The following is a 57,671-nucleotide window of genomic DNA, read 5'->3' on the forward strand; positions in this document are numbered from 1 at the left end:
GGCAGCTTCAATTGGTGTCATTGGTGTTTTATAGAAATCGAGTAAGGCTTGTTTTCTAAAGGCGTATACGCCTTTGTGCTTGTAATATGTAACCTTTAATTCTTGATCTCTATGAAACGGAATAACGCTTCTCGAAAAATAAATAGCAAAATTATGGATATCGGTAATTACTTTTACATTATTCAGATTTTCAATATCTTCTAAGGTTGTCATTGCTACTTTTAGCGATGCTAAATCTATTTCTTTTTTGGTATCTTCTTCAAAGGCTTTTATCAATTTTGATAACGAAACCGTATCAATAAAAGGTTCATCTCCTTGCACGTTTACGACAATATCAACGTCTAAATTCTCGACAGCTTCGGCAATTCTATCCGAACCACATTCGTGTTCTTTGATGCTCATTATTGCCTTCCCTCCTGTTTCTTCTATGGTTTTGAAGATTAGTTCCGAATCCGTTACAACATAAACTTCATCAAATAAATGGGCATTCACGGCAGCTTGATATGTTCTTACAATTACAGGTTTTCCGCCTAAATTTTTCATTAATTTTCCAGGAAAACGAGACGCACTATAACGTGCAGGAATCATTGCAATTATTTTCATATAGTATACTTAATTTATATCATTTATTGTATCCAAAGATACATATTTAAACACGTTTTTTAATTTTACCGAATTAGGGTTTGTAAAACTTTAACAATATTATGTCCTTAGTTTTTCTTGATTATTCTTGATTTCTAAAAAAAATGACTAAATTTGGCTACATTATGAACATACTTTTATATATATATCGCATTATTTCAAACACTATCGTCACGATTGAGTGCACTATGCGTATGCGTAAAAAATATATCTATATAAAAAGTACCACTAACAATAGCTTTAAAGAACGGTTTTAAAACCGATATTTAATACAAACTACAAAAGGTGCTTTTTTATAAAAAGCACCTTTTTTTTATTTACTTTTTAAAATTAAACAACTTATGAACACTGTAAAAATCTCAAAAAAAATGAATATGCGCTTAAAAAAAACAATGTATTTCGTCCAAAATCCGTTTTATAAAAAATCTAAATTTCCACCGATAAATCCATAATATCATGAATACGTATATCATTTCTAAAAATAATTCTTCACAATTTACGGTTAGTAAAAAACAGGTTCATAAAAATAAAATCCTAAAAACGGGTATTTTATATGATAAAATCGAAACTAGCGTAAGTTCCTCTCTTATACTTCACAAAAATTTATCCAATTTAAGTTTTAAAAGCATTGAATTTGATATTATCAAAAATGCCTATTTAAATGATAATCTTATCATTAAAAATAATATTAAAAAATTGAGTGACACCGAAATTATTTTACAGATAACGGTTTCAAAAAAAGAAAAAAAACAAGAAATTATCTGTAAAGCAATCTTTGGATATCATTTACAAAAAGCGTCTTAATTTTGATGTTTAAAGTTTAAAAAACAAAAAGCTCAAAATGGGAAACTCACTTATTTTGAGCTTCTTTTACACTTATTTTTAAAGTATTTTTTATTTGATAAAAACTTCTAAAAGTTTGGCATTTTCGGTGATAACGGTTACATTTTTAATACAGGCTGGCACTAAAATAGTTTCTCCTAAGCGTAATTTTTCATGTTGATTTCGATATACAAAAACCACTGTTCCTTCAACGCACATATAAATTACGAAACTATCTTTATCATGATTATTGATGATAAAATCTTGTGTTAAATGCAAATAATTTGTGGTAAAATATTTACAATCGACAATCGTTGATGGATTATTTTTACGTTTTAAATATTCGGCTTTATAGTTTGATTTTGCAGAATAATCAATCGCATCTAATGCCAAATTCAGGTGTAAATCTCTTAATTTTCCGTTGGAATCTTTTCTTCCCCAATCAGAAATTCGATAGGTAACATCGGAAGTTTCTTGTATTTCGGCTAATAAAACACCTTTTCCAATAGCGTGTACACGTCCTGATGGCACTAAAAAAGTATCGCCTTTTTTTACATAATCTACATTAAGCAATGCTAATTCATCGTTAGATTTAACAGTTTTTAAAAACGATTTTTTATCAGTTTCTTCTGAAAAACCAATAATTATTTTTGCTTTTTTATCGGCATCAACAATATACCACATTTCGGTTTTCCCTAGAGAATTGTGTCTTCTTTGTGCCAGAATATCGTTGGGATGTACTTGTAAACTCAAGGTTTTTTTGGCATCAATAAATTTAATTAACAATGGAAATTTATCTTGAAAAATTAAATACACTTTTTCGCCAACAATTTGTTCTTTAAATTCTTGAATAAGTCCTTTTAAAGCGCGTCCTTTTAAATCGCCATTATTAACGATTGAAATATCTTCTTGTACGTCTGAAATTTCCCAACTCTCACCAACATCTTTTTTGGTTGCTTTTTTATGGAGTACTGTTTTTAGTTTTTGTCCGCCCCAAATTTTAGATTTTAAAATAGGTTCAAACCGTAATAATTGATGTATCATAAATTAAGCACCACTATAAGTTACATAATTTCTGCGTGTTTCGTAGAGCGTAATTGATAACGCTAATTTTTCTGGAATACAAACTCGTAATTTATTAAAAATAACGACAGATATATTTTCAGCTGTTGGGTTTAAATTTTGAAAATCTGGAACATCAATATTTAAATTTTTATGATCGAAAGAATTTTCTATTTCTGATTTAATTACGTTTTTTAATTTTCCTAAATCGTACACAAAACCAGTTTCAGGATCTATTTCTCCTGTTAAAGAAACAATTAAATCATAATTATGCCCGTGATAATTTGGATTGCTACATTTTCCGAAGATTTCAAAATTTTTCTCTGCAGACCATTTTTCATTAAATAATCGATGCGCCGCATTAAAATGGGCTTTTCTATGTACAGTTACTTTAGGCATTTTTATATTTTTTTTAGATATTTATAAGAGAATTATTTAAAACCTCGTAAGATTCATCAAATATAATTTTAAACCAAGCGGTGTATATTTCAGGATTTTCTTGCATATCTTTTTTAACGGCTTCTAAAGTCATCCATTTATGGCTTTCAACCTCTTCTTTATTGATTGTTGGTTGGTCATTAAAAGTCCCGACCATTACGTGATCTAATTCATGTTCTGTTAATCCGTTATCAAAAGGTGCTTTGTAGATAAAAGAAAATATATCTTTTAATTCACAAACAAAGCCCATTTCTTCTTGAAGCCTACGTTTTCCAGCACCTATATTTGTTTCTCCAACACGTTGATGCGAGCAACAGGTATTGGTCCATAATAACGGTGAATGATATTTCGTTTTGGCACGTTGTTGCAACATTAATTCTTTTTTATCATTAAAAACAAAAACGGAAAATGCTCTATGTAACAGGGCTTTTTCATGTGCTTCTATTTTTTCCATAAATCCGATAGGATTATCTTGTATATCGACTAAAATTACCTGTTCTTTCATGTATAAAATTTATGCAAAGCAAACATACAAAATTGGAATCAATTCGACAATGAAACTGTAAAAGCTTGCAAACAGTAAAGCAGTAAAGCTTTGAAAAATTACGCATTAAACCGTATCTTTGCACCCTTAAATTTGATACATGAGCTTTTTAAAAGAAATACAAAAACGACGTACATTCGGAATTATATCGCATCCAGATGCTGGTAAAACTACTTTAACCGAAAAGTTATTATTATTTGGAGGAGCAATTCAGGAAGCTGGTGCGGTAAAAAACAACAAAATAAAAAAGGGAGCTACTTCCGATTTTATGGAAATTGAACGTCAAAGAGGTATTTCGGTAGCGACCTCTGTATTGGCTTTTATTTATAAAGACAAAAAAATAAATATTTTAGATACCCCTGGGCATAAAGATTTTGCAGAAGATACTTTTCGAACATTAACCGCCGTGGATAGTGTAATTGTGGTTATTGATGTTGCAAAAGGTGTCGAGCCTCAAACTGAAAAATTAGTAGAAGTTTGTCGAATGCGTAAAATTCCGATGTTAGTTTTTATCAATAAATTGGATAGAGAAGGAAAAGATGCCTTCGATTTATTAGATGAAGTGGAGCAAAAATTAGGATTGCGAGTAACTCCGATGAGTTTCCCAATTGGAATGGGCTACGATTTTAAAGGAATTTATAATATCTGGGAAAAGAAATTAAATATTTTTTCTGGTGATAATAAAACAAAAATTTCAGAAGGTGTTCAATTTGATGATTTATCAAACCCAAAATTAGATGAAATTATTGGGGAAGCAGCTGCCGAAACATTGCGTGAAGAAGCAGAATTAGTTTCAGAAGTATATCCTGAATTTAATCAACAAGAATATTTAGCGGGTGATTTACAACCCGTTTTCTTTGGTTCGGCTTTAAATAATTTTGGTGTAAAAGAATTATTAGATGCTTTTATCCAGATTGCGCCTGAACCACAACCTAAAAAAGCAGAAGAACGTTTAGTTGATTCTAAAGAAGAAAAATTAACAGGTTTTGTATTTAAGATTCACGCAAATATGGATCCTAAACACAGAGATAGACTTGCTTTTATCAAAATTGTATCAGGAACTTTTAAAAGAAATTCGCCTTATTTACATGTTCGTAATGGTAAGAAAATGAAATTTTCAAGCCCAAATGCCTTTTTCGCTGAAAAGAAACAAATTGTTGATGAATCTTTTCCTGGTGATATTGTTGGTGTTCATGATACAGGAAACTTCAAAATTGGTGATACCTTAACCGAAGGCGAACAGTTAAATTTCAAAGGAATTCCAAGTTTTTCTCCAGAACATTTCCGTTATGTAAATAATGCCGATCCGATGAAATCGAAACAATTATACAAAGGTGTAGACCAATTAATGGACGAAGGTGTAGCGCAATTATTTACCATGGAAATGAATGGTCGTAAAATTGTAGGAACTGTTGGAGCATTACAATATGAAGTAATTCAATATCGATTAGAACACGAATATGGTGCGAAATGTACCTATGAAAATATTTCAGTACACAAAGCATGTTGGGTGGAACCTGAAGATGAAAAAAGTGAAGAATTTAAAGAATTTAAACGTGTTAAACAACGTTATTTAGCCAAAGATAAACAAGGGAAATTAGTGTTTTTAGCCGATTCATCATTTACGATGCAAATGACACAAAGTAAATATCCAACCGTAAAACTACATTTTACAAGTGAATTTGAATAGTTAATAATTGATATTTAATATTTTTTAGAAAAATGGAAACAAAAAAACAATGTATCATTATAAGAAATAAAGCAATCTTTTTAGATGGATTACTTCACTACATTCGTAATGATGTATTTCTGATTTTTCTTTTTTCTTTTTTCTCTTTTATAACTTTCAGTCAAGAAAATTCATCTAATTTAAAAGGAACAGCATTACACAATAAAGTTCGTTTGAATTTTATTCCTGTAAAAATGCCTACGGATAAATTTCCAAATTTAAAACCAACTATGGGATTGGCTGGTTTACACTATCAAATACCGATTAATAATTGGTTGTATGGTGGCGCTGGATTTCATTTTGCCGTAACTGGCGACCAAGGAGGTTTATTTACGTTAGGTGCGGAATTAGGCGTAAATAAACAACTTTATAAAAATTTATATGTCGATGCAAACCTTCATTTTGGTGGCGGTGGCGGATACCGAAATTTAGTAAATGATGGTGGCTTTATCAATCCAAATATTGGTTTACAATATAAAAAAGATAACTATTCTTTTGGTGTTCAATACAGTCATTTGAATTTTTTATCAGGAGAAATAAAAAGTAATTCGATATCTCTATTTGTTGAAATTCCAAGCGTTTTACGTTTTACTGATTATAATAAAGCACATCAAAATTTTACAGCAAAAAATATTTCTTCGGATAATTTCTGGAGTAAACCTGTTGTAAAAAATGTACAACAAGTTCGTTTTGATTTTTTCAAACCTTTTGGAAATTCAAAAAAAGACAACGGAGAAACTTTAAACGAAACATTATATGTATTAGGTTTTGAATATCAAAAATATGTAAGTGAAAATACTTTTTTATTCGCGCATACCGATGCCATATATAAAGGATTACGTGCCGGTTTTATGGACTTATTTTTTGGTGCAGGATATCATCCGTATCAATCAAAATACATTAATCTTTTTACAAAATTAGGCGTTGGTGCAGCTGGCGGACGTGTTGCTCCTGAAGGTGGTTTGATGGTCTATCCATCCGCAGGAATTGATTTGAAATTAGCTAATAATCTCGCATTGAGCGGACACGCTGGTTATTATCGTGCCATTGCTGGCGATTTAGAAGCATATACTGTTGGTTTTGGATTGAAATATTACGGATTAAACGGAGGAACAAAATCTCAAAATAAGCATCAGAAAAAATATACCAATTTTTATACGCAAGGTTTACGCATTGAAATTCAGAATCAAACGTATTTCGATGTTGCCAAAACCGATGATATTTATAATGCCAAAGAAATTGATTTACAGCTTATCGGTTTAAAAGTAAATTATGACCTTAATAAATGGCTATACATTGCAGGAGAAGCTAGTTTTGCCTACGATGGTCGTTCGGGCGGATATGCTCACGGGCTGGTTGGTGCAGGAATATATTCACCCCGATTTTTAAACAATAAAGCACGTGGCTTTGCCGAAATAATGGCAGGCGCTGGCGGTGGTGCTGGTGTCGATACCGATGAAGGAATTATTCTGCGTCCAATACTTGGATTTAGCTATGATATTCATAAAAATATTTCAATTATTGCTTCAACAGGAAAATATAATTCGCCTTTCGGAAAGGTAAATGCCACAAATATTAACATAGGTTTAAGCTTAAACCTTTCAACTTTATCAGTAAAAAACTAATTTTGCTTTTTCTTTAGATTTTATTTAAATATTTTTTTAGATAATTTTTTGAGAAAAAGTTTTTTGAATATTAATTAAGATAATCTAACAAAATGAATAACGGAATTTACGCAAAATTTAAAACATCAAAAGGAGATATTCTAGTAAACTTAGAATACCAAAAAACCCCAGGAACTGTAGGTAACTTCGTTGCTTTAGCCGAAGGAAATTTAGAAAATACTGCAAAACCACAAGGAACACCATATTATGATGGCTTAAAGTTTCACCGTGTAATTGCTGATTTTATGATTCAAGGTGGTTGTCCTCAAGGAACAGGAACTGGAAATCCTGGATATAAATTTGAAGATGAATTTCATCCAGATTTAAAACATGATGCACCAGGGAAATTATCGATGGCAAACGCAGGACCTGGAACAAATGGCTCTCAATTTTTTATTACGCATACAGCAACGCCACATTTAGATGGTAATCATACTGTTTTTGGAAACGTTGTTGAAGGACAAGATATCGTAGATGCTATCGCTCAAAATGATACCATGGATGTTGAAATTATTCGTGTAGGAGAAGATGCTGAAAAATTTAATGCCGTAGAAGCTTTTAGAACTTTTGAAGGTTCTCGTGAAAAACGTGAAGCAGAAGAAAAAGCAAAACAAGCTGAATTATTAGATTCTGTAGCTAAAGGTTATGACGAAACTCCATCAGGATTACGTTATACTATCTTACAAAATGGAAACGGAAAACAAGCTACCAAAGGTGCAAATGTTTCAGTACATTATAAAGGACAATTATTAGATGGAACTGTTTTTGATTCATCTTACAAACGCAAGCAACCAATTGATTTTGCTGTTGGTGTTGGGCAAGTAATTGCTGGTTGGGACGAAGGAATTTTATTATTAAAAGTTGGTGACAAAGCTCGATTTGTAATTCCATCGAACTTAGCATACGGAAAAGCTGGTGCTGGAGGTGTAATTCCTGCAAATGCAACCTTAATTTTTGATGTAGAATTAATGGATGTAAAATAATTTTTACCACATAATATTCCTGATTTTTTCTCAAAATTTTAATACTAATTTTTAAGAAAAATAAAAAAATAAAAACGTACTATTTTAATAGTACGTTTTTTTATTTACATTAAATTAACTATAAATTAACCCAAAAACTACATTTACTTAAAACTAAAACAAGTTTACTTCCTCATCTTTACAGTGTTAAAAAAAACTAGCCAAAACTCCTAAAAATGAAAAATGCTCCCCTATTTATCTTATTCTTTATTTTGAATTTTCTAAATACTTACAGTCAAAAAAAAGTATGTGAAGCTCCAAAAGAAGAAATTGTTGATTTAAATGAAATCTCTATAAAAAAATGTGATGTCGACAAAAAAAATACTCGTATAATATCAAAAACAAATATTACTAGAAAAAGAGTTAATAACAGAGCTAGAAAAAAAGCAGACCACTTAAATACTAACGGAAACATCGTTAAAAAAAATAGCTCCAATTCTAAAGAAGTTCTATTTACTTTAGTTGAAGAAATTCCAATGTTTGAATCATGTAAAAAAATAGACAAAGAAACTGATATAAAATGCTTTAAACAAAAGATTAACGATCATATATCTAAAAATTTATATGCCGAAGATTATATTCCTGAAAATAGTAGTATTAAAGTATATATTCAATTTAGTATCGATGTTTACGGAAAAATAACTGACTCTCAAATAAGAAGTCGTCAAAATAACCAACGATTACACAAAGAATTAGATAGAATCATTAAAAAATTACCTCGCTTTAACCCAGGAAAAGAAAAAGGATTACCAGTGATTGTAAGCTATGCATTTCCACTAAATTTAACATCTAATTAGCATAAAAAAATAGCTTTTTAAATAAAATAAAAAATATAAAATAGTTTTAAGAAACATAATTTTAACAGTCTACTTCTCTTATTAACCGCTAAAATCATCATAATTAACACTTTAATTAAACAAAAAACAGAAATATTTTTGTATTTCTGTTTTTTTATGTATACATTTACAATATTACCAAATTGTAAATAACTAAAAAGAGCGTGACTATGATGAAATCTATCTTACTAATAACAGCAATGTTTATGGCTGTTATAACTTTTGCTCAGCAAGAAAAATGTACGTCTCCTGATGAATCGATTGCAGATCCTAACAGTATTACTAAATGTGCTGTAAAAGACACAAAAGATGGAGTAAAAAAACAACTTTCTATAAAAGTATCTACTAGAAGACGTATCGTACGCAAAAAAAATGAAGCAGTTGCTGCTATCGGAGGAGCTACGACTTCCCAAAAAGTTGCGAACATCAAAAAAAATAACCTCTTAGTTGGTAAATTAGAATTAGACGACCATGCTGAAACTATTGAACGAATCCCTTTTAACCTTGTAGAAGAAATTCCTTTATTTTCAAAATGTAATAATGTGCCTTTAATTAAACAAGCAAAATGTTTTGAAACACAAATGTCTAAACATATTATAAAAAACTTTGTGTATCCAGAAGATGCGATTAAAGCAGGTATTCAAGGACGAGTTTTGGTACAGTTTACCATTGATGAACAAGGGAGCGTAAATAGTCTTCAAATTAGAGGACCTAAAAACGGTGCTTCTCTTGAAAAAGAAGCAAATAGAATTATTAGCAAATTACCTAAATTTATCCCAGGAAAACACAACGGAAAAAGCGTAAAAGTTAAATATGGAATTCCAATTACTTTTAAACATCCAAATCCTAAATTAGTTCTAAATTCAAGTGTAAACAACAAAAAACAAACCGTAAAAAAAATCATTACAGAAGATAGTAAAATAATTACAGACTTTATTAAATTTAGTGATGTTGAAAGTATTCCAAATTTTAAAGCCTGCTCAAAAGTAGCCGATACAGAAAAAAATAACTGTTTTAATGAAAGAATGATTAGTCATATTCAAAGAAACTTTAACTATCCAGAACAAGCAGCTATTCAAAATATTGAAGGTAGAGTTTGGGTACGTTTTATTATCGATACACAAGGGAAAATTCAGAATATAAAAATGAAAGGTCCTAAAAATGGCGAATTATTAGAAGAAGAAGCTAGAAGAATGGTTTCTAAGCTTTCAACCTTTATTCCTGGAACACAAAATGGTAAACCAGCAAATGTTGAATATTTTATTCCTATTAATTTCACCTTAGAAGCTCATTAAAATAATTTATCAACATAAAAAATAAATTTAAAAACCTGAACAATAATGTTCAGGTTTTTTACGTCTTAATTCACAGCTTACTTAAAAAAATAACCTATAACTAGCAATTAATTAACACTTGATATCTGTTTTATAAACTATGTTTGTACTGAAAAGATAAAATTATAAACATAATGCTATGAAACACACTTACTTTTTAAAAGTACTTTTAGGAGTTCTTTTTTTAACGTTAATTAATATAAATGCAAGAGCTCAATCTGCTGGTAGTCTTGTTTTTGTTGGCTTCAATGCCGATGGAGATAAAGATTTATCCATCGCTACACTTGCTGATATCCCTGCAAATTCCACCATTTATATTACAGATAAAGAACTCGATAATACAGGAAAATTCACCAATGGAGAAGGATATTTAACTTGGCTTACAGGTACTAAAAATATTGATGCTGGTACAATTATTAACTTTACAGATATTGATAATGTAACGAATCTAAATTTTGGAGTTTCTATCGGAAGTATTACCAGAAATGGACGCTTTAATTTAACGACAACTACAAAAGACGGTCTTTTTATTTATCTAGGAACGGACGCTAATACGCCTACTACTTTTATCACTGCGATTCAAATTGGAAATGACCCAACACAACTTGGAACATACGACGCAGACGGAATTACCCTAACAGGAACTGGTTTACAAAAAGGAAAATCTATTATTATTTTTGATGCTTCTGCCACTCCTGATGGCGCAATATATAAAGGTGATAAAGTAGGACAAGCCACTCTTTCTAATTATTATTCCTTAATCGCTGATGTTAAAAATTGGAAAAATGTTGTAAATGGAAATGGTGAAGATTTACTACCTTTTTCTACCAAAAAATTCTCGATAATTAATGCTACTTGGAATGGAAATATAGATACAAATTGGACTACAAAATCAAACTGGACTCCTGAAAATATCCCCACAGAAACAAGTGATGTTTTAATCCCAAATGGCTTAACAAATTATCCAACAATAAATGCACCAATCACGATAAAAGGAATTAAATTAGAATCTGGTGCTTCTTTAATTGCAAATGCAAAAGTTACAGGAACGATTATCTATCAGCAAGATTTAAATACAAATTGGCACTTAATTTCAAGCCCGCTCAATGGAGAAACTATAGAGAATTTAATTAACAATCACAATTTTGCAAAAGGTTCTGCAGCTGGTAGAATTGGAATTGCTCCGTATCAAAATGAAAAAAATAAATGGCTATACCAAAATAAAGCATCCGAAGGAAATATTGAAAAAGGAACTGGTTTAACTGTAAAATTAATCACTGCTGGAAAACTGAAATTTTCAGGAAACATCAATGATAAAACCATACATACAAATATATCAAAAAATAAAAATGGTTATAATTTAATCGGAAATCCTTATACTTCACACTTAAATACGGCTACTTTTTTAACAGAAAACAGCAATATTCTTGCTTCTCAAACCATTTGGATATGGAATGGAAACAATTATGAAACAAAAGTTACTACCGATAATTATATCATAGCTCCAACACAAGCTTATTTTATTGATGCCAAAACTACGGGTACTGTTTCTTTTGATATCAAAAATCAAGAACATCAAAAAACAAACACTTCCCATAAAAAAAACAGACCCGAAATACAATTAACAGCAACCAATAATAACAAAAAAAGTAATACTAAATTATATTACATAAACGGTACAACTACAGGTTTTGATAACGGTTATGATGGTGCAGAATTTGGCGGAGTTTCTTATGATTTTTCAATTTGTAGCCAATTAGTTTCTGAAAATAAGGGACAAAATTATGCTATTCAATCTTTGCCTATAAATAATATGGAAAATACCGTAATTCCAATAGGCTTAAAAGCGAATTCAGGAAATGAAATAACATTTTCAGCAAATTCTATCAATTTACCAAGCAATGTAACTATTTATCTTGAAGATAAAATCAATAATAATATCATTAATTTATCCGAAGAAAATTATACAATACAGTTGAAAAATAATAGTACTGGAATCGGGCAGTTTTACCTACACACTAAAACTGAAAAATTAAAAGAAAATACACCACAAAAAATAATAACAAAAGCATCTATAAAGATTTATGCATCTAAAGATAATAGCATTAAAATTTCAGGTTTACAAACTGAAAATGCTTCAATAAACATGTATTCAATAGTAGGAAAAAAAGTGTTTTCTACAAATTTAACCTCAACCGTTACTGCTTTGAAACAAATTCAGGAAGTTAATTTACCGAAATTAACGAAAGGTATTTATATTGTTGAAGTAATTTTAAATTCTGATAAAAAAATCAGCCAAAAAATTATTTTAGATTAAGAAAAAATAGACAAATCAAAAAAGCGTTTAACTTAAAAATTTTTAAGTCAAACGCTTTTTTTTAGTTAAAAATATATATATTTTAATTAAAATCGGTATTCATTTTTAGATAATCTAAAAATTCACGTTTGGTATTTTTTTCTTTGAATTTACCCCCAAATTCGGCGGTAACTGTTGAACTTTCAATATCTTTAATTCCTCTTGAATTTACACACAAATGTTTTGCATCAATAACACAAGCTACATCTTGCGTTCCTAATGCTTCTTGCATTGCTTGTACGATTTGCATGGTTAAACGCTCTTGTACCTGTGGTCTTTTAGAAAAATATTCGACAAGACGATTCATTTTAGATAAACCGATAACTCTTCCTCCAGAAATATACGCTACGTGCGCACGTCCTATAATTGGCAATAAATGATGCTCGCAAGTTGAATATACGACGATATTCTTCTCCACCAACATTTCGCCATAATTATAATTATTTTCAAAAGTCGATGCTTTTGGCATGTTAGCAGGATTCAATCCCATAAAAATTTCGTTTACAAATGATTTTGCAACACGTTTTGGTGTTCCTTGCATACTATCATCTGTTAAATCCATTCCTAAAGTTTCCAGAATATCTTTTACACTTTCTTGAATTTTAGCTATTTTTTCTTGGTCAGAAAGATCAAAAGCATCATCTCTTAAAGGGTTTTTTGCCGAGGTTCCTACATGATTATCTCCTATATCATCAATTCGTTCGTCATTCATTTTGTTGTTGTTCACTTCAAACATTTCTTTCTTTTATTAAGACGTAAATTTACAACATTGTAATTAATTTACGATATTATTTTTTTCAATTCGGCTAAAGAACAAGTAGTTTGCTCTCCGTTTATCATATTTTTTAAGACAAATACATCGTTCTCAACATCAGTAACAACAAATTCTATGCCTCTACTACTTACGTATTTCCATTGTTTCTTTTGTTGTTTATTACTCGTTGCGGTATCAGGATATAATTCTGATTTTATATTGTTTTCTCTTAAATTTTTAATTGCTTTTATTTTTGATAAATTCTCTGATGCCTCAAAATTTAAAAATAATACACGAGGTTTTGGCAATTCAACAGTTTCAAACAGGTTTAACTCTTCCATAACTAAGTAAATTCTGTCTAATCCGAAAGAAATTCCAACGCCTGAAACATCTTTTAATCCGAAGATTCCTGTTAAATCGTCATAACGACCTCCACCACCGATAGAACCCATTTTTACTTCTTTTGGTGCAGAAACTTCATAAATTGCTCCTGTGTAATAATTTAAACCACGTGCCAAGGTTACATCTAATGCTAATGTTGCTGATGCTAAGCCTAATTCTTGAATCATATTTACAACGGTTCGCAATTCTTCAACGCCTTTTAAACCTTCTTCGGAAGCTTGTAACATTGCTTCTAAATCGTTTAATTTATCTTGATTTGTTCCTGAAAAACTAAATAACGGTGCAACTTTTTCGATGGCATTTTCAGAAATTCCTTTTTCGAGCATTTCTTTGACAACGCCTTCTTTTCCGATTTTATCTAATTTATCAAGGGCTACCGTAAAATCGATTAATTTATCTTTTGCACCAATAACTTCTGCAATTCCTGATAATATTTTTCGATTATTAATTTTGATAGTCGTACCGTGTAAACCTAACTTACTAAAAACGGTATCATATAATTGCACAAATTCAATTTCTTGCAATAATGATGTACTTCCAACGACATCGGCATCACATTGATAAAATTCTCTAAAGCGTCCTTTTTGCGGACGATCAGCTCTCCAAACAGGTTGAATTTGGTATCTTTTAAATGGAAAGGTAATATCATTTTGATGTTGTACAACGTAACGTGCAAATGGCACTGTTAAGTCGTAACGCAATGCTTTTTCGGAAATTTGAGCCGTTACTTTTTGGCTATTTTTTTCTGATAATAATTTTTCATCTGCTTTATTTAGATAATCTCCAGAATTTAAAATTTTAAAGATTAATCGGTCTCCTTCTTCCCCATATTTTCCCATTAAGGTTGATGAGTTTTCGAAACTTGGTGTTTCAATAGGTTGAAATCCAAAGTTTTCAAAGGAATGTTTGATAACATTAAATATATAATTTCTTTTCGCAACTTCTGTTGATGAAAAATCTCTTGTTCCTTTTGGAATTGATGGTTTCATAATTGATGGTAATTTTTTACTTTAATACAAAGTTATGTGCAAATATCTAAATTTATCGTTAATTTATAAAGTTTTATGCGTACGTTTTAATCGATAAATCGATGCGTTTAATTCGAAACCTAACAATAAAATAATGGCGTTTATCCAAATAAAGAGCATCAGGATTAAAAGTGCGCCAATCGAGCCATATAATTGATTATAATTTGAAAATTCCACGACATAAATCCCGAAAATATAAAAGGTAAATAAGGATAAAACAGTGGTTAAAATAGCTCCTGGAGAAAAGAATTTCACTTCCTTTCCTTGCGTTGTTCCAAAGCGAAATAACAACGAAACAATCGTGAAAATCATAATTAAAAATAACAAGCCTCTCCCCCAATAAAATAAGTTTAAATCATCAGTATGCAACCAGCCTGTATTGTCAATTCGAACCAATGCAATTTGATATAAAATAATTAAAACAACCGTTATTATTAAGAAAAATGACATCAACAAAGAAACGCCCAATGAAATAAAATAGGCTTTAAAAATACTTCTCATTTCTTTGATATGATACGAATATTCAAAACCTCCAAAAATAGCATTTACGCCGTTAGTCATTAAAAAAATAGACGCTAAAAATCCAAAAGATAACAAGCCTCCATACTGATTATTAATAATATCTTTTAAGACAAAATCTACGGCATCAAAAGTTTTGGGCGGTAACATTTCTTGAATTAATCCAAACAAATTTTCTTGAAATCCATCAATCGGAATGTATGGAATCAGTGTTAAAATAAACAGCATAAATGGAAAAATCGCCATAAAAAAACTGAATGCAATCCCTCCTGCTCTGGTTGTTAAAGCACCTTTTACAATTCCGATAACATATAATTCCAGAATATCATATAATGACATTCCGTGCAATGCTGGAATTTTAATTTTCTTCAAAAAAATCACAAATAAATTTAATACTGGTATTTTCTCCAATTTATTTTCTATCTGTTTGGTCATAATGTTTTTTTGATTGCTTTTATTTTGGTTGCCTTTTTATTTAAAAAACAGTAATTAAATATTGATTAAAATATACGATTAATCAACAGCTTTTAAGCTTAAATCCAAATTATACACCGAATGCGTTAAAGCTCCTGATGAAATAAAATCAACGCCACAATCGGCATATTTCCGAATGGTTTCTTCGGTAATTCCTCCTGATGATTCGGTTAAACAAGTATCGCCAATTAGAGCAACTGCCTTGCGTGTATCTTCATAATTAAAATTATCAATTAAAATTCTGTAAACACCTTTATTGGCTAAAATTTCTTTGATTTCTTCTAAACTTCGTGCTTCTACGATAATTTTAATATCCAGATTTTTTTCGGCTAAATATTTTTTAGTTTTCGTAATTGCTTGGGTAATTCCGCCCGCAAAATCAATATGATTATCTTTAATCATGACCATATCGTACAAGGCAAATCGATGATTTTCACCACCGCCAATTTTCACTGCCCATTTTTCTAAAGCACGAATTCCTGGCGTTGTTTTACGAGTATCTAATATTTTTGTTTTTGTTCCTTTTAATAAATCGGCAAAAAAAGCCGTTTTTGTAGCAATCGCACTCATTCGTTGCATCGCATTTAAAACCAAACGTTCCGCCATTAATATCGATTGTGATTTTCCTGAAACATAAAAAACAATGTCGCCATATTTTACCGATTCCCCATCATTTATAAACGTTTCTACTTTCAAATCAGCATCAACATAGTTGAAAACCTTTTTAGCAAATTCAACGCCAGCGATAATTCCTTGATCTTTTACCAATAATTTTGCTTTTCCAACAGCATCTGCAGGAATACAAGATAATGACGTGTGGTCGCCATCACCAACATCTTCTCGAATCGCATTGGCAATAATTAAATCTAATTCTGTATTAAATTGTTCTTTTGATATCATATTTTTTATGCTTTTCTGTTCTCTTTAATTATCTTGTAAAAATACAAATTTCGTAGTTGATAATTCATAATTTTGCTGTATGAAAATAAAACTACTTGCCATCGGAAAAACAGATGATAAAAATTTAATGCAATTAATTGAAACCTATCAAAACAGGTTAAAACATTATATTAAGTTTGAATTGGAGATTATTGCAGATATCAAAAATGTAAAAAACCTAAGCGAATCGGAACAAAAAGAAAAAGAAGGCGCGTTGATTTTAGCCAAATTACAACCAACTGACCAACTAATTTTATTAGATGACAAAGGAAAACAACATACTTCTGTGGAGTTTTCACAGTATTTACAGAAGAAAATGAATTCAGGAATTAAACAATTAGTATTGGTTATTGGCGGTCCTTATGGTTTTTCTGATGCCGTTTATCAAAAAGCAACGGGAAAAATATCACTCTCAAAAATGACCTTTTCACATCAAATGATTCGTTTATTTATTGTCGAACAACTTTATCGAGGGTTTACCATTTTACGAAATGAACCGTATCATCATGAATAATGTTTCAACAGTTTTCAAAATTTTTTAGTCTTTTTTTAACACTAAAAAACTGTTTTTAACCTTCTAAAACGATAAATTTGTCATCCCAAAAAAATTAACAAAAACAAATATAAATACATTATTATGAACACATTAAAAATTATAGCAACCACTATTTTTTTAACTTTTATTCTTGGGATACAACAAACAACTGCTCAAAATGAAATTAAAACATTAAAAAATAAAATTAGTGCCGACGAAGAAGTATTAATGAGCGGTATTAAAGCCTTAAAACGTGTAAATGCCAATCTAGAAAACTTTAAAAAAAGTAGAAAAGCAACTAAAGAAAATATTGCTAGAAAAGAATATATTGTTAATAATATACAAGAAAAATTAACAAAACTGAATGCTAAAATTGACCGTCAAAAAGAAGAACTACTTGCTCTTGAAATAAAATCATCAAAAACAATAGAACAACCCAAAAAAGAACAAGAAATTACTGTAAAAAATAAAAAAATAAAACCTACTGAAAAACCAAAAAAAATAAACGTAACCAAACCGATTCAAAACACAAATAACACAATTAATGAATTAGCATTACGTAAACAAAAACTAGAAGAGGCTCGTATAAAACTAGAAGAAGAACGCAAAGCAAAAGAAATTGCCTACTTAAAAGAACAAGAAACATTACATTTAGAAGCTGAAAAACTAAAACAATTAGGGAACCAAATTAAGGCAGAAGAAAAATCTATCATTAAAGAAAAAGGAACGTTAATTAGCGATTATGAAGATGCTATTAGTATCAATCAAGAAATTTTAATTAGTGGAAAAGAAGGCTTAGCCAGAATGAAAACTAAATTAAAAAATGCTAAATTAGACCCAACAACCTCTAAAGAAAGTATTACTCGTAAAGAAGCTATTATCATTAAAATTGAAGAACGCTTAAACAATATACAAGCTGAAATAACAGCCAAAGAACTAGAATTAGCCAAATTAAAAAAATAATACTTTTATTTTAGATAATTTATCAAACAAGTTTCAAAAAAAGACGAAATATAACTGTTATATTTCGTCTTTTTTTGTTTCAGTGAATTTTGATGAATTAAAAAACAATACATTTGTTTATCTAAAATTTTAAACTACTTTTTAATTATTATTTTAATTTTATGAAACTTGTTTTTGCCACAAATAATCTAAATAAATTAGCCGAAGTACAAAAAATGCTTCCGAATTCTATTGAGTTACTTTCTTTAAAAGATATTCATTGTTTTGATGATATTGAAGAAACCGCCACAACTTTAGATGGAAATGCCAAAATTAAAGCAAACCATATTACTCAAAAGTTTGGCTTCAATTGTTTTGCTGATGATACAGGTTTAGAAGTCGAAAGTTTAGACGGACAACCAGGCGTTTATTCGGCACGTTATGCGGGTGAACCTTCTAATTCTGAAAATAATATGCAAAAATTATTGACAGAATTAAACAAGAATCAAGATGATAATAAAAATAGGAAAGCACAATTTCGAACGTCTATTTGTTTGAATTTAAACGGACAACAATTTTTATTTAACGGAATTTGTAAAGGCGAAATTTTAACCGAAAAACAAGGCGAAAAAGGCTTCGGATATGACCCAATTTTTCAGCCAGAAGGATTTCAAAAATCATTTGCACAAATGACATCCGAAGAAAAAAATACGATTAGCCATCGTGGATTAGCCATCAAAAAATTAATCGAATTTTTAAAAGCAAACGCTTAAATTAAATGCTTTATTAAATATTTCATCAAACTTATATTCGATTGAATACGTCCAAAAAAAACAGCAACTATTTTATCGGATTGGCGATTTTACTAGTCGTCATATTTTTTATAAATATCAGTTTAGGCTCAGTTTCCATTCCTTTTGAAGAAATTTTCAACACATTAACTGGCGGAATTTCTTCCAAAGAAAGTTGGCAAACCATCATTTTAAATTTTAGATTACCAAAAGCAATTACCGCAATTATGGTCGGTTCAGGCTTGTCTATTTGTGGATTATTGATGCAAACTTTATTCAGAAACCCGTTGGCAGGACCTTTTGTATTAGGAATTTCATCAGGCGCAAGTTTGGGCGTTGCCTTACTTATTTTAGGTTCAGGATTATTTGGCGGAATTTTCACATCAATAATTCTTTCTAACTGGACAATGGCTATTTCGGCAAGTTTAGGTGCTTTTTTAGTGTTATCCGCAGTTATTATAATGGCAAATAAAGTCCGAAATACGATGTCTATTTTAATTATCGGTTTGATGTTCGGCTCTTTAACTTCGGCTATAATTAGCGTATTATCTTATTTTAGTGAAGCGGCACAAATTCAACAATATTTATTTTGGAGCTTCGGTAGTTTAGGGAATTTATCATGGCAAGAATTAGGCATTTTTGGCATAATTTATATGCTCGGAATTTTAGGAACATCGAGCATTATAAAACCTTTAAATAGTTTTTTATTAGGAGAGAATTATGCCAAAAGTTTGGGTATCAATACAAAAAAAAGTAGAACTATTATTCTACTAATTTCCAGCTTATTAACAGGTGTAATTACCGCTTTTTCTGGACCAATTGCTTTTGTTGGAATCGCTATTCCGCATATTGCTAAAATGATTTTCACCACCTCAAACCATAAAATTTTAATCCCTGCATCGGCACTTATCGGTGCAATTGTATTGTTGATTTGTGATGCAATTGCACAATTACCAAACAGCGAATTTACCTTGCCAATTAACGCTATTACATCGCTATTCGGAGCGCCTGTTGTGATTTGGTTATTAGTTCGAAATAAAAAAATATACGTGTAATTTTGATAAATTCTATAAAAAATATAGTTCTTGAAACTGAAAATTTAACAGTTGGTTATCAAACAAAAAAACAACAAACTATTATTGTTCCTGATATTAATTTATCAATTGAAAAAGGAAAATTTGTCGCACTTTTAGGAAAAAATGGCATCGGAAAATCAACCTTATTACGAACAATTTCTAATGTTCAAAAACCGCTAAAAGGAAATATTAAAATTAATCAGAAGGATATTTTAACATATTCGCATCAAGAATTAGCAACTTCATTAAGCCTCGTTTTAACCGAAAAATTACCAGAAAGTCAATTGACAGTTTTTGAACTAATCGCCTTAGGAAGACAACCTTACACAAACTGGATTGATACATTATCAGCAAAAGATATTCAAAAAATTAATTGGGCAATTCATCAAACAGATATCGAGCATTTAAAAGAAAAACGTTTTTATGAATTAAGCGATGGACAATTGCAACGAGTCCTTATTGCACGAGCCTTAGCACAAGATACCGACCTGATTATTTTAGACGAACCAACCGCACATTTAGATATTCATCATACTTTTAAAGTGTTTTCTTTACTAAAAAAACTCGTCGAAAAAACGGGTAAAACTATTATTATTTCTACCCATGAAGTAAATATTGCCATTCAACTTGCTGATGAATTTATCTTACTTACTGATTCCCAAATTTATTGCGGTAATTCAGAAGAATTAATCAAAAAAAACGCTTTTGAAACCTTATTCCCTAAAGAACTCATAATTTTTAACAAAACATTACAACAGTTCATCATAAAGAATAATTAAATTTGTTCCTTTCTTAAATAACTGTTTTTTTTTTAAGATATTTTAATATCATTGCAAAGACAAAATTTAATAAAAAAATTCCAAAAACTTAATTAATTATTGATGAAAAAATTACTTTATCTAGCAAGTACCATCGCTTTTATTGCCTGTGGAACTACTAAAGAAACGACAAGTATTGACACTGATAAAAATATAGATTATGCTGATAAATTTGCAAAAACAATTACAGCTAAAGATTTAGGTAAGCATCTATTTATCTATGCTTCAGATGAATTTGAAGGAAGAAACACTGGAGAACCTGGGCAGAAAAAAGCCGTTGCATATTTAAAAGATTTTTACATAGCGCAAGGAATTAAATCACCCTTAGGAGGTAGCGATTATTTTCAAGAAGTACCAAGTGCTTTTTTAAGTAATAACCGTCGTGATTTGCAATTGAAAGATTCTGAAAATGTACTTGCTTTTATTAAAGGTTCTGAAAAACCTGATGAAATTGTGGTTATTTCGGCACATTTAGACCACGAAGGAATTAAAGATGGCGAAATTTATAACGGTGCCGATGATGATGGTTCAGGTACAGTAGCTATTTTAGAAATCGCTGAAGCCTTTAAAAAAGCAACCGATGCTGGTAAAAGACCTAAACGCTCTATCCTATTTTTACACGTTACTGGCGAAGAAAAAGGCTTGTTAGGTTCAAAATATTATACCGAAAATCCTATTTTTCCACTCAAAAATACCGTAACCAATTTAAATATCGATATGATTGGACGTGTAGATGAATTTCATACAGAAAACCCTAATTATGTATACCTAATTGGTGCCGATAAATTAAGTACCGAATTACATAATATTTCTGAAGAAATGAATAAAAAATATACCAATATTACCCTAGATTATAAATATAATGATGAAAATGACCCAAATCGTTTTTACTATCGTTCAGATCATTATAACTTTGCAAAGCATAATATTCCTGTGATTTTTTACTTCAATGGAACACACGAAGATTATCATAAACCAACCGATACTCCCGATAAAATTAACTACGAATTATTGGAAAATAGAACTCGATTAGTTTTTCATACCGCTTGGGAAGTTGCCAATCGTGAAAAAAGATTAATCGTAGATAAAGTTCCTGCTAAAAAATAATAACACCTATTTTTTCACCTAAAAAAACGCATCAATTTGATGCGTTTTTACTTTTTTAATAAAGCAGTAATCTTAATTACGAAGCTTTTTATAGCTACTAAAAATAAGTATTACTTAAAATCATATATAAAATATTAAATATGAACAAAATAAAAGGAATCATATTTGTTTCTATAGGAGCGGCTAGTTACGGTATTTTAGCAACCATTATCAAATTAGCAAATAATAATAATTTTGGAACAGCAGGGCTTACTTTTTTACAATATCTCTTTGGAGTACTTGTTTTAAGTATCGCTACTTTTCTTATTAATACGAAATCAAAAAAAACTATTTCAACAACAAATACAACAAACCAAACAGCTATATCAACATCAAAATACCCGAGGTTAAAATTGATGCTTTTTGGTACTTCGCTGGGGCTTACTAGTAGTTTTTATTATTTATCAATACAATATGTTCCTGTTTCTGTGGGGATTATTCTGTTAATGCAAACCGTTTGGATGGGCATCCTTTTAGAGTTTTTTATTGATAGAAAACTTGTTTCAAAAGCAAAAATAATAGGATCGATAATGGTATTGTTAGGTACTTTATTCGCTTCAAAAGTTTTTGAAAGTGATTTTAATTTTAATATTATTGGTTTTGTTTATGGCTTTTTAGCGGCTATATTTTACACCGCTTCTATGTATGCTTCTAATAAAATTTCGTTAGAATTACCAAGTTTAACTAGAAGTAAATATTTAGTATATGGAGGTTTTTTAGCAATCCTTATTTTTTGGAATTTTCAAATTATTGAAGAAATAAATTCTGTAGAAATACTAAAATGGGGAATGGTTTTAGGATTGTTTGGTACCGTATTACCTCCTATCTTATTTAGCAAAGGTGTGCCCGCAATTGGTAACGGATTAACAAGTATTATTGCCGCTTTAGAAATACCTATTTCGGTTTTAAGTGCCTTTTTAATACTAAATGAACAGATTGGTTTTTTACAAGGTGTTGGAATTTTCATCATACTAATAACCATATTATTAATTAATGTTAAAAAGAAAGAAAAAATAGAAAAATCTAAAACTTTGTAAGTAAGGCTAGCCCCGATTGAAGCATTTGTTTGAGCTCCTTTTTTGATTTTTTTCAAAAAAGAGCGAGTGCGGAAAGCGGGAAATAGCTCCAAAAAACAATACCTTTACTTATACAAAAAGTTTATAAAAATGGAAGATTTAACAAATAAAAAAGCCATCATTACTGGTGGAAGTAGAGGATTAGGAAAAGCCACCGCAATCGCTTTTGCTCAAAAAGGAATACACGTTGCTATTACAGGTAGAAACGAAAAACGCTTGCAAGAAACCGTTGCCGAATTAAAAACATACAATGTCGAGGCAACCTATGCCATTTTTGATGTCGGAAATTATGAACAAGTTCAACAAGGAATCAAAGAAATTATTGCCACTTTTGGAACTGTTGATATTTTAGTAAACAACGCTGGAGTTGCCGCTTTTGGAACTTTTAATGAAATGAAAGTTTCAGATTGGTCGCAAATTATACAAACCAATTTAATGGGAATGTATTACGTTACCAAAGAGGTTTTACCCTATTTAATCAAAAAAAACCAGGGTGATATTATTAATATTTCATCGACTGCTGGATTAAGTGGAAATGCGACAACCTCAGCCTATTCAGCCTCTAAATTTGCGGTTATTGGAATGTCGGAATCGTTAATGAAAGAAGTTCGTAAAAATAATATTCGTGTTTGCACGCTTACCCCGAGTACAATTGCTTCGGATATGTCTTTAGAATTAGGAATTACAGACGGAAATGTTGAAAAAGTGTTACAACCTGATGATTTTGCCGAATTAATTGTCGCTGGTTTAATGTTACCTAGAAGAGCGATGCTCAAAGGCGCTTCTTTATGGTCAACAAATCCATAATTTAGATAATTTTTAATAGGCGTTTTCTTATTAATTTATCAGATAAATAATAAGAAAACGCTTTTTTTTGATGAAATATTTATTTTTTAAACAAAGAACTTATTTTTTTTAAAATCCCCAAACCTTCTTTACTTTCTACTTTAGAAGTTAATTCTGAAACATCATTTCCTTGAATATTATTAGTGTTTTTAACATATTTTTCTTGATGACTTTCTTTATAAGAATGTGCTTTCAAAATATCACCTACTTGGCTTTTATATTTAACACCTTTTTCTTTATCTACTTGATAAATATAATTTGCATATCCATCAATTTCTGCTAAAACATTCAGTCCGCCGTTCCATGTTTTCCCTGCGATACCTTCTTTTTCAATTTGATATAATAAAGCTCTAAAACGTTTTAATGATTTTTTATTGATATTCAATTTTTCATTCACCACAATACCAGTTACTTCCTGTCGTTGATTTCGCTTCATTATTTTAAGCTTATCAGGATGTAAATTAAAGTTTTCTTCGGATATAATTTTTTTAGAATATTTTAATATCGCTGTAATGTGTTTAAATTGTGCTTGATTTCCTGAAAAAGTAGTATCATCTACATATCGAGAATAGGCAAAACCATATTTTTTAGCCAAACCATCTAATCTATAATCCATTTTACGACATAAAACATTTGTTATTACAGGGCTACAAGGCGAACCTTGTGGTAAAAAACGTTCTCCTCTTTGTGAAAAATAATTTTCTCCTAATAAAGAAATATCTAAAATTTTAGATTCTGAACATAACAATGAAAAAATAACCGCTAATTGTTCTGAATATCCTAATGATTTAAAAACTCCCTTTATTCTTTTATAAGTAACCGAAGGAAAAAAGTTTTTCAAATCTTGATTAATAACAACCGCTTTATCTACGTGAGGCATTGCGTTACTAACAATTGAACGTTCTTTTACACAACCATGCGCCTTATCGTGAACAATTACTTTATTTAAAATATTTTCTAGAATAAAATGTTGCGCTCTTTTCAAACGAGGCATTGGCGCAGAAATTAAACGATATCCGCCTGATTTTTTAGCAACTTTAAAACGTTTGTAGTGTTCAATTTGTGAGTTTTTTCTTGAAAAAGCTAAAAACCGAAGTTCATTTACAGTAATTTTCATCGCCTCAGCCAAATCTTTTACCGAATGATAAATTGGTAAACCAGCTTCTTTCAGTCTTACTTCATCTATTTGAGTATCGTTTAACTGATGAGAATAACCAGCACCTAAATAAGTAATATCTTCTTTTTTAGTTTGCTGCCATTTTTCCGCTTTTTCCTTACGGATTTGTTCTCTTTTAAGCTTAGTTTCTTTTTGTTTTTCTTTTGATAACTTCTTTCGCTCTTTGTGTTTATTTGCGATAAAAGCATCGGTATCTTTTATTAATTTTTCCTTTTTTACAAGTTTTGATAAATCCCCCGATAGGGCATTTTCTTCTTTTAAAAAGGCGTTTACTTTTTCGAAATTTACTTTGTCATCGCCCCAAAAACCTAATCGTTTCATTTCTGAAAGAATAAATTCATGTTTTGATGATTCTTTAATTTTGTCGTAAATCTCTTGTTTTCTCGTAGCTGAATTATCCATAAAACAAAAAAGAGGTAGCAATAAGATGTATATTTTTTCCCTTCGTACAATTCTAAAGACTGAATTGAACAACTCCAGTGAAATAGGTACTATAGTGCTATTTCACTTCGAAGAAGTTTAACCGGAAATGGCATTATAGTACCTATTTCACAAGTTAAGTTCGAGTCAGTGACGCGTTGGGTGTCTGTAAGCTAGATTGGCGATACACCAATCAAATTGCAAGGTTGTTATCTTATTACTACCAAGGTTTAAATATATTAATTTTTTTTATCAAAAGCGATTCTTGTGGCTAAAATATGTTCACAAGGTCCTTTTGTCATTTTATTTTGATGATAATAACTGCAAACACACTTAGCATCAACAATTTGAAGGTCGTTGTTAATAAGTACACTTGTCTTATAATTATTACTTACTGTCGCATTTATCGTTATATTATTGCCATCAATAGTTGTTTTTAAGTTTTCAACAGCTCCTGATTCCATCAATTCATAGGCTGTTTTATCAATTTCATTAGAAAAACGTAAGCTATCTAAATCGATTCCATCTTTCTTTAGTTCCCGAATTCGATATACATTATTCTTTAAATCGTACACTACTTTTCCTGCTTGTGTAAAAGTTTGTAACGATTGCGTTACAATTGTTTTATCTAATCCTAAATTATTTGCTAAATTACTTGGAGTATTTAACCAATCTTTTCGCAATTCCAAATAAATAGTTTGCATGGTTGTAGCAGGAACTTGTCCTCTTGGCGAAAGCAAATCTAAATTTGTTGTTTGCGTCCAATCATTGGCTGTCCAACCAGATAATCCTAATGTAAAATACATATCATTTGCCAAATGTGCGATATAAAAAGAAGGCATACCGCTACCCAATAAATGAACTGTAAATTTAGTAGTAACTGGCAGTAATCGTTCTAAAAGTGTTATTCTTCTTCTTCCCCAAACTCTTATTTCCTTCTCTTCATCGCCTTCATATATCGATTGTAAACAAGCTACTTCAATATTCCAAGGTTCAAAAACAGCAATAATAGGTTTACCAGGTTTTAAAATATATTTTATCGCCCTTGGTCCTTTCTTCTCTTTGTGTCTTTTTAATACGGATATAAAATTAGCAATATCCACAGGATGCAAATCAAAAGATACTTTATCGCTTGTCATGGCACTACTTACTTGTAAAAAACCACGAACCCAACTATCAGGCAAATCAATTTTTACTTCTCTGTAGGTGTCTTCTCCTGTTGTTTTTACATCAAAACCCTTCGGATCAACTTTAAATTCGGTTTCTTTATAAGTTCTTATTTTTTGAAACTCATTATATAACGCCTTAGAATAATCAATATTAGTTGTTCCACATTTAAACTCATTTATATTTTTAAAGACATCATAACCACAAGATAATTTCCCGTAAACAGATTCATCTTGACTAAAACATTCAAAAAATACTTGATCTGGATGTACTGTAATTACAGGATCTAAAACAAACCAAGCAGCATAATCTCGTTTATATAGATAATTAAAATATTTTCGTTGCGCATCATAAAAAGGCTTTGTAATTTCTTCTCTTTTTGAACGTAATTTTTTTAATTTTTCTTGAACATCTCTAACTTCTTCTTTTAGCCCAGATAATTCTGCTGTTGCATCTGCAATCCATACTTCTTCCTGACCTTTTAACCAAGCTAAATATTCTGTATTATCTTTAGGTTGAAAATTAAAATCGGCAATTACTACATGATGTAAGGCTGAAATAGCTTCTCTAAAAGGAATTTTCTTATCTAAGCTTCCTACAAAATACGTAGGTTCTCTTAATACATCTGGTGCAAAACTTACGCCTGTAGATTCAATTCCGTTATTAACAGTACTATTGCCACTATATTTAAAATTAAACTTCATTCTTTTTCTTACGCTTATTTAATTAATAATGGCACTTCTACATCTGTGTGTACTTCAGAAATAGTGATTAAAATATCTATAATTTTATCTTTATCAATGGCAGTTTTTGTATCTAAAATAGCTGTTAAAACGCGTACGGTCATTACAGCTATTTCTTTATATTTTTTCGATTGATTTTCTAAAAAAGAATACACTCTTGTTTTTGTAGCTCTGTTAGTATTTATATAAAACAAGGTTGTTTTAAAATAATCTTCTAATTGTAAGATAACTTTTATATTATCCGAAGCGTATCCTTCTAAATAATTAGTCACAAAAAACTGCATACTTTTCGTTGGATGTTCTTGTAAACTAACAAGTAACGGCAATCCTTTTTCTTCTGAAAAATGGGTTGTAATTAGGCTTCTACCTAAATGCTGTACTTGGTCTTTTATATGATCACATACATATAATAGTAATGGTACTGTCCAATTTTCAGGTTTAATATGAGTTCTAAAATAAGCATCAGCCCAATCGATAACATCTTGCCAATTCGTATTAAAAATAGGCAATGCTTCTTCCAATTCGTAATTTACTCTGGCTACATTATTTTTGAAATAATCATGTAATTGTGTTCTTACAGAAAACACATCACTATGTGCTAAACGTACTAATTCAGACATTTTTAAGTTATTCATATCGACTCTTCTTTCAAAAAGTGGCGTTCCTAACTTCTGTGCAAATTCATGTTTTGATAAAATTAATGCTATTATTTCTTCTTCGGATACAGGCTCTTTTTGAGTTCCATAAAATTGTACTAAAATATTAAAACAATTTTGATGTAAACCCTCATACGTTTCATCTTCTGTTAAAGAAGCTAGTAATTTTTTACGTAAATATTCTTTAAATTCTTCATCTAAATGAATTAATTTACGAATTGTTGGTTGTATTGCTTTTCTAACCGCTTCATGTTCTGAAAAACAAAAACGAATAATATCTTGTTTATTTTCTAATAAAAATTCATCAGGAAAATACGCTAAAAGTTCAATACCTGCAGTTCTTAAAACCGCTTCATCTGAAGTAATATATTCTTTATAAGTATCTTTAAAAAGTTCATAAACAGATGTGGTATTGTGTTTTGCTAAATTGATTGCAAATAACTGATTTGTTACAGAACTTGAAGCCGATAAACTGACAATATATTGAGCAGATGTAGCACTTAATAATTCCCCAAAAAATGTATTTCCGATTAAATTATTAACCGAAATTAAAAAATCAGAAGTATAATTAGATGATTTATCAAACAATGTTATTAAATCATCTATAGATATTGGTGTATTATACGCTACTCTATTTTGATACAAATTACTTAAATAATCAATAACTAAAACCTCATCAGTAAGTAATAATTTTGTTACTAAAGAAGTACTTGATAAATACGAAGCTTCATATTTACCCAACCATTTTATTCCTAATTCAACAGCTTTTTTATTTTTTGAAGCTAATAAAATCAATAAAATATCTTCAGACGCTTGTGTTGTTGCATATTTTTGTTCTAAAACCTCAGCTATTAAATCTAATACCTTCGGATGATAATGTCGTATTAATTTGGCTAGTATTTCTTCGGATAAATTTTCTAAAAAATGTGGATTCTCTTTTATAATTTTCAATGAAAAATCAACTGCAATACTACTTTTTGCATTGGCAAGAATATATAATACTTCGGATGGTTTTTCATTCCAAAGAATCGGAAGAATATCTTCTCTTATAGTATTATCGGTAAGTTCATCTATATAAAACCATTTATTACCGATACATTTAAACCTTGTTGAATTTCCATACAAGATATACATCAAAGCTAAAAATTGATGGTATTTCGGATACTGTCTTTTTTCTAATTCATAACCAGTTTCCTGATTATAAACCCACTCACTAACCGTATTTTCAGGAGCTACATCTATCTGATCATTTAAAGAACATAATATCTCTTTAGCACATGCAATATACCCTTGTTGATTCTCTGTACTTAAGGTATATATTTTCTGATAGGTATTTTTATTAAAATAGTTTTTAGTTTTTCCTGAAAAAGCAATTCTTGGATTTGGTTTTTTCTTTTCTACGGATGCTTCTACCCAATTATATTCATCATCTATATTTGGATAATCAGAACTGTAAGTGGCGTTACTAATAGCAATTCGTTTAGATACTAAGGCAAAAAATTGAATATCATTTATAGCATAAGCCGCTCTATAAATATAACGTACAGATTTAAAAGTGTTTACTTTTAAAGGGATTTTCGCTATTATATCAAATAAAGTAGCTCTCTCCACATCATTATTATAGGAATGAACATACGCATAAAATAACAACATCGGATTTTTACTTCCTTCTCCTAAAAACTGTGTTGCTAAAGAATCTATTTCAGTTTTTGTAATATGCTTTGCAACTTCGTTTTGTACTATTTTTATATCCGAAGTATTTCCATACTTTAAAATATAAGCTACGGATATTCTAGCTCCAATAGTATTAAAAGTATCTTTTTTGAAGATTTTAATTGCATCTTCAACATAATCTGATTCATTAAAATCAATTAAAACAGATAACGCATTATACTGTTCAAACTCATCCGATGAATGGATAAATTGAGCTATTAATGGTATTGCTTCTCTTATTTTTAAAACACCAACCCTATTTATAATTCTAGATACTTTCCAATTTCGGGTATAAGTTCCTTTTAAAGCTTGATTTAAATACTTTAAAATAGTATCTTTTCGTGTAGTACTTTCTTCTTTCTTCGGATTTTCAACTTGTGTAGTCGTTGTTACTTTAGCTTCTTCTGAATATCCTTTCTTTTCTTTACTTCCGACTAATTTATTGAAGATTTTCTCGGCCTCTTCATAAGATACAGGAAAAACAGTTTTTGTTCCTTCTCTTAAACTCGCGCCTCTTCTACCATATCTAAAGTTTACTATAAATAAATCTTGACTTTCACATAGGTCAACTTCATAAACTTTGTCTGATTTTTCATCTGAAAAATATAATTTCTTTTGTTTGATTAATTTCAAGGCTTAATTTTTTTTTAAGACTTTAAATATATAAATATTTTAGAAAATAATCATCTATTTATTGTTTTTAACACGTATTTATCTTTTTATAAGAGCCGCTAGTTTAAAAATTAAATTATCGTCATGCTGAATTTATTTCAGCATCACATAAAACTAAGAACTCTGGCAAATCAAGATACGAAACTGAAATAAATTCAGGTTGACGGATTCTATTTCTTATTTTTCTGCTATAAAACTGTCTAAATGAAATTTAAACAGGTTCTAAAAATAAAACGTGTTAATTTTTTAATTCAAACCATTTTTAAGGTTTATTAAAATTGCTTCTTTTAAGGAATCTTCTAAAAAAGAAATCGCTCTTTTACTTCGCATACCCGATTTACAATACACAATTACAGGTTTACTAGTATCAATTTCATTTAATCGGTCTGGTAATTCTACTAAACGAATATGCTGACCACCAATATGATGTTGTTCTCTTTCCCAATCTTCACGAACATCTAATAGATTATATTTTAATAAATCACCTTGTAATTCTTCTATTGTTATTTCGTTTTCAGCTTCAATAATTCCACAGAAAAAATCATAATTTTCCTCTAATTTTGTAACTGATGCTTCTGGATTTTTCTCAAAATCTAAAACCATTTGACGCATTGTTAATGTATCATACATTAATAGTTTATTTGCTAAAACATCACCTATTTCACAAATTATTTTAATCGTTTCATTAGCTTGTAAACTACCTATAATCCCTGGTAAAACACCTAAAACCCCAATTTGTGAACAATTTGGTGATTCATCTGGTTTTGGTGGCGTAGGATATAAACATCTGTACGTTCCGCTTCCTTTATAATTAAAAACACTTACTTGTCCTTCAAACTTAAAAATCGCTCCATATACCAATGTTTTTTTTGTAATTACCGAAGCATCATTTGTTAAATAACGAGTTGAAAAATTATCACTTCCATCAACAATAACATCATATTCTTCAAATAATGAAATAGCATTTAATCGTGTTAATTTTTCTTTATACACGTTAAATTTTACAAACGGATTTAACTTTGATAATCGTTTTGCTGCAGTTTCGGCTTTTGAAACCCCAATATCATCAATTGTATATAAAATTTGACGTTGTAAATTACTTTGATCTACCACATCATCATCAATAATACCAATTGTACCAACTCCTGCTGCTGTTAAATATTGTAATACAGGACAGCCTAATCCGCCAGCACCTATTACCAAAACTTTAGCATTTTTTAATTTTAACTGTCCTGCTGAACCTATTTTCTCTAAAATAAGATGACGGTTATATTGTTTTTTTTCTTCTTCTGTTAAGTTCATTTTTTTTATTTTGATTCAAACTGTTCCCAGTCTTTCCAAACCACTTCTAAACCTTGTTCTTTTAACATTTTTACTACTTCTTCGGTACTTCTTTCATCAGAAATCTCAAATTGCTCTAACGATTGCGGTTCAACTGTATAACCACCTGGGTTTGTTTTTGATTCTGCACTGATAGAAGTCGTCCCTAAATTTACGATATTATTTCTAAAAACCTCACTTTCTCTTGTTGACATTGATAGCTCAATATCTTCGTCTAGCAAACGAAAAGCACAAATTAATTGCACTAAATCACTATCTGTCATTTCAACTTTTGGTTCTAATCCTCCCGAATGCGGTCGTAACCTTGGAAACGAAATAGAATACTTTGTTTTCCAATATGTTTTTTGTAGATATTTTAAATGTAATGCTGTAAAAAAACTATCGGCACGCCAATCTTCTAATCCGAATAAAGCACCTAATCCTATTTTATGAATTCCTGCTTTTCCTAATCTATCAGGCGTATCTAAACGATAATCAAAATTAGATTTTTTTCCCTTCGGATGATGTTTCTTATACTCCTCTCTGTGATATGTTTCTTGATAAACCAACACAGCATACAATCCTGCTTCAATTAACGATTCATATTCATCTTGATCCAAAGGTTGAATCTCGATAGTAATATTTGAAAATTGAGAACGAATTAACTGAATCGCATTTTTAATATAATCAACTCCAACTGTTTTATTTGCTTCACCTGTAACTAATAAAATATGATCGTATCCTTTATCTTTTAAAAAAGCAACCTCTTTTAAAATTTCAGCGTCTAATAAAGTACGTCTAGGTATTTTATTGGTCATACTAAATCCGCAATACGTACAAATATTCTGACACTCATTACTCAAATACATTGGCGCATACATTTGTATGGTATTACCAAAGCGTTTTTTAGTAAGCAAGCTACTTTTTTGAGCCATTTGCTCAATATACGGACGTGCAGCAGGAGATATTAACGCTTTAAAATCTTCTAAATCTAATTTTTCTTTTGATAAAGCATATTCTACGGCAACGGCTGTTTTATCGAAAATACTTTTTAAATTATCATCCCAATTATACGTATCAAAAAGTTCTTTAAAATTACTCATATTTTAATTTAAAAAACTAGTTAACGGACTACTTGCAACTGCTTGTTTTTGAACAGGTGCTAGTTTTGCTTCATATGCCATTCTTCCAGCTTCAACAGCCATTTTGAATGCTTTTGCCATTGCCACAGGATTTTGAGATACAGCAATTGCCGTATTTACTAAAACTGCATCAGCTCCTAATTCCATTGCATATGCTGCATGCGATGGTGCTCCAATACCAGCATCAACAATTACAGGAACGTTTGATTGTTCTATAATAATTTCTAAAAAATCTTGTGTTTTTAAGCCTTTATTACTTCCTATTGGTGCGCCTAATGGCATTACACATTGTGTTCCAACATCTTCTAAACGCTTACATAAAACAGGATCGGCATGAATATAAGGCATCACTACAAAACCTTTTTTAACCAATTCTTCGGATGCTTTTAATGTTTCAATAGCATCGGGTAATAAATACCTAGGATCGGGATGAATTTCTAATTTAACCCAATTTGTTTCTAATGCTTCTCTTGATAATTCTGCTGCAAAAACTGCTTCTTTTGCCGTTCGAACACCCGATGTATTTGGTAATAAACTTATATGAGGATGTATTAAATGTGTTAAAATATCATCCTCTTTATCTTGAACGTCTACTCTTTTTAAAGCAACGGTTATCAATTCACTTTCAGAAACTAATAATGCTTCTTTCATTAATTTTGATGAACTAAATTTCCCTGTTCCTGTAAATAATCGAGATGTAAATTCTTTATCTGCTATTTTTAATATATCGTTCATTTTTTGTTTTTAAAAAACTACTTGTCATCCATCTTGTACACTTGTTCTTGTGTGCTTGGTGAACTTAAAATTTTATGAAAAACAGGAATACTTGTAAAATCTTTGGTAATAGCTCCTGATGCAGCAACTCCATAAATACCTGTTTGTACAATTTCTGCAACATCATCTAAAGTAATGCCTCCAATAGCAATTATTGGTGTTTCTGTTTGTAGCTCTTCTAGTAGTTTTTTATATCCTGATGTTCCTAAAACAGGGCTTAAATTCTTTTTAGTTTCCGTAAAACGAAAAGGACCTAAACCGATATAATCTACTTTTTTATCTAGTAAAAATTTACATTCTTCTAATGTGTTTGCAGTTCCTCCAATGGCATAAAATTTACCCAAATAAGCACGTACTTTTAACGGACAATCATCTTTTTTACCTAAATGAACACCATCTGCATTTACTTCTTTGGCAACTTTGTAGTAATCGTTTATAATTAATCTTGTTTGATAATGAGCCGTTAATTCTCTGGCTTTCTTTGCGGTTTCTAAAATTGTTTTAGGATCAAAACCTTTTAATCGTAACTGTACCCATTCTGCTCCTGAAGCACAAGCTGTTTGAATATGATCTAAATGATCTTGTGCTGTTTTCCCTTGTGTTATGTACTGTAATTTACTTATCATCTTTTAATAATTAGGTTTATAATTATGCGTTCCTAGTAACGATTTGTTTGAATTCAAAAATTGTTCGGTATACCATTTCGTGTTTTTACAAGCATCTTCTAAAGAAACATTTAACGCTAAATTAGCCGCTAAAGCGGATGACAAAACACAACCGCTTCCGTGTTTTTCAGAAACAGCAGTTGTTATAGGCGGAATATTTAGTTTTACTATTTTGCTATAATAAACTTCATCCCAACCTTTTTTATCTGCTCTATGTCCTCCTTTTAAATAGATATTTGTTTTTTCTAAAATAAAATCAATAGTTTCCTCAATATTTTTAACAGGAAACAAGGCTTTTATCTCATCATAATTTGGTGTTACAAAATAACAATTTTGCAATACTTTTTCAAATACCTTTAAATTTTGTGTACTATGAAAATCGAATCCTGCACTTGCTCTCAAAACAGGATCTAAAATAATTTTTATGTTCGGATTTTCACTTTTTAAAGCTAAAACAACAGTTAATAAAACTTCCCAAGATTGGATAATTCCTATTTTTACAACAGTAATTTCAAAACGTTCAAATAATGTTTCAATTTGATTCAGTATTATTTGTTCTTCAATCCAAATACAATTTTTAAAAGCGATATCATTTTGAACGGTCACAGCGGTACATACCGACAATCCATGTAAACCATGTGCTTCAAAGGTTTTAATATCTGAAGTAATGCCCGCACCACTTGACGGGTCAAGTCCTGCAATGGTGAGTATGTAATTTTGTGTTTTCAAATTTCAACGCTTTATTGTAATGAATCAAACTCTTTTTGGATGTTTTTAAAACTTTCTACAGGATTTTCAGAATTCCAAACACCACCTAAAACACCAATTCCTTGAAAACCTAATTCAATGGTTGGCGCTATGGTTTTAGTTGTAATTCCGCCCATACCTACAATTGTTTTATCAATATTATTGACATCAAAATTTCTTCCTTCGTATCCTTTTTTTGAGATAGATGAAAAAACAGGACTTAATAAATGGTAATCAAATTCGATATCACAAGCTGATAATTCTTCAGGCTCATGAAAAGAACTACTCATTGTTTTACCTAACATTTGTAACCCTATAAAATAACGACTGCCATTTTCTAACGCATCACGCCTTTTTTGTTCTTGAAAATGAATTCCTTTTAAAGGATATTCATTAACTAATTTATGAAAATAATGTATTACTATTCGATTATGGTATTTTTCTGATACCTCATTTAAATAGGAAACATGCGCTTCGTAATTTTTAAATGGTTTTCTTAAATGATAATACTCCAAACCAGCTTCAAATAATTGATGTAATATTTGTACTTCATTTTTTACATCTTTTTCTGGGGATATAAGGACTATCATATTCGTTTGATTTTATGGATACTTATTTCGGTAAAAATAAAGTAATTTATTCTTGGAACGGCAAATTACTTACACGCTACTTTTTAATAATAACGGGGGACGTTACGGGGGACTTTTTTTTGGGTTAGGGATTGCAGTGGCATCCTTTTTTATTTTTTTTCAAAATAAAAAAGATATAACGGAAAGCCCGACTACGCCTTTTTTCAAGGCGTAGGAACCTCCATCTTCTGCTTCTTCTTTTTCTTTTTTTCTTCCTCTTCTTCTTACTTTTATTTTATAAATATACTTCTGATCCTTTTTCTATAAATTCTTTTGATTTCTCTTCCATTCCTTTGGCGATTACTTCATTGTCTACGATGTCGTTAACGGCAGCAAAATCACGAACTTCTTGTGAAATTTTCATTGAACAGAATTTTGGACCACACATAGAACAAAAGTGTGCTACTTTAGCACCTGCTGCTGGCAAAGTTTCATCATGATATTCACGAGCACGCTCAGGATCTAATCCTAAATTAAATTGATCTTCCCAACGGAATTCAAAACGAGCCATACTTAAAGCATTATCTCTGTGCTGAGAACCTGGATGTCCTTTAGCTAAATCGGCAGCATGAGCCGCTAATTTATAAGTAATTACTCCTACTCTTACATCTTCTTTATTTGGTAATCCTAAATGTTCTTTTGGAGTTACATAACATAACATTGCACATCCGTACCAACCAATCATAGCTGCTCCAATTCCTGAAGTAATATGATCGTAACCTGGTGCAATATCTGTAGTTAAAGGTCCTAAAGTATAAAAAGGAGCTTCGTCGCAAAGTTCAATTTGCTTCTCCATATTTTCTTTAATCATGTGCATTGGCACGTGTCCTGGTCCTTCGATAAAACACTGTACTTCGTGTTTACGAGCTATTTGTGTTAACTCTCCTAAAGTTTCTAACTCAGCAAATTGTGCTTCGTCATTAGCATCAGCTACCGAACCTGGACGTAATCCATCACCTAAAGAAAAGGCAACATCGTACTGTTTTAATATTTCACAAATATCTTCGAAATGTGTATATAAAAAGCTTTCTTTATGATGTGCTAAACACCATTTTGCCATAATTGAACCTCCACGAGAAACGATTCCTGTAACACGTTTTGCAGTCATTGGTACGTAACGTAATAAAACTCCTGCGTGAATAGTAAAATAATCTACTCCTTGTTCAGCTTGTTCTATTAAAGTATCACGGAAAATTTCCCATGTTAAATCTTCAGCAACACCGTTTACCTTTTCTAATGCTTGATAAATTGGCACTGTTCCTACTGGTACTGGTGAGTTACGGATAATCCACTCACGAGTTTCGTGAATATTTTCTCCTGTAGATAAATCCATAATATTATCTGCTCCCCAACGACAAGCCCAAACTGCTTTTTCTACTTCTTCTTCAATAGAAGATGTTACGGCAGAATTACCAATATTTGCATTTATTTTCACTAAGAAGTTTCTACCTAAAATCATAGGTTCTGCTTCTGGATGATTTATGTTTGATGGAATAATTGCACGACCTCTTGCAACTTCTGATCTTACAAATTCTGGTGTAATTTTATCTGGAATATTAGCACCAAAATGCTCTCCTTTATGTTGTTTTCTAATTTCGGTCATTTCATCTATTCGTTGATTTTCACGAATAGCGATATATTCCATTTCTGGCGTAATGATTCCTTTTTTAGCGTAATGTAATTGTGTTACATTTTGTCCTTTTTTAGCACGTAAAGGATTTTTTAATAACTTAAAACGCATATGATCTAAACTTGAATCATTTAAACGTTCGTTACAGTATTTTGAAGAAAACTCCGTTAATTGTTCTACATCACCACGTTCTTTAATCCAAGGTTCACGGATTCTTTCAATTCCTGCGTGTACGTCAATTTCTTTACTAGGGTCTGTATATGGTCCTGAAGTATCATAAACAGTTACTGGTTCGTTTGGCGTTTTCTTTTTGGTCATAGAATCGACCGTATCACTTAACGAAATTTCACGCATTGCTACTTTAATTTGCGGGTGAATTGTTCCGTTTACATAAATTTTCTGTGAATTAGGAAATGGACTTCTAGTAATTCCATCTTGTTTTGGAGCAGTGTCTTTGTTCTTCATTTGATAATTTAGTTTTTCTTTTAATTTTTTAAATAAAAATTAACCTGAGTTTTTATCCTCCTTGGGTCGATTTTATAATTAAAATATCATCATTATGTTGAAGTAACTTTAAAGACCAATCAGTTTTTTTAACCACACTACTATTTATAGCAATAGCAATTCCATTCGTTGGAATATTTAAGTATTCAACGAACTCTTGTAGCGTTAGGTTTTCTAAAATTTGATGGTCTTTTTGGTTTACTTTTATAGTAATCATATTTATAAAATATTACTGTAAACCAAAATGGTAGTATTTCGATGTATTATCGAACATAACTTTTTCCTACGTTGGTCTTAACCAAATCAGGTTCTAAGGATGTTTCTCAAACTAATTTAATAGCTACTCCTAAAGTTTACAAGGCAAATGTATTGTTATTATTTTTGATAAAAAAACTATTCTAGATTATAATTTCATCAAATTTGGGCAGACACATAGGTCTGCCCCTACATCGATAAATTTCGTAGGGGAGAACCTATGTGTTCGCCCATCAAATTATTTAATATAATTTTAAAAAACAAAAAGCATCAAACAATAAAGTTTGATGCTTTTTTTAAATAATTTCAAAAAATTAAATAACTAATTTTTCTATAAATTTTCTATAATTTCTCGATGGTTTTTGCTACTTGTTGAAGTACATCAAAAGCAGTTTCAGCCATTTTATTTCCTTTTAAATCTAATAAAGGATTTACCTCAACAAATTCAACACAAGCTACTTTTTTACTGGCTAATAATCCGTTGATAATTTGAACAATTTCTTTGTCATCAAACCCTTTTGCAACAGGAGTTCCTGTTCCGTAAGAAATCATATCGCAATCCATTGCATCAACATCAAAAGAAATATAAAGGATATCACAATCTGATAATTTCTCTAAAGCTTCGTTTACACAAACTTCTAAACCTCTATAACGAACCTCGGCAACCATATAATTTTTGATGCCATATTTTTCCATTTGTTTTTCTTCAGGTTCTTCGGTATCTCGAACGCCAAAAAACACGATATCTTCAGGCAAAGCTTTCTGTCCTGGTGTTCCGATATTTTTCATTCTATCCCATAAATCGGCAGTTTCTCTATCTACTTCATTTATTTGACAGTCTAAATTATCATCAGAAATTACAGCACCTAAAGGCATTCCGTGAATATTTCCTGATGGAGAAGTGTATGGTGTATGTAAATCACCGTGTGCATCAATCCAAATAACACCCACTCTTTTTGTTGGATTTGCCGCTTTAACACCACTAATAGTTCCTAATGCTGATGAGTGATCTCCTGATAAAACGATTGGAAAATGACCTTCTTGTAAATTTACTTTTACATGATTACTAACTCTTTTACATTGATTGAAAACACTGTTTATTTGTTTTCCGAAGGAATTATTTTTTTTATTATAAACAGATTCATTTTCGGTAATTACATCTTCAAAATCGTATTTATTAAAGAAATCATTATCTTGATTAATTGCTGCAATTTCGATGGCATCAATTCCCATATCGGCACCACGTGTTCCTGCTCCAATATCTGATCTATTTTTTATAATTTTTATGGTATTCATTTTCTTTGTGTTCTTGTATTTAATGTTCTTGTACTTTTTATTTTTGATAGTTTAAAGAGTACTATTTCACCTAAAAAAGTGTCATTAATACATCATTTTTAATGATGTTTTTTAATGACACTTTTAATATTATTTTTTCAGATTATCTTTCGCTTACTTCTTTGAAAGGTCTAAGATTTTCTCCAATATATACTTGACGCGGACGTCCGATTGGTTCTTTTCCTAAACGCATTTCTTTCCATTGAGCAATCCAACCTGGTAAACGACCTAAGGCAAACATTACGGTAAACATTTCAACAGGCACGCCCATTGCGCGATAAATTATTCCTGAATAAAAATCTACGTTTGGATATAATTTTCTATCAACAAAATACGGGTCGCTTAATGCTTCTTTAGCCAATCCTTTTGCGATATCTAAGATAGGATCTTCAATTCCTAAATCATTTAAAACTTCTTCTGCGGCAACTTTAATAATTTTTGCTCTTGGATCGAAGTTTTTATAAACACGGTGTCCGAATCCCATTAAACGGAACGGATCGTTTTTATCTTTGGCTTTTGCCATATATTTTTTAGTATCTCCACCATCGGCTTTAATAGCTTCTAGCATTTCTAATACTGCTTGATTTGCTCCACCGTGTAAAGGGCCCCAAAGTGCAGAAATTCCTGCTGAAAGTGATGCAAATAAACCTGCATGCGAAGAACCTACAATTCTTACCGTAGAGGTCGAACAGTTTTGTTCATGGTCAGCATGTAAGATTAATAATTTATTTAATGCACTAACAACCACATCATTACGTACATAATCTTTATTAGGTTGTTTAAACATCATTTTATAGGTATTCTCTACATATCCTAAACTACAATCTCCATAATCTAACGGAAGTCCTTGTTTTTTACGCATTGTCCAGGCAACTAATACTGGAAACTTCCCTAAAATTTTAACAATTGCATTGTACATTTCTTCTTCAGAATCTACATTTACCGAAGAAGGATTAAAGGCAGTTAATGCAGATGTTAATGATGAAATAACACCCATTGGATGCGCTGTTTTAGGAAACGCATCAACAATTTTTCTGATATCTTCATCCACAATTGATTGCGAACAAATATCTTGTTTAAATTTTTCTAATTCGACAGCTGTTGGTAATTCTCCAAAAATTAATAAGAAAGCGACTTCTAGGAAATCTGCTTTTTCGGCTAATTCTTCTATTGAATACCCTCTGTATCTTAAAACACCTTCTTCACCATTTAAAAATGTAATAGCACTTTTACAAGAGCCTGTATTTTTATACCCTGGATCGATTGTAATAATACCTTCAGAAGCTGCTCTTAATGTTTTAATATCAATGGCAGTTTCATTTTCTGTTCCTTTAACTAACGGAAATTCATACGTATTATCACCAATTTGTAGTTTTGCTATATCTGCCATTTTTATCTTTTTTTTTTAAAGTTGAAGTGAGTTGCGAATATACCATTTTTAAAGTATTTTTAAAATAGGTATTTATAGATTTTTCGTATTTCTATATTATTTTTTTTTATGATTATTTTCGATTATTTACAATTATAATAACCTTTAGTATCATTATATTTTGATGATTATTTGTATAATTTCAGATAAATTTATAATTTTAAATCAAAAAAAACTCATACCGAAGTATGAGTTTTTATTATTATTTTTTATAAAAAAAGTATTGTAAGTATACATACTTAAAACACTTAAAAAACAATTATTTAATTTTAAATGCTTTATTTTGAGGAAAATAAGCAGTATCTGCTAATTCTTCTTCGATACGTAATAATTGGTTATATTTTGCCATTCTATCAGAACGAGAAGCGGAACCTGTTTTAATCTGTCCACAATTTAAAGCAACTGCTAAATCAGCAATGGTATTATCTTCAGTTTCACCAGAACGATGACTCATTACAGAAGTATATCCTGCATTGTGTGCCATATTTACGGCAGAAATTGTTTCTGTTAAGGTTCCGATTTGATTTACTTTAATTAAAATTGAATTTGCGATTCCGTTTTCAATTCCTTTTGATAAACGCTCGACATTGGTAACAAATAAATCATCACCAACTAATTGCACTTTATCACCTGAAATTTCTGTTAAATATTTCCAACCTTCCCAGTCATTTTCATCCATTCCATCTTCGATAGAAATAATTGGATATTTTTGAGCTAATTCGGCTAAATAATCGGCTTGTTCTTTACTTGTTCTGATTTTTCCTTTTGTTCCTTCGAACTTGGTATAATCATATTTTCCATCTACAAAAAATTCAGCAGCAGCACAATCTAAGGCGATCATTACTTCTTCTCCGAATTTATATCCTGCATTTTTAGTAGCTAAAGCAATAGTTTCAATAGCATCTTCGGTACCGTCTAAAGTTGGTGCAAAACCACCTTCATCACCAACAGCTGTTGATAAATTTCTATCGTGTAATACTTTTTTAAGATGATGAAAAATTTCAGAACCAATTTGCATTGCTTGCGTAAAGTTTTCAGCTTTTACGGGCATAATCATAAATTCTTGAAATGCAATTGGTGCATCAGAATGCGAACCTCCGTTGATAATATTCATCATCGGAACTGGTAATGTATTTGCTGAAACACCGCCTATATATCTGTATAAAGGCAATCCTAATTCATTGGCAGCAGCTTTTGCGGCAGCTAAAGAAACTCCTAAAATAGCATTTGCACCTAATTTAGATTTGTTAGATGTTCCATCTAAATCAATCATCATTTGGTCAATCATATTTTGTTCAAAAACAGAAACACCTAATAATTCTTGAGCAATTAATGTGTTTACATTTTTTACTGCATTTAACACACCTTTACCCATATAATCTTTTCCGCCATCACGTAATTCAACAGCTTCGTGTTCTCCAGTAGAAGCTCCAGAAGGAACTGCGGCTCTTCCGATAACACCGTTTTCAGTGGTAACATCTACTTCTACCGTTGGATTTCCTCTTGAATCAAAAATTTGACGTGCGTGAATGTTGATTATAATACTCATAGTTATTTATTTTTAATATAGCTTCCTGTGAATAATTTCACAGGAATGCTATTTTTACAATTTCTAATTTATAAATTGAAACTCATTTTTAATTAATTAATTATTACAACTAATTGCTAAAATGATTATGCTTCGGTTTTTGCTTTTTTGATGTTTTCAATAAACTCATCAAATAAATATTCTGCATCGTGTGGTCCAGGACTTGCCTCTGGATGATATTGTACTGAAAACACATTTTTAGATTTCATTCTAATACCAGCAACCGTGTGATCATTTAAATGTACGTGTGTAATTTCGACATCATCGTGCGCTTCAGTTTCTTTTCTGTTGATAGCAAAACCATGATTTTGAGAGGTGATTTCTCCTTTTCCTGTCAATAAATTTTTCACAGGATGATTAATTCCTCTGTGTCCGTTGTGCATTTTATAAGTAGCAATTCCGTTTGCTAGGGCGATAACTTGGTGTCCTAAACAGATACCAAATAATGGTAAATTTCTTTTGATAATTTCTTTAGCGGTATTTTGAGCATCTACTAAAGGTTCAGGATCTCCAGGACCGTTTGAGATAAAATAGCCATCAGGATTAAAACTACTCATTTCTTCAAAAGTAGCATTATAAGGATATACTTTTATGTAAGCACCTCTTTTGACTAAGTTTCTTAAAATATTCTTTTTGATTCCAATATCTAAAGCTGCTATTTTAAGTGGTGCATTTTCATCTCCAACAAAGTAAGCTTCTTTGGTTGATACTTTTGATGCTAACTCTAAACCTTCCATGTTTGGGGTATCGGCTAGCTGTTTTTTTAAGGATTCAATATTGTTTACATCGGTAGAAATAATGGCATTCATTGCGCCATTATCTCTAATATAGGCAACTAAAGCTCTGGTGTCTACATCAGAAATAGCAACGATGTTATGTTTTTTAAACCAGTCAAATAAATTTCCATCAGAATCCTGACGTGAATGCGTAAAACTAAAGTTACGACAAATTAATCCTGCAATTTTAATTCCTTCAGATTCTACTTCGTCATTATTGACTCCGTAATTTCCGATATGGGCATTTGTAGCTACCATAAGCTGACCGAAATAAGAGGGATCTGTAAATATTTCTTGATAACCAGTCATACCAGTATTAAAACAAATTTCTCCAGTTGAAGTACCTTCTATTCCAATAGATTTTCCATAGAAAATAGTTCCGTCTGCTAACAAAACTAGTGCTTTTTTACGTTGTTGATATTTCATTTAGTATGTGTTGTGTAATATTTTGTTTGCAAAAATAAATAAAAAAAAAGGGATAAACATTAAATGTTTATCCCTTTGATATAAATTATAAAAATTTTCATTTTTATTCTTCTTCTTGTGAAGTTTGAGTTTCAACAGCTGCATCAGCAGTTTTAGCTCCACCACGACGGCTACGACGGGTGTTCTTTTTCGCTTTATTTCCTTTAGGGTTGTATAATTCGTTATAATCAACTAATTCTACCATTGCCATAGGAGCATTATCTCCCTGACGGTTTCCTAACTTGATGATACGTACATATCCTCCTGGTCTATCTGCTACTTTTACAGAAACTTCTTTAAATAATTCGGTTACAGCTTCTTTGCTACGTAAATAGCTAAATACTGTACGACGATTATGAGTAGTATCTGTTTTAGATTTTGTAATGATAGGCTCAATAAACGTACGAAAAGCTTTTGCTTTAGCTACTGTTGTGTTAATACGTTTGTGTTCGATTAAAGAACATCCCATATTAGCTAACATTGCTTTTCTGTGCGCTGTTTGTCTTCCTAAATGATTAAATTTCTTTCCGTGTCTCATGACTTTGGTTTTTATCTTTCATCTTGCTACAACCCTTTTTGGGGAGCAAAATATGAAAGGTTAATCTCTATCTAATTTGTATTTGCTTAAATCCATTCCGAAATTAAGGTTTTTATTCGCCACTAACTCATCTAATTCAGTTAATGATTTTTTACCAAAGTTTCTAAATTTCATTAAATCGCTTTTGTTGAATGATACTAAGTCTCCTAAAGTATCTACTTCAGCCGCTTTTAAACAGTTTAAAGCACGAACAGATAAATCCATATCTACTAATTTCGTCTTTAATAACTGACGCATATGTAATGATTCCTCATCATATGTTTCAGTTTGAGCAATTTCATCAGCCTCTAAAGTGATACGCTCATCAGAGAATAACATAAAGTGGTGAATTAAAATTTTAGCTCCTTCTGTTAAGGCATCTTTAGGATTGATAGAACCATCGGTATCGATATCGAAAACTAATTTTTCATAATCGGTCTTTTGTTCTACACGAAAATTCTCAACAGCATATTTCACATTCTTTATAGGAGTGTAAATAGAGTCTGTAAAAATTGTTCCTAAGGGTGCACCTGCTCTTTTATTTTCTTCTGCTGGCACAAAACCTCTACCTTTTTCGATAGTGATTTCAGCGTTAAAGCTTACTGATTTATCAAGGTTAAATAATACTAAATCTGGATTTAATACTTGAAAACCTGACGTAAATTTCTGTAAATCTCCTGCAGTAAATTGCTCTTGACCCGAAACTGCAACTGATACAGTTTCTCTATCAGTTTCTTCAATTTGTTTCTTAAAACGAACTTGTTTTAAGTTTAAGATGATTTCTGTAACATCTTCTACAACTCCTTGAATTGTTGAAAATTCATGATCAACCCCATCAACACGTAATGATGTAATAGCAAATCCTTCTAAAGAAGATAAAAGGACTCTTCTTAAAGCATTACCAACGGTTAATCCAAAACCTGGTTCAAGAGGTCTGAATTCAAATCTACCTTTAAACTCAGTAGATTCAATCATTATTACTTTATCGGGCTTTTGAAAATTTAAAATTGCCATGTATCTTCGTTTTAATTGTTATTTAGTTGCGCGGTTTATTAGTTTGAAGAAATACAGATAAACCCTTTGGCTAAATAACAATATAAATAATTTATTATTTAGAATATAATTCTACGATTAATTGTTCCTTGATATTTTCAGGAATTTGTAATCTCTCAGGAGCTTTGATAAAGCTTCCAGATTTCAAATCAGAATTCCAGCTTAACCATTCGTAAACATTACTATTCGATGCTAATGCATTTTCGATAGCTAATAATGATTTAGACTTCTCTCTTACAGCTACAACATCTCCTGGCTGTAAGTTGTATGATGGAATATTTACGATTGATCCATTTACAGTAATATGACGGTGAGAAACTAATTGACGAGCTCCACTACGAGAGTTCGCAATTCCTAAACGAAACACTACGTTATCTAAACGAGACTCACATAATTGTAATAAAACCTCACCTGTAACTCCTCCAGCAGCTTGTGCGCTCTTGAATAAATTACGGAATTGACGTTCTAAAATACCATACATGTATTTCGCTTTTTGCTTCTCCATTAATTGAGTTGCATATTCTGATTTCTTACCTCTTCTTCTAGCGTTTCCGTGTTGTCCTGGAGGGTAGTTTCTTTTTTCGAAGCTTTTATCTTCTCCAAAAATTGCTTCGCCAAATTTACGAGCAATTTTAGTTTTTGGTCCTGTATATCTTGCCATTTCTTGTTATTTTAGCAGGGATTATGAATTAAGGCGTACTCCTTCGATAATCGGATTCCTACTTTAGTTAAAATATTTTATTTTGCGTACTTCTATGTTACGCTAAAAAAATATAAGTTGATAAAATCAACTTATACTCTTCTTCTTTTTGGAGGACGACATCCGTTATGAGGAATAGGGGTAACATCAATAATTTCAGTTACTTCGATTCCAGCATTATGGATAGATCTGATTGCAGATTCTCTACCGTTACCAGGTCCTTTAACATACACTTTTACTTTACGTAAACCTGCTTCTTTTGCTACGTTAGCACAATCTTCTGCGGCTAATTGAGCTGCGTATGGAGTGTTCTTTTTAGAACCTCTAAAACCCATTTTACCTGCAGATGACCAAGAAATAACGTCACCTTTTTTATTTGTTAAAGAAATAATAATATTGTTGAAAGATGCAGTTACGTGAGCTTCACCAACTGATTCTATTACAACTTTACGTTTTTTTGCTACTTTAGACTTTGCCATGATTTTATAGTTTTAGTAATTTAGTTTTCTAACTTTATAGTTTTACAACTATTATTAGATCTTTATTACTTATCTAACTTATTTTTTCTTGTTAGCTACAGTTTTTCTCTTACCTTTTCTAGTACGAGAGTTATTCTTTGTTCTTTGACCTCTTAAAGGTAAGCCAAGTCTATGACGAATACCTCTTTGACATCCGATATCCATTAAACGTTTGATGCTTAATTGAACCTCTGAACGTAACTCACCTTCAATAGTAAAATTCCCTACTTGCTCACGAATTGCTGCAATTTGATCATCGCTCCAATCTTGAACTTTGATACTCTCATCTATTTTTGCTGCTGCTAAAAGTTCTTTAGCTCTGCTGTTCCCTATACCAAAGATGTAAGTTAAAGCGATAACACCTCTTTTATTCTTTGGAATATCAATACCTGCTATTCTTGCCATTACCCTTGTCTTTGTTTAAATCTAGGATTCTTTTTATTTATTACGTATAATCTGCCTTTTCGTCGTACAATCTTGCACTCGGCACTTCTTTTCTTTAATGATGCTCTTACTTTCATCAGTCTGTGTTTTTAATATCTGTAAGTAATTCTTGCCTTTGATAAATCATACGGACTCATTTCTAACTTCACCTTATCTCCAGGTAAAAGCTTAATATAATGCATACGCATTTTCCCTGAAATGTGAGCCGTAACAATATGTCCGTTTTCTAATTCTACACGAAACATTGCATTTGATAATGCTTCTGTAATCGTTCCGTCTTGTTGAATTGCTGGTTGTTTAGCCATATTATTTTAATGATTTTCTGTTACTGTTACCTGTTTTCATTAAACCATCATAACGACTGTTTAATAAATACGAGTTAATTTGCTGTATGGTATCTATTGCCACTCCAACCATAATGATTAGAGAAGTTCCTCCGAAGAACATTGCCCAGTTTTGAGTTACCCCAAACTTTACAATAATTGCAGGTAAGATAGATAAAGCTGCTAAAAATAAAGATCCTGGAAATGTTATCTTAGATAACACGGCATCTAAATAATTTGCTGTTTCTTCGCCTGGTTTATACCCAGGAACGAAACCATTACTTCTTTTTAAGTCTTCAGCCATTTTATTTGTAGGGATTGTAATCGCCGTATAAAAATAACTAAAAACAACAATCAAGATAGCAAATATAACGTTATACCACAATCCGAAGTTATCGGTTAAACTATTTAATGCTGGAAATTTTTGACCTAAAGCTACTGGTAAAAACATAATAGCTTGTGCAAAAATAATTGGCATTACACCAGATGCATTCAATTTTAAAGGAATGTATTGGCGTGCACCATCAACATCTTTAATATCGGTAACTGCTGTACGACGTGCGTATTGAACGGCAACTTTACGTACTGCGGTAACTAATAATACGGTTAACAAAATCACTACAAACCAAACTATTAATTCGATTAGAATCATCATAATACCTCCTGCTCCTGCTGTTTGTTTAGAAACTAATTCCTGAATAAAAGCTGCTGGAAAATTTGCAATAATACCTACTGTAATTAATAATGAAATACCATTACCAACTCCTTTGTCTGTAATACGCTCTCCTAACCACATAGCAAAAACTGTTCCTGCAGTTAAAAGAATAATTGATGATACCCAAAATGTAACTCCTGTTACTAAGAAAGCTTCAGGTCCTAAACCCATTTGGTTTTGAATAATACCAATATAGGTTGGTGCTTGAAACAATGTAATAGCAATTGTTAACCATCTTGTTATTTGTGTAATTTTCTTACGTCCACTTTCTCCGTCTTTTTGTAATTTTTGCAAATATGGTACCGCGATACCCATTAACTGAACTACAATAGAAGCAGAAATATAAGGCATTATACCAAGAGCCATTACTGACGCTCTAGCAAATGCCCCACCTGTAAATGCGTTTAATAAACCCAAAAGTCCACTAGAAGTACTGTCTTGTAATGCTGATAACTGTGTAGGATCAATTCCAGGTAATGGAACTGCCGACATAAAGCGGTAAACAGCAATTAAACCTAAAGTTAAAAGTAATTTCTCCTTCAACTCTTCTATCTTCCAAATGTCTTTTAATGTATTTATAAAATTCATCATTTACAGTTGTTTTATAATGTAACTACCTCACCTCCTGCAGCTTCAATAGCGGCTTTTGCTGTTGCAGTAAATTTGTGTACGGTTATGTTTAATTTAGCTTTTAACTCACCATTTCCTAGTATTTTTACTAAGTCATTTTTACGAGCTAAACGATTTTCTACTAAAATCGCTAAAGTTACTGTATCTGAAATCTTTCCGTTTTCAACTAATTCTTGTAATTTCTCTAAATTAACACCAACATATTCTTTACGGTTAATGTTTGTGAAACCAAATTTAGGTACACGTCTTTGAAGTGGCATCTGACCTCCTTCAAATCCTATTTTACGAGAATAACCAGAACGAGATTTCTGACCATTATGACCTCTTGTTGCAGTACCTCCTTTACCAGAACCTTCTCCACGTGCTATACGTTTACGGCTCTTTGTAGATCCTACTGCAGGTTTTAAGTTATGTAAACTCATCTTATTATTGTCTTATTTAATTTCCTCTACAGAAACTAAGTGTGAAACTGTTTTTACCATTCCCAAAATTGGAGCTGTTGCATTGTGCTCTACAGTTTGGTTCAATTTGCGTAAACCTAATGCCTCTAACGTTGCTTTTTGACTTTTAAGGCGACCAATTTTACTCTTTACTTGTGTAACTTTAATTTTACTCATCGTCTTAAATTTTAACCGTTAAAAACTTTCTCTAAAGAAATACCTCTTTGCTTAGCAATAGTTGCCGCATTACGTAATTGTAATAAAGCATCAAAAGTTGCTTTCACTACGTTATGAGGATTTGAAGATCCTTGAGATTTTGATAATACGTCTTTAACACCAACTGATTCCAATACCGAACGTACTGCACCACCGGCGATAACTCCTGTACCATGTGAAGCAGGCTTGATGAATACTTTCGCACCACCAAATTTACCTTTTTGTTCATGAGGTAAAGTACCGTCTAGAAGAGGAATACGTACTAAACTTTTCTTTGCATCTTCAATCGCTTTAGCAATTGCAGAAGCAACATCTTTAGACTTTCCTAATCCATGACCTACAACACCATTACCATCACCTACAATTACGATTGCAGAGAAACCAAATGCTCTACCCCCTTTTGTAACCTTAGTAACACGTTGTACACCTACTAATTTATCTACAAGCTCTAATCCGCTTGGTTTTACTCTTTCTACGTTTTTATATCCTAACATAATATAATTTCTTAAAATTTTAAACCAGCTTCTCTAGCAGCTTCAGCTAATACTTTAACTCTACCGTGGTATAAAAATCCATTTCTATCAAAAGAAACAGTTTCAACACCTTTTCCAGCAGCTCTTTCAGCAATTGCTTTTCCTACTGCAGTAGCAGCTTCTGATTTAGAACCAGATGTAATTTCTTTATCTCTTGATGATGCAGATGCAATTGTAGCACCAGTAACGTCATCAATTAATTGAGCATAAATTTCTTTGTTACTTCTGAAAACTGATAACCTAGGTTTAGCAGCTGTTCCAGTAATAACTTTTCTAATTCTATACTTAATTCGTTGTCTTCTTTCAAGCTTTGATAATGCCATAATAATTTCTCTTATTTATTATGCAGATTTACCTGCTTTTCTTCTTAATACTTCACCTACAAACTTAATTCCTTTTCCTTTATATGGCTCTGGAGCACGGAAAGAACGAATTTTCGCTGCAACTTGACCAACTAACTGCTTGTCAAATGAAGATAACTTAATGATTGGGTTTTTCCCTTTATCTGATACCGTTTCAACCTTTACTTCAGGAGCTAAGTTTAAAACAATATTATGAGAGAAACCTAAAGCTAAATCTAACTTTTGCCCTTGGTTAGATGCTCTGTAACCTACACCTACTAACTCTAATTCCTTAGTATAACCATTAGAAACACCTTCAATCATGTTACTGATTAAAGAACGGTATAAACCGTGCGCTGCTCTATGATCTTTACTATCTGATGCTCTTTTAACTGTTAAAACACCATCTTCAATTTCTGCAGTAATTTCAGACTTTAACTCTTGAGTTAATGTTCCTAATTTACCTTTTACTGTAACCACATTTCCGTCTACTTTAACTTCAACACCTTGTGGTAATGCGATTGGATTTTTCCCTATTCTACTCATCGTACAAAGTGATTAATAAACGTAACATAATACTTCACCACCAACATTTTCAAGTTTTGCTTTTTTGTTTGTCATTACACCTCTCGATGTAGAAACAATAGCAATACCTAAACCGTTTAATACTCTTGGCATTTCTTTAGCGCCAACGTATTTACGTAAACCTGGTGTTGAAATTCTTTGAATCTTTCTGATTACTGATTCTTTCGTGTCTCTGTCGTATTTTAAAGCGATTTTGATTGTTCCCTGAACTTTATCTTCATTGAACTGGTAGCTTAAAACATAACCTTGATCGAACAAAATTTTCGTCATTTCCTTCTTCAATTTTGAAGCAGGAATCTCAACTACTCGATGATTTGCTGCAATAGCATTTCTCACTCGAGTAAGAAAATCCGCAATTGGATCTGTATACATAATTAATTAAATTATGGTTTTGGTTTTCAATAATTCTTTTTCTTTGCAGATAAAAGAGACTACCGAACCTGAAACCCGTTAATATTTATTTTTAGTTTTTAAGATAAAATCTCATAAGCATTATACTATATTTAGATAGTATTTACTTACAAGGCACAATTTATCTTACAAAACAGAGTGCAAATATAATAAAAAAAATCAGAAATAAACATTTTTATGAATTATCATTTTGGTTTTTAATCTATTGGCGTATTTAAACCTTTAAAATTATTCATTTTAATAGAAATCAATAATTAAATTTTACGTGTTTTATATAAAGCCTGTTTAAATTTTATTCAATAAAAAAATTCTACAGGAATTCATAAACAACTTATTAATTCAAGAAATTTTTTAACTTCAAAATGAATGAAATTTGCAAAAAATAAAAACCGTCGTATATAGAGGAGACAAAACTAAAATATATTTTTATATAACAAATAATGTCACTATTAAAAGTGACATATATAAAAAAAGCATATCACAAAATTGTGATATGCTTTTTAATTTTTATAAAAAGTGCTGTTTACCAGCTTGCTTTTTTAACACCTGGAATTAATCCATTGTTAGCCATTTCACGGAAAGTAACACGTGAAACACCGAACTGACGCATATATCCTTTCGGACGACCTGTTAATTTACAACGATTGTGCATTCTAACTGGTGATGCATTCTTAGGTAACTTTTGTAAGCCTTCATAGTCTCCAGCTGCTTTCAAAGCCTTTCTCTTATCTGCATACTTTGCTACCGTTTTAGCTCTTTTACGCTCACGCGCTTTCATTGATTCTTTAGCCATCTTCTAGTTCTTTTTAAATGGTAAACCTAATTCAGTTAATAAAGATTTAGCTTCTTTATCAGTGTTTGCAGATGTTACAAAAGTAATATCCATTCCACTAATCTTTTTTACTTGATCAATATTAATTTCAGGGTAGATGATTTGTTCAGTAATACCTAAATTGTAATTACCTCTACCATCAAAACCGTTCGCTTTAATTCCGTTAAAGTCTCTTACACGTGGTAAAGAAGCGGTAACTAATCTGTCTAAAAATTCGTACATTTTAACTCCTCTTAACGTAACTTTCGCACCAATTGGCATCCCTTTACGTAATTTGAAGTTTGCAACATCTTTCTTAGAGATCGTTGAAACTGCTTTTTGACCTGTAATTGTACTTAACTCGTCAATAGCGTATTCTATTAATTTCTTATCTGCTATAGCTGCACCAACACCTTTATTTACAACAATCTTTTGTAATTTAGGCACTTGCATTACATTACTATAACCGAATTCCTCAGTAAGAGCTTTTATAACTCTGCTCTTGTACTCCTCTTTTAATCTTGGTACGTAACTCATTGTTATATTGCTTTATCCGATTTTTTTGAAAATCTAATTTTCTTACCTTCTTCTACTTTATAACCAACTTTTACAGCTTCACCGTTTTCGATTAACGCTAAGTTAGATATGTGTAAAGAAGCTTCCTTTTTTACAATTCCTCCTTGAGGACTAGCTGCAGATGGTTTAGTGTGTTTAGACACCATGTTCACACCTTCTACTAATACTCTGTCCTTATCTCTAAGGATTTGTAAAACTTTACCTTCCGATCCTTTGTGATCTCCTGCTAATACTCTAACAGTATCTCCTGATTTTATTTTGAACTTCTTCATCTTAATGTCGATTTAAAGCACTTCAGGTGCTAATGATACTATCTTCATAAATTGCTTATCACGTAATTCACGGGCAACAGGACCAAATACACGTGTCCCTCTCATCTCCTCAGTAGGATTTAAAAGTACACAAGCATTATCATCAAATCTGATATATGATCCGTCCTTACGTCTAATTTCTTTTTTAGTACGAACAACAACAGCACGAGATACTTGACCTTTCTTTACACTTCCATTTGGAGTTGTAGATTTGATTGTAACAACAATCTTATCACCAACACTAGCGTAACGCTTTCTTGTTCCTCCTAATACTCTAATCACTAAAACTTCTTTTGCTCCAGTGTTATCTGCGACTCTTAATCTTGATTCTGTCTGTAACATATTATTTAGCTCTATCTAGGATTTCTACTAATCTCCAACGTTTAGATTTACTCATAGGACGTGTTTCCATGATCCTAACAGTATCTCCTTCGTTGCAATCGTTATTCTCGTCATGTGCAACGTACTTTTTCGTCTTTAATACGAACTTACCGTACATTGGGTGCTTGGTTCTTTTTACCTCATTAACAACAATAGATTTCTCCATTTTGCTACTAGATACTACACCTATTCTCTCTTTTCTAAGATTTCTTTTCTCCATCTTTAAAACTGACTAGAATTATTGTAATTCTCTTTTAGTTAACTCTGTAGCAATTCTTGCTACAGTTTTTCTTAAGCTTTTAATCTGCATTGGGTTCTCCAATGGAGTTATGGCGTGAGCCATCTTAAGATCCGTATAATTTTTCTTTAACGTCACTAACCTTCCTTGTAAGTCGGTAGTGGTTAATTCTTTAATTGCTGATTGTTTCATTGTATATAGAATTAAGCGTTAAAATCAAAATCTCTTGCAATAACAAACCTCGTTTTAACTGGAAGTTTTTGTGCAGCTAAACGTAAAGCTTCTTTTGCTACATTCATTGGTACACCACCAATTTCAAACAAAATTCTACCTGGTTTAATTACTGAAACAAAATGATCTGGAGCACCTTTACCCTTACCCATACGTACTTCTAAAGGTTTCTTTGTAATAGGCTTGTCTGGAAATATTTTAATCCAAAGCTGTCCTTCTCTCTTCATGTGACGAGTTGCCGCAATACGAGCTGCCTCTATTTGGCGCGAGGTAAGTAAATTCTGATCTAATGATTTGATACCAAACGTTCCGTTAGAAAGTTGAGCACCTCTACCAGAGTTACCTTTCATATTTCCTTTCGCCTTCTGTACCTTACGGTATTTTACTCTTTTTGGCTGTAACATTTTTAATTTCTAATTTTAAAAATTATTTTCTTCTGCGAGGTTGTTGACGTTTAGCATTACCGCCACCTTTATTAGCACCACCTTTTTGTTTAGATAGTCCTGCTAATGGAGATAATTCACGTTTTCCATATACCTCACCTTTCATGATCCATACCTTAATACCTAATCTTCCGTATTGTGTATGTGCCTCAACAAGTGCATAATCGATATCTGCTCTAAAAGTAGAAAGAGGAATTCTTCCTTCTTTATAGTGCTCAGAACGTGCCATTTCTGCTCCATTCAAACGACCAGAAATTTGGATTTTAATCCCTTCTGAATTCATTCTCATTGCTGCTGTAATAGCCATTTTGGTAGCACGCTTGTAAGAAATTCTATTTTCAATTTGACGCGCAACACTAGCTGCTACTAAATTAGCATCTAATTCTGGACGCTTAATTTCGAAAATATTAATTTGAACTTCTTTTCCTGTAATTTTCTTAAGCTCTTCTTTTAACTTGTCTACCTCTTGCCCACCTTTTCCAATAATAATACCAGGTCTAGCAGTAGTGATAGTAACGGTTACAAGTTTAAGTGTGCGCTCAATAATAATTCTTGATACACTTGCTTTAAATAAACGAGCACTAACATACTCTCTTATTTTATAGTCTTCAGCTAATTTATCTCCGTAGTCGTTTCCACCGTACCAGTTAGATTCCCATCCTCTGATAATTCCTAAACGATTTCCAATTGGATTTGTTTTTTGTCCCATATCTACTTTGATTAATTGCTTTTAATTTTAGTACCTAACTCTAAAGTAACGTGATTAGAACGCTTACGAATTCTATGAGCACGACCTTGTGGAGCTGGTCTTAATCTCTTTAACATACCTGCGCTATCTACACAAATAGATTTCACGAATAATCCAGCATCTTCGATACTAGCGTCTTCATTTTTAGCTTGCCAGTTTGCAATTGCAGACAATAACAATTTCTCTAAATTTGTAGCTGCTTCTTTCGAGCTAAATTTCAAGATTTGTAAAGCTTTTTCAACTTCAACACCTCTTACTAAATCTGCTACCAAGCGCATTTTTCTTGGTGATGTAGGACAATTAGTTATTTTAGCGAAAGCTTTAGACTTTCTTGCTTCTTTTAACTGTGTTGCCATGTTATGTTTACGACTTCCCATAATTTCCTACTATTTTTTTCCTTTATTTTTTGCACCAGCGTGCCCTCTAAAAGAACGTGTTGGTGAAAATTCGCCTAATTTATGACCTACCATGTTTTCAGTAACGTAAACTGGTACAAACTGACGTCCATTATGAACGGCAATTGTTTGCCCAACGAAATCTGGAGTAATCATACTTGCTCTTGACCAAGTTTTGATAACTGAAGTACTCTCAGTTTCAACGTTAGCTAACACTTTTTTCTCTAATTTATAGTGAACGAAAGGTCCTTTTTTTAATGATCTTGCCATGGTTTATTTCTTTCTACGTTCTATAATATACTTATTACTAGCTTTAGTTTTAGATCTAGTCTTAAACCCTTTAGCTGGAATACCGTTTCTTGATCTTGGATGTCCTCCTGAAGAACGTCCTTCACCACCACCCATTGGGTGATCCACTGGATTCATACGTACAGCGTTCGTTCTTGGACGCTTACCTAACCATCTAGATCTACCAGCTTTACCAGAAACTAGTAATTGGTGATCTGAGTTCGATACAACTCCAATAGTTGCCATACAAGTTAACAAGATTAATCTTGTTTCACCAGAAGGTAACTTTACTGTTGCATACTTTCCATCTCTTGCCATTAATTGAGCAAATGAACCAGCTGAACGAGCCATAACAGCTCCTTGACCTGGGTGTAACTCAATACAAGAAATTGTAGTTCCTAAAGGAATTTCGCTTAAGAATAAACCATTCCCAACTTCTGGAGCTAAGTTTTTTCCTGAAACGATTACCTGACCTACTTTTAAACCGTTTTGTGCAATTACATAACGCTTTTCACCATCAGCATAACTAAGTAAAGCAATAAATGCCGTACGATTTGGATCGTACTCTATAGTTTTTACTGTTGCAGGAATACCATGCTTATCTTTTTTGAAATCGATAATACGATATTTTTGTTTATGACCACCACCGATGTTACGTGTTGTCATTCTACCCTGGTTGTTTCGACCTCCAGATCGTTTTTTCGGAGCTAATAAAGATTTCTCCGGCTTATCAGTTGTTATGGTGTCGAACCCATTTACAACTCTAAAACGCTGACCTGGTGTTATTGGTTTTAATTTTCTAACTGACATGTTGTCTTTTCTTAAAGATTGTTATAAAAATCAATAGCATGTCCTTCAGCTAACTGAATGATTGCTTTTTTGTATCCACTTGTTATCCCTGTAACTAAACCTTTTTTGGTATGTTTAGTATTTCTTTTAATAGGATAATTCATAGTTTTCACAGACTTAATTGCTACACCGTAAGTTGCTTCAACAGCACTTCTGATTTCCAATTTATTAGCCTTACTATTTACCACAAATGCATAACGATTATTAACTTCGCTATCCTGTGTTGCTTTTTCCGTAATAATAGGTTTTATTAAAATACTCATATCTTTCCTATTTACTTAAATTAGATTGAATTCCTTCTAAAGAGCTTTCAGAAATAATTACTTTGTTAGCGTTTAAAACACTGTAAGTATTTACTCCTGTAGCATTTACAACTTTAGTTCCTTTTAAGTTACGAGATGATAAATAAACATTAGCATTTTCTTCTCCTAAAACGAATAAAGACTTAGTAGTCTCTAAATCTAAAGCTTTTAAAACATTGATAAATTCTTTAGTTTTTGGAGATTCAAAATCGAAATCTTCAATAACTACTAAATTACTATCTTTTGCTTGAATACTTAAAGCAGACTTACGTGCTAAACGCTTTAAGTTTTTATTTAACTTGAAAGAATAGCTTCTTGGTCTTGGTCCAAACATACGTCCACCTCCTCTGAAAACTCCAGATTTAATAGAACCCGCACGTGCAGTACCTGTTCCTTTTTGCTTTTTAATCTTTCTTGTACTACCTGCAATCTCAGCTCTTTCTTTAGCTTTATGAGTACCTTGTCTTTGATTAGCCAAGTACTGCTTTACATCTAAATAAATTGCGTGATCATTTGGCTCAATTGCGAATACCTCGTTAGAAAGTTCAACTTTTCTACCGGTATCTTTTCCTGTAATATCTAAAACTGCTACTTTCATTATTTTTCGATAGTTACAAAAGTATTCTTGTGACCAGGAATTGCTCCCTTAACTACGATAAGATTCTTATCAGCAACCACTTTTAATACTTTTAAATTTTGAACTTTTACTTTGTCTCCACCCATACGACCTGCCATTCGCATTCCTTTGAATACTCTTGCAGGATATGATGCAGCACCAATAGAACCAGGAGCTCTTAAACGGTTATGCTGACCGTGAGTTGCTTGACCAACACCGGCAAAACCATGACGCTTAACAACACCTTGAAAACCTTTACCTTTAGAAACTCCAGAAACATCTACGAATTCACCTTCAGTAAAGTAATCAACACTAATTGAATCACCTAATTTATACTCTCCATCAAAACCTTGAAATTCAATGACTTTTTTCTTAGCAGATGTACCAGCTTTTG

General features: G+C 31.3%; 66 protein-coding genes and 1 riboswitch (2 of these 67 cut by a window edge). Of the genes, 15 read left to right on the top strand and 51 right to left on the bottom strand.

The genetic code is table 11. The features are described from left to right. Positions 1 to 603 carry the 5' portion of a 3-deoxy-manno-octulosonate cytidylyltransferase gene (kdsB, locus tag L0U77_RS03930; RefSeq protein ID WP_233900774.1) on the bottom strand. 132 nt of this gene lie to the left of the window's left edge, so the window shows 603 of its 735 coding nt (coding positions 1–603); it begins with the start codon at positions 601 to 603; the stop codon falls past the left edge of the window. A 495-nt stretch (positions 604 to 1,098) separates the two neighbouring features. On the opposite strand from kdsB, the gene L0U77_RS03935 reads away from it, so the two are divergent. Continuing rightward, a complete protein-coding gene (locus L0U77_RS03935; RefSeq protein ID WP_233900775.1) occupies positions 1,099 to 1,446 on the top strand; it encodes a hypothetical protein in 348 nt (115 codons plus the stop codon). Positions 1,447 to 1,536: 90 nt separating this feature from the next. On the opposite strand, the gene L0U77_RS03940 is transcribed toward L0U77_RS03935, so the two are convergent. From L0U77_RS03940 to idi, 3 genes are read right to left on the bottom strand one after another with little or no spacing between them, the layout of a single operon-like run. Beyond that, entirely contained in the window at positions 1,537 to 2,508 is a 972-nt protein-coding gene (locus L0U77_RS03940) for a type I phosphomannose isomerase catalytic subunit (protein ID WP_193699763.1), read from the bottom strand. Positions 2,509 to 2,511: 3 nt separating this feature from the next. Then, positions 2,512 to 2,925 carry a 6-pyruvoyl trahydropterin synthase family protein gene (locus tag L0U77_RS03945; protein ID WP_101916610.1) on the bottom strand — a complete coding sequence of 138 codons (414 nt, stop codon included), beginning with the start codon at positions 2,923 to 2,925 and terminating at the stop codon, positions 2,512 to 2,514. A gap of 13 nt (positions 2,926 to 2,938) precedes the next feature. After that, positions 2,939 to 3,469 carry an isopentenyl-diphosphate Delta-isomerase gene (gene idi, locus L0U77_RS03950; protein WP_233861402.1) on the bottom strand — a complete coding sequence of 177 codons (531 nt, stop codon included), beginning with the start codon at positions 3,467 to 3,469 and terminating at the stop codon, positions 2,939 to 2,941. Between the two features lie 139 nt (positions 3,470 to 3,608). Between idi and L0U77_RS03955 the strand changes: the two genes are divergently transcribed. The 6 genes from L0U77_RS03955 (at position 3,609) to L0U77_RS03980 (ending at position 12,410) form a co-directional block, all read left to right on the top strand. Continuing rightward, positions 3,609 to 5,198 carry a peptide chain release factor 3 gene (locus L0U77_RS03955; protein ID WP_233861401.1) on the top strand — a complete coding sequence of 530 codons (1,590 nt, stop codon included), beginning with the start codon at positions 3,609 to 3,611 and terminating at the stop codon, positions 5,196 to 5,198. Between the two features lie 32 nt (positions 5,199 to 5,230). After that, on the top strand, positions 5,231 to 6,862 hold the full coding sequence (locus tag L0U77_RS03960) for a hypothetical protein (protein ID WP_233861400.1): 1,632 nt from the start codon (positions 5,231 to 5,233) through the stop codon (positions 6,860 to 6,862). Positions 6,863 to 6,954: 92 nt separating this feature from the next. Beyond that, on the top strand, positions 6,955 to 7,884 hold the full coding sequence (locus L0U77_RS03965) for a peptidylprolyl isomerase (protein WP_101916613.1): 930 nt from the start codon (positions 6,955 to 6,957) through the stop codon (positions 7,882 to 7,884). Between the two features lie 215 nt (positions 7,885 to 8,099). Then, positions 8,100 to 8,720 carry an energy transducer TonB gene (locus tag L0U77_RS03970; protein ID WP_233861399.1) on the top strand — a complete coding sequence of 207 codons (621 nt, stop codon included), beginning with the start codon at positions 8,100 to 8,102 and terminating at the stop codon, positions 8,718 to 8,720. A 209-nt stretch (positions 8,721 to 8,929) separates the two neighbouring features. Beyond that, positions 8,930 to 10,054, top strand: coding sequence for an energy transducer TonB (locus L0U77_RS03975; protein ID WP_233897418.1), 1,125 nt, complete (start codon positions 8,930 to 8,932; stop codon positions 10,052 to 10,054). Positions 10,055 to 10,232: 178 nt separating this feature from the next. Then, the gene (locus L0U77_RS03980) at positions 10,233 to 12,410 is read left to right on the top strand and encodes a T9SS type A sorting domain-containing protein (RefSeq protein WP_233900776.1); all 2,178 of its coding nucleotides are present in this window, start codon (positions 10,233 to 10,235) and stop codon (positions 12,408 to 12,410) included. 82 nt (positions 12,411 to 12,492) lie between these two features. On the opposite strand, the gene folE is transcribed toward L0U77_RS03980, so the two are convergent. From folE to nadC, 4 genes are all read right to left on the bottom strand, one after another. Then, positions 12,493 to 13,185 (bottom strand): GTP cyclohydrolase I FolE, encoded by a 693-nt coding sequence (gene folE / locus L0U77_RS03985; RefSeq protein ID WP_193699759.1) that lies wholly within the window; start codon positions 13,183 to 13,185, stop codon positions 12,493 to 12,495. Between the two features lie 44 nt (positions 13,186 to 13,229). Next, entirely contained in the window at positions 13,230 to 14,594 is a 1,365-nt protein-coding gene (gene hisS / locus L0U77_RS03990; protein ID WP_233900777.1) for a histidine--tRNA ligase, read from the bottom strand. Positions 14,595 to 14,657: 63 nt separating this feature from the next. Then, entirely contained in the window at positions 14,658 to 15,587 is a 930-nt protein-coding gene (locus tag L0U77_RS03995; protein ID WP_101916619.1) for a YihY/virulence factor BrkB family protein, read from the bottom strand. 78 nt (positions 15,588 to 15,665) lie between these two features. Further along, entirely contained in the window at positions 15,666 to 16,526 is an 861-nt protein-coding gene (gene nadC / locus L0U77_RS04000) for a carboxylating nicotinate-nucleotide diphosphorylase (RefSeq protein ID WP_101916620.1), read from the bottom strand. A gap of 79 nt (positions 16,527 to 16,605) precedes the next feature. On the opposite strand from nadC, the gene rlmH reads away from it, so the two are divergent. From rlmH to L0U77_RS04040, 8 genes are all read left to right on the top strand, one after another. Next, positions 16,606 to 17,079: a 23S rRNA (pseudouridine(1915)-N(3))-methyltransferase RlmH gene (rlmH, locus tag L0U77_RS04005; RefSeq protein ID WP_233861395.1), complete on the top strand. Its 474-nt coding sequence runs from the start codon at positions 16,606 to 16,608 to the stop codon at positions 17,077 to 17,079. A 123-nt stretch (positions 17,080 to 17,202) separates the two neighbouring features. Then, a complete protein-coding gene (locus tag L0U77_RS04010) occupies positions 17,203 to 18,063 on the top strand; it encodes a coiled-coil domain-containing protein (RefSeq protein WP_233883517.1) in 861 nt (286 codons plus the stop codon). Between the two features lie 161 nt (positions 18,064 to 18,224). After that, a complete protein-coding gene (locus L0U77_RS04015; RefSeq protein WP_233883518.1) occupies positions 18,225 to 18,815 on the top strand; it encodes a non-canonical purine NTP diphosphatase in 591 nt (196 codons plus the stop codon). A gap of 41 nt (positions 18,816 to 18,856) precedes the next feature. Next, positions 18,857 to 19,888, top strand: coding sequence for a FecCD family ABC transporter permease (locus L0U77_RS04020; RefSeq protein WP_233897415.1), 1,032 nt, complete (start codon positions 18,857 to 18,859; stop codon positions 19,886 to 19,888). A 2-nt stretch (positions 19,889 to 19,890) separates the two neighbouring features. After that, the gene (locus L0U77_RS04025; protein WP_233897414.1) at positions 19,891 to 20,688 is read left to right on the top strand and encodes an ABC transporter ATP-binding protein; all 798 of its coding nucleotides are present in this window, start codon (positions 19,891 to 19,893) and stop codon (positions 20,686 to 20,688) included. A gap of 102 nt (positions 20,689 to 20,790) precedes the next feature. After that, entirely contained in the window at positions 20,791 to 21,834 is a 1,044-nt protein-coding gene (locus L0U77_RS04030) for a M28 family metallopeptidase (RefSeq protein WP_233897413.1), read from the top strand. A 140-nt stretch (positions 21,835 to 21,974) separates the two neighbouring features. Further along, positions 21,975 to 22,910 carry an EamA family transporter gene (locus L0U77_RS04035; RefSeq protein ID WP_233897412.1) on the top strand — a complete coding sequence of 312 codons (936 nt, stop codon included), beginning with the start codon at positions 21,975 to 21,977 and terminating at the stop codon, positions 22,908 to 22,910. 129 nt (positions 22,911 to 23,039) lie between these two features. After that, positions 23,040 to 23,756, top strand: a complete 717-nt coding sequence (locus tag L0U77_RS04040; RefSeq protein WP_233900778.1) for a 3-ketoacyl-ACP reductase — start codon at positions 23,040 to 23,042, stop codon at positions 23,754 to 23,756. Between the two features lie 79 nt (positions 23,757 to 23,835). Here the strand turns inward: L0U77_RS04040 and L0U77_RS04045 are convergent, their stop codons facing one another. The 43 genes from L0U77_RS04045 to rplC form a co-directional block, all read right to left on the bottom strand. Beyond that, entirely contained in the window at positions 23,836 to 25,374 is a 1,539-nt protein-coding gene (locus L0U77_RS04045; RefSeq protein ID WP_233900779.1) for a reverse transcriptase family protein, read from the bottom strand. Positions 25,375 to 25,631: 257 nt separating this feature from the next. Then, positions 25,632 to 27,263, bottom strand: coding sequence for an SWIM zinc finger family protein (locus tag L0U77_RS04050; protein WP_233900780.1), 1,632 nt, complete (start codon positions 27,261 to 27,263; stop codon positions 25,632 to 25,634). A 14-nt stretch (positions 27,264 to 27,277) separates the two neighbouring features. After that, positions 27,278 to 30,304: a WGR domain-containing protein gene (locus L0U77_RS04055; protein WP_233900781.1), complete on the bottom strand. Its 3,027-nt coding sequence runs from the start codon at positions 30,302 to 30,304 to the stop codon at positions 27,278 to 27,280. A 285-nt stretch (positions 30,305 to 30,589) separates the two neighbouring features. Further along, positions 30,590 to 31,645, bottom strand: a complete 1,056-nt coding sequence (gene moeB, locus L0U77_RS04060; RefSeq protein WP_233900782.1) for a HesA/MoeB/ThiF family protein — start codon at positions 31,643 to 31,645, stop codon at positions 30,590 to 30,592. Between the two features lie 5 nt (positions 31,646 to 31,650). Beyond that, positions 31,651 to 32,766 (bottom strand): 2-iminoacetate synthase ThiH, encoded by a 1,116-nt coding sequence (gene thiH, locus L0U77_RS04065; RefSeq protein WP_233900783.1) that lies wholly within the window; start codon positions 32,764 to 32,766, stop codon positions 31,651 to 31,653. Between the two features lie 3 nt (positions 32,767 to 32,769). After that, positions 32,770 to 33,540 carry a thiazole synthase gene (locus L0U77_RS04070; protein WP_262908569.1) on the bottom strand — a complete coding sequence of 257 codons (771 nt, stop codon included), beginning with the start codon at positions 33,538 to 33,540 and terminating at the stop codon, positions 32,770 to 32,772. Positions 33,541 to 33,557: 17 nt separating this feature from the next. Next, complete coding sequence (gene thiE / locus L0U77_RS04075) at positions 33,558 to 34,205, bottom strand: thiamine phosphate synthase (RefSeq protein ID WP_233897405.1); 648 nt, start codon at positions 34,203 to 34,205, stop codon at positions 33,558 to 33,560. 3 nt (positions 34,206 to 34,208) lie between these two features. Continuing rightward, positions 34,209 to 34,973, bottom strand: a complete 765-nt coding sequence (locus L0U77_RS04080; protein WP_233897404.1) for a hydroxymethylpyrimidine/phosphomethylpyrimidine kinase — start codon at positions 34,971 to 34,973, stop codon at positions 34,209 to 34,211. An 11-nt stretch (positions 34,974 to 34,984) separates the two neighbouring features. Continuing rightward, positions 34,985 to 35,581 carry a thiamine phosphate synthase gene (locus tag L0U77_RS04085; protein ID WP_233897403.1) on the bottom strand — a complete coding sequence of 199 codons (597 nt, stop codon included), beginning with the start codon at positions 35,579 to 35,581 and terminating at the stop codon, positions 34,985 to 34,987. Positions 35,582 to 35,855: 274 nt separating this feature from the next. Then, positions 35,856 to 37,715, bottom strand: coding sequence for a phosphomethylpyrimidine synthase ThiC (gene thiC / locus L0U77_RS04090; RefSeq protein WP_233900784.1), 1,860 nt, complete (start codon positions 37,713 to 37,715; stop codon positions 35,856 to 35,858). Positions 37,716 to 37,767: 52 nt separating this feature from the next. Next, positions 37,768 to 37,971 (bottom strand): sulfur carrier protein ThiS, encoded by a 204-nt coding sequence (thiS, locus tag L0U77_RS04095; RefSeq protein WP_233861384.1) that lies wholly within the window; start codon positions 37,969 to 37,971, stop codon positions 37,768 to 37,770. Between the two features lie 46 nt (positions 37,972 to 38,017). Beyond that, positions 38,018 to 38,112, bottom strand: a riboswitch (TPP riboswitch). Positions 38,113 to 38,351: 239 nt separating this feature from the next. Continuing rightward, entirely contained in the window at positions 38,352 to 39,305 is a 954-nt protein-coding gene (locus L0U77_RS04100) for an arginase (RefSeq protein WP_193699746.1), read from the bottom strand. A 142-nt stretch (positions 39,306 to 39,447) separates the two neighbouring features. Then, the gene (locus tag L0U77_RS04105) at positions 39,448 to 40,734 is read right to left on the bottom strand and encodes a citrate synthase (protein WP_233898758.1); all 1,287 of its coding nucleotides are present in this window, start codon (positions 40,732 to 40,734) and stop codon (positions 39,448 to 39,450) included. 298 nt (positions 40,735 to 41,032) lie between these two features. Further along, a complete protein-coding gene (gene eno / locus L0U77_RS04110; RefSeq protein ID WP_101916642.1) occupies positions 41,033 to 42,322 on the bottom strand; it encodes a phosphopyruvate hydratase in 1,290 nt (429 codons plus the stop codon). A gap of 125 nt (positions 42,323 to 42,447) precedes the next feature. Beyond that, positions 42,448 to 43,563: a glutamine-hydrolyzing carbamoyl-phosphate synthase small subunit gene (carA, locus tag L0U77_RS04115; protein WP_233897399.1), complete on the bottom strand. Its 1,116-nt coding sequence runs from the start codon at positions 43,561 to 43,563 to the stop codon at positions 42,448 to 42,450. 103 nt (positions 43,564 to 43,666) lie between these two features. Next, complete coding sequence (rplQ, locus tag L0U77_RS04120) at positions 43,667 to 44,140, bottom strand: 50S ribosomal protein L17 (protein WP_101916644.1); 474 nt, start codon at positions 44,138 to 44,140, stop codon at positions 43,667 to 43,669. 60 nt (positions 44,141 to 44,200) lie between these two features. Then, entirely contained in the window at positions 44,201 to 45,193 is a 993-nt protein-coding gene (locus L0U77_RS04125; RefSeq protein ID WP_101916645.1) for a DNA-directed RNA polymerase subunit alpha, read from the bottom strand. A gap of 94 nt (positions 45,194 to 45,287) precedes the next feature. Then, positions 45,288 to 45,893, bottom strand: a complete 606-nt coding sequence (gene rpsD, locus L0U77_RS04130; protein ID WP_101916646.1) for a 30S ribosomal protein S4 — start codon at positions 45,891 to 45,893, stop codon at positions 45,288 to 45,290. Between the two features lie 131 nt (positions 45,894 to 46,024). After that, positions 46,025 to 46,411, bottom strand: a complete 387-nt coding sequence (rpsK, locus tag L0U77_RS04135; RefSeq protein ID WP_135543538.1) for a 30S ribosomal protein S11 — start codon at positions 46,409 to 46,411, stop codon at positions 46,025 to 46,027. A 78-nt stretch (positions 46,412 to 46,489) separates the two neighbouring features. Further along, positions 46,490 to 46,855 (bottom strand): 30S ribosomal protein S13, encoded by a 366-nt coding sequence (gene rpsM, locus L0U77_RS04140; RefSeq protein ID WP_101916648.1) that lies wholly within the window; start codon positions 46,853 to 46,855, stop codon positions 46,490 to 46,492. Then, complete coding sequence (gene ykgO, locus L0U77_RS04145; RefSeq protein ID WP_073316873.1) at positions 46,855 to 46,971, bottom strand: type B 50S ribosomal protein L36; 117 nt, start codon at positions 46,969 to 46,971, stop codon at positions 46,855 to 46,857. Before ykgO ends, rpsM begins: the two co-directional genes overlap by 1 nt. A 12-nt stretch (positions 46,972 to 46,983) precedes the next feature. After that, positions 46,984 to 47,199 carry a translation initiation factor IF-1 gene (gene infA, locus L0U77_RS04150; protein ID WP_024740627.1) on the bottom strand — a complete coding sequence of 72 codons (216 nt, stop codon included), beginning with the start codon at positions 47,197 to 47,199 and terminating at the stop codon, positions 46,984 to 46,986. 1 nt (position 47,200) lies between these two features. After that, the gene (gene secY, locus L0U77_RS04155) at positions 47,201 to 48,520 is read right to left on the bottom strand and encodes a preprotein translocase subunit SecY (RefSeq protein ID WP_101916649.1); all 1,320 of its coding nucleotides are present in this window, start codon (positions 48,518 to 48,520) and stop codon (positions 47,201 to 47,203) included. Positions 48,521 to 48,534: 14 nt separating this feature from the next. After that, positions 48,535 to 48,984 carry a 50S ribosomal protein L15 gene (gene rplO / locus L0U77_RS04160; RefSeq protein ID WP_101916650.1) on the bottom strand — a complete coding sequence of 150 codons (450 nt, stop codon included), beginning with the start codon at positions 48,982 to 48,984 and terminating at the stop codon, positions 48,535 to 48,537. 12 nt (positions 48,985 to 48,996) lie between these two features. Further along, complete coding sequence (gene rpmD, locus L0U77_RS04165) at positions 48,997 to 49,179, bottom strand: 50S ribosomal protein L30 (protein WP_101916651.1); 183 nt, start codon at positions 49,177 to 49,179, stop codon at positions 48,997 to 48,999. An 11-nt stretch (positions 49,180 to 49,190) separates the two neighbouring features. Further along, positions 49,191 to 49,715: a 30S ribosomal protein S5 gene (gene rpsE, locus L0U77_RS04170; protein WP_101903633.1), complete on the bottom strand. Its 525-nt coding sequence runs from the start codon at positions 49,713 to 49,715 to the stop codon at positions 49,191 to 49,193. A gap of 8 nt (positions 49,716 to 49,723) precedes the next feature. Further along, positions 49,724 to 50,074: a 50S ribosomal protein L18 gene (gene rplR, locus L0U77_RS04175; protein WP_101916652.1), complete on the bottom strand. Its 351-nt coding sequence runs from the start codon at positions 50,072 to 50,074 to the stop codon at positions 49,724 to 49,726. Positions 50,075 to 50,092: 18 nt separating this feature from the next. Beyond that, positions 50,093 to 50,638, bottom strand: a complete 546-nt coding sequence (gene rplF / locus L0U77_RS04180) for a 50S ribosomal protein L6 (RefSeq protein ID WP_233883539.1) — start codon at positions 50,636 to 50,638, stop codon at positions 50,093 to 50,095. 12 nt (positions 50,639 to 50,650) lie between these two features. Continuing rightward, the gene (gene rpsH, locus L0U77_RS04185; RefSeq protein ID WP_101916654.1) at positions 50,651 to 51,049 is read right to left on the bottom strand and encodes a 30S ribosomal protein S8; all 399 of its coding nucleotides are present in this window, start codon (positions 51,047 to 51,049) and stop codon (positions 50,651 to 50,653) included. Between the two features lie 562 nt (positions 51,050 to 51,611). After that, the gene (rpsN, locus tag L0U77_RS04190; protein ID WP_233883541.1) at positions 51,612 to 51,881 is read right to left on the bottom strand and encodes a 30S ribosomal protein S14; all 270 of its coding nucleotides are present in this window, start codon (positions 51,879 to 51,881) and stop codon (positions 51,612 to 51,614) included. 3 nt (positions 51,882 to 51,884) lie between these two features. Further along, entirely contained in the window at positions 51,885 to 52,436 is a 552-nt protein-coding gene (gene rplE, locus L0U77_RS04195; RefSeq protein WP_101907017.1) for a 50S ribosomal protein L5, read from the bottom strand. Positions 52,437 to 52,438: 2 nt separating this feature from the next. Then, positions 52,439 to 52,747, bottom strand: coding sequence for a 50S ribosomal protein L24 (gene rplX, locus L0U77_RS04200; RefSeq protein WP_233883543.1), 309 nt, complete (start codon positions 52,745 to 52,747; stop codon positions 52,439 to 52,441). Between the two features lie 12 nt (positions 52,748 to 52,759). Continuing rightward, positions 52,760 to 53,128 carry a 50S ribosomal protein L14 gene (rplN, locus tag L0U77_RS04205; protein ID WP_058885427.1) on the bottom strand — a complete coding sequence of 123 codons (369 nt, stop codon included), beginning with the start codon at positions 53,126 to 53,128 and terminating at the stop codon, positions 52,760 to 52,762. Position 53,129: 1 nt separating this feature from the next. Continuing rightward, the gene (rpsQ, locus tag L0U77_RS04210; protein ID WP_058885428.1) at positions 53,130 to 53,387 is read right to left on the bottom strand and encodes a 30S ribosomal protein S17; all 258 of its coding nucleotides are present in this window, start codon (positions 53,385 to 53,387) and stop codon (positions 53,130 to 53,132) included. Positions 53,388 to 53,405: 18 nt separating this feature from the next. Continuing rightward, positions 53,406 to 53,597 carry a 50S ribosomal protein L29 gene (rpmC, locus tag L0U77_RS04215; RefSeq protein ID WP_058885429.1) on the bottom strand — a complete coding sequence of 64 codons (192 nt, stop codon included), beginning with the start codon at positions 53,595 to 53,597 and terminating at the stop codon, positions 53,406 to 53,408. An 11-nt stretch (positions 53,598 to 53,608) separates the two neighbouring features. Continuing rightward, on the bottom strand, positions 53,609 to 54,040 hold the full coding sequence (rplP, locus tag L0U77_RS04220) for a 50S ribosomal protein L16 (RefSeq protein ID WP_101916655.1): 432 nt from the start codon (positions 54,038 to 54,040) through the stop codon (positions 53,609 to 53,611). A gap of 22 nt (positions 54,041 to 54,062) precedes the next feature. Then, positions 54,063 to 54,788 (bottom strand): 30S ribosomal protein S3, encoded by a 726-nt coding sequence (gene rpsC, locus L0U77_RS04225; RefSeq protein ID WP_101916656.1) that lies wholly within the window; start codon positions 54,786 to 54,788, stop codon positions 54,063 to 54,065. 11 nt (positions 54,789 to 54,799) lie between these two features. Then, positions 54,800 to 55,204, bottom strand: coding sequence for a 50S ribosomal protein L22 (gene rplV, locus L0U77_RS04230; protein ID WP_101916657.1), 405 nt, complete (start codon positions 55,202 to 55,204; stop codon positions 54,800 to 54,802). Positions 55,205 to 55,213: 9 nt separating this feature from the next. Next, positions 55,214 to 55,492: a 30S ribosomal protein S19 gene (rpsS, locus tag L0U77_RS04235; protein WP_101914885.1), complete on the bottom strand. Its 279-nt coding sequence runs from the start codon at positions 55,490 to 55,492 to the stop codon at positions 55,214 to 55,216. 3 nt (positions 55,493 to 55,495) lie between these two features. After that, positions 55,496 to 56,320: a 50S ribosomal protein L2 gene (rplB, locus tag L0U77_RS04240; RefSeq protein WP_101916658.1), complete on the bottom strand. Its 825-nt coding sequence runs from the start codon at positions 56,318 to 56,320 to the stop codon at positions 55,496 to 55,498. An 11-nt stretch (positions 56,321 to 56,331) separates the two neighbouring features. Further along, entirely contained in the window at positions 56,332 to 56,622 is a 291-nt protein-coding gene (gene rplW, locus L0U77_RS04245; RefSeq protein WP_101916659.1) for a 50S ribosomal protein L23, read from the bottom strand. Positions 56,623 to 56,629: 7 nt separating this feature from the next. Beyond that, positions 56,630 to 57,259 carry a 50S ribosomal protein L4 gene (gene rplD / locus L0U77_RS04250; protein ID WP_101916660.1) on the bottom strand — a complete coding sequence of 210 codons (630 nt, stop codon included), beginning with the start codon at positions 57,257 to 57,259 and terminating at the stop codon, positions 56,630 to 56,632. Beyond that, positions 57,259 to 57,671, bottom strand: partial view of a 50S ribosomal protein L3 gene (gene rplC / locus L0U77_RS04255; protein ID WP_058885437.1) — the 3' portion only. 205 nt of this gene lie beyond the right edge of the window; only the last 413 of its 618 coding nucleotides appear in the window; its start codon lies beyond the right edge, outside the window; the stop codon is at positions 57,259 to 57,261. Before rplC ends, rplD begins: the two co-directional genes overlap by 1 nt.

Origin of the sequence: Tenacibaculum piscium, from assembly GCF_021390715.1 — a bacterium.
GTDB lineage: Bacteria > Bacteroidota > Bacteroidia > Flavobacteriales > Flavobacteriaceae > Polaribacter > Polaribacter piscius.

Coding starts and splice junctions, on each gene's coding strand:
- L0U77_RS03935 (WP_233900775.1), top strand. CDS start 1,099: ATGAATACGTATATCATTTCTAAAAATAATTCTTCACAATTTACGGTT.
- L0U77_RS03940 (WP_193699763.1), bottom strand. CDS start 2,508: ATGATACATCAATTATTACGGTTTGAACCTATTTTAAAATCTAAAATT.
- L0U77_RS03945 (WP_101916610.1), bottom strand. CDS start 2,925: ATGCCTAAAGTAACTGTACATAGAAAAGCCCATTTTAATGCGGCGCAT.
- idi (WP_233861402.1), bottom strand. CDS start 3,469: ATGAAAGAACAGGTAATTTTAGTCGATATACAAGATAATCCTATCGGA.
- L0U77_RS03955 (WP_233861401.1), top strand. CDS start 3,609: ATGAGCTTTTTAAAAGAAATACAAAAACGACGTACATTCGGAATTATA.
- L0U77_RS03960 (WP_233861400.1), top strand. CDS start 5,231: ATGGAAACAAAAAAACAATGTATCATTATAAGAAATAAAGCAATCTTT.
- L0U77_RS03965 (WP_101916613.1), top strand. CDS start 6,955: ATGAATAACGGAATTTACGCAAAATTTAAAACATCAAAAGGAGATATT.
- L0U77_RS03970 (WP_233861399.1), top strand. CDS start 8,100: ATGAAAAATGCTCCCCTATTTATCTTATTCTTTATTTTGAATTTTCTA.
- L0U77_RS03975 (WP_233897418.1), top strand. CDS start 8,930: ATGATGAAATCTATCTTACTAATAACAGCAATGTTTATGGCTGTTATA.
- L0U77_RS03980 (WP_233900776.1), top strand. CDS start 10,233: ATGAAACACACTTACTTTTTAAAAGTACTTTTAGGAGTTCTTTTTTTA.
- folE (WP_193699759.1), bottom strand. CDS start 13,185: ATGTTTGAAGTGAACAACAACAAAATGAATGACGAACGAATTGATGAT.
- hisS (WP_233900777.1), bottom strand. CDS start 14,594: ATGAAACCATCAATTCCAAAAGGAACAAGAGATTTTTCATCAACAGAA.
- L0U77_RS03995 (WP_101916619.1), bottom strand. CDS start 15,587: ATGACCAAACAGATAGAAAATAAATTGGAGAAAATACCAGTATTAAAT.
- nadC (WP_101916620.1), bottom strand. CDS start 16,526: ATGATATCAAAAGAACAATTTAATACAGAATTAGATTTAATTATTGCC.
- rlmH (WP_233861395.1), top strand. CDS start 16,606: ATGAAAATAAAACTACTTGCCATCGGAAAAACAGATGATAAAAATTTA.
- L0U77_RS04010 (WP_233883517.1), top strand. CDS start 17,203: ATGAACACATTAAAAATTATAGCAACCACTATTTTTTTAACTTTTATT.
- L0U77_RS04015 (WP_233883518.1), top strand. CDS start 18,225: ATGAAACTTGTTTTTGCCACAAATAATCTAAATAAATTAGCCGAAGTA.
- L0U77_RS04030 (WP_233897413.1), top strand. CDS start 20,791: ATGAAAAAATTACTTTATCTAGCAAGTACCATCGCTTTTATTGCCTGT.
- L0U77_RS04035 (WP_233897412.1), top strand. CDS start 21,975: ATGAACAAAATAAAAGGAATCATATTTGTTTCTATAGGAGCGGCTAGT.
- L0U77_RS04040 (WP_233900778.1), top strand. CDS start 23,040: ATGGAAGATTTAACAAATAAAAAAGCCATCATTACTGGTGGAAGTAGA.
- L0U77_RS04045 (WP_233900779.1), bottom strand. CDS start 25,374: ATGGATAATTCAGCTACGAGAAAACAAGAGATTTACGACAAAATTAAA.
- L0U77_RS04050 (WP_233900780.1), bottom strand. CDS start 27,263: ATGAAGTTTAATTTTAAATATAGTGGCAATAGTACTGTTAATAACGGA.
- moeB (WP_233900782.1), bottom strand. CDS start 31,645: ATGAACTTAACAGAAGAAGAAAAAAAACAATATAACCGTCATCTTATT.
- thiH (WP_233900783.1), bottom strand. CDS start 32,766: ATGAGTAATTTTAAAGAACTTTTTGATACGTATAATTGGGATGATAAT.
- L0U77_RS04070 (WP_262908569.1), bottom strand. CDS start 33,540: ATGAACGATATATTAAAAATAGCAGATAAAGAATTTACATCTCGATTA.
- thiE (WP_233897405.1), bottom strand. CDS start 34,205: ATGATAAGTAAATTACAGTACATAACACAAGGGAAAACAGCACAAGAT.
- L0U77_RS04085 (WP_233897403.1), bottom strand. CDS start 35,581: ATGATAGTCCTTATATCCCCAGAAAAAGATGTAAAAAATGAAGTACAA.
- thiC (WP_233900784.1), bottom strand. CDS start 37,715: ATGAAGAACAAAGACACTGCTCCAAAACAAGATGGAATTACTAGAAGT.
- thiS (WP_233861384.1), bottom strand. CDS start 37,971: ATGATTACTATAAAAGTAAACCAAAAAGACCATCAAATTTTAGAAAAC.
- L0U77_RS04100 (WP_193699746.1), bottom strand. CDS start 39,305: ATGAATACCATAAAAATTATAAAAAATAGATCAGATATTGGAGCAGGA.
- L0U77_RS04105 (WP_233898758.1), bottom strand. CDS start 40,734: ATGGCAGATATAGCAAAACTACAAATTGGTGATAATACGTATGAATTT.
- eno (WP_101916642.1), bottom strand. CDS start 42,322: ATGAGTATTATAATCAACATTCACGCACGTCAAATTTTTGATTCAAGA.
- carA (WP_233897399.1), bottom strand. CDS start 43,563: ATGAAATATCAACAACGTAAAAAAGCACTAGTTTTGTTAGCAGACGGA.
- rplQ (WP_101916644.1), bottom strand. CDS start 44,140: ATGAGACACGGAAAGAAATTTAATCATTTAGGAAGACAAACAGCGCAC.
- L0U77_RS04125 (WP_101916645.1), bottom strand. CDS start 45,193: ATGGCAATTTTAAATTTTCAAAAGCCCGATAAAGTAATAATGATTGAA.
- rpsD (WP_101916646.1), bottom strand. CDS start 45,893: ATGGCAAGATATACAGGACCAAAAACTAAAATTGCTCGTAAATTTGGC.
- rpsK (WP_135543538.1), bottom strand. CDS start 46,411: ATGGCAAAGTCTAAAGTAGCAAAAAAACGTAAAGTTGTAATAGAATCA.
- rpsM (WP_101916648.1), bottom strand. CDS start 46,855: ATGGCAAGAATAGCAGGTATTGATATTCCAAAGAATAAAAGAGGTGTT.
- ykgO (WP_073316873.1), bottom strand. CDS start 46,971: ATGAAAGTAAGAGCATCATTAAAGAAAAGAAGTGCCGAGTGCAAGATT.
- infA (WP_024740627.1), bottom strand. CDS start 47,199: ATGGCTAAACAACCAGCAATTCAACAAGACGGAACGATTACAGAAGCA.
- secY (WP_101916649.1), bottom strand. CDS start 48,520: ATGAATTTTATAAATACATTAAAAGACATTTGGAAGATAGAAGAGTTG.
- rplO (WP_101916650.1), bottom strand. CDS start 48,984: ATGAGTTTACATAACTTAAAACCTGCAGTAGGATCTACAAAGAGCCGT.
- rpmD (WP_101916651.1), bottom strand. CDS start 49,179: ATGAGTAAAATTAAAGTTACACAAGTAAAGAGTAAAATTGGTCGCCTT.
- rplR (WP_101916652.1), bottom strand. CDS start 50,074: ATGGCATTATCAAAGCTTGAAAGAAGACAACGAATTAAGTATAGAATT.
- rplF (WP_233883539.1), bottom strand. CDS start 50,638: ATGAGTAGAATAGGGAAAAATCCAATCGCATTACCACAAGGTGTTGAA.
- rpsH (WP_101916654.1), bottom strand. CDS start 51,049: ATGTATACAGATCCAATTGCGGATTTTCTTACTCGAGTGAGAAATGCT.
- rpsN (WP_233883541.1), bottom strand. CDS start 51,881: ATGGCTAAAGAATCAATGAAAGCGCGTGAGCGTAAAAGAGCTAAAACG.
- rplE (WP_101907017.1), bottom strand. CDS start 52,436: ATGAGTTACGTACCAAGATTAAAAGAGGAGTACAAGAGCAGAGTTATA.
- rplX (WP_233883543.1), bottom strand. CDS start 52,747: ATGAAGAAGTTCAAAATAAAATCAGGAGATACTGTTAGAGTATTAGCA.
- rplN (WP_058885427.1), bottom strand. CDS start 53,128: ATGTTACAGACAGAATCAAGATTAAGAGTCGCAGATAACACTGGAGCA.
- rpsQ (WP_058885428.1), bottom strand. CDS start 53,387: ATGGAGAAAAGAAATCTTAGAAAAGAGAGAATAGGTGTAGTATCTAGT.
- rpmC (WP_058885429.1), bottom strand. CDS start 53,597: ATGAAACAATCAGCAATTAAAGAATTAACCACTACCGACTTACAAGGA.
- rplP (WP_101916655.1), bottom strand. CDS start 54,040: ATGTTACAGCCAAAAAGAGTAAAATACCGTAAGGTACAGAAGGCGAAA.
- rpsC (WP_101916656.1), bottom strand. CDS start 54,788: ATGGGACAAAAAACAAATCCAATTGGAAATCGTTTAGGAATTATCAGA.
- rplV (WP_101916657.1), bottom strand. CDS start 55,204: ATGGGAAGTCGTAAACATAACATGGCAACACAGTTAAAAGAAGCAAGA.
- rpsS (WP_101914885.1), bottom strand. CDS start 55,492: ATGGCAAGATCATTAAAAAAAGGACCTTTCGTTCACTATAAATTAGAG.
- rplB (WP_101916658.1), bottom strand. CDS start 56,320: ATGTCAGTTAGAAAATTAAAACCAATAACACCAGGTCAGCGTTTTAGA.
- rplW (WP_101916659.1), bottom strand. CDS start 56,622: ATGAGTATTTTAATAAAACCTATTATTACGGAAAAAGCAACACAGGAT.
- rplD (WP_101916660.1), bottom strand. CDS start 57,259: ATGAAAGTAGCAGTTTTAGATATTACAGGAAAAGATACCGGTAGAAAA.